The sequence below is a fragment of the Sphingopyxis sp. UBA6723 genome, assembly GCF_002454115.1.
Classification (GTDB): Bacteria; Pseudomonadota; Alphaproteobacteria; order Sphingomonadales; family Sphingomonadaceae; genus Sphingopyxis.
Genome location: NZ_DKIH01000007.1, coordinates 79,714 through 130,327, shown reverse-complemented (window position 1 = coordinate 130,327; position 50,614 = coordinate 79,714). Strand labels below are relative to the sequence as shown.

General features: G+C 64.4%; 36 protein-coding genes and 1 pseudogene. 21 read left to right on the top strand and 16 right to left on the bottom strand.

Annotated elements, in window-relative coordinates; genetic code table 11:
• From B4F07_RS05915 to B4F07_RS05895, 5 genes and pseudogenes are all read left to right on the top strand, one after another.
• Positions 1-405, top strand: a pseudogene (locus tag B4F07_RS05915) (P-type conjugative transfer protein TrbL); the annotation flags it as partial.
• A 4-nt stretch (positions 406-409) separates the two neighbouring features.
• Entirely contained in the window at positions 410-1,093 is a 684-nt protein-coding gene (trbF, locus tag B4F07_RS05910) for a conjugal transfer protein TrbF (protein ID WP_037556047.1), read from the top strand.
• Positions 1,090-1,926, top strand: coding sequence for a P-type conjugative transfer protein TrbG (gene trbG / locus B4F07_RS05905; RefSeq protein WP_293704620.1), 837 nt, complete (start codon positions 1,090-1,092; stop codon positions 1,924-1,926). Before trbF ends, trbG begins: the two co-directional genes overlap by 4 nt.
• Complete coding sequence (locus B4F07_RS05900) at positions 1,923-3,146, top strand: TrbI/VirB10 family protein (RefSeq protein WP_257546465.1); 1,224 nt, start codon at positions 1,923-1,925, stop codon at positions 3,144-3,146. Before trbG ends, B4F07_RS05900 begins: the two co-directional genes overlap by 4 nt.
• Positions 3,143-3,358, top strand: coding sequence for a DUF2274 domain-containing protein (locus tag B4F07_RS05895; RefSeq protein ID WP_167922266.1), 216 nt, complete (start codon positions 3,143-3,145; stop codon positions 3,356-3,358). The genes B4F07_RS05900 and B4F07_RS05895 overlap by 4 nt, the downstream gene beginning before the upstream one ends.
• 76 nt (positions 3,359-3,434) lie before the next feature.
• Here the strand turns inward: B4F07_RS05895 and B4F07_RS05890 are convergent, their stop codons facing one another.
• The 6 genes from B4F07_RS05890 to B4F07_RS05865 all read right to left on the bottom strand — a co-directional run bounded on the left by B4F07_RS05890 (position 3,435) and on the right by B4F07_RS05865 (position 8,683).
• The gene (locus B4F07_RS05890; RefSeq protein WP_245198719.1) at positions 3,435-4,646 is read right to left on the bottom strand and encodes a helix-turn-helix domain-containing protein; all 1,212 of its coding nucleotides are present in this window, start codon (positions 4,644-4,646) and stop codon (positions 3,435-3,437) included.
• Positions 4,647-4,723: 77 nt separating this feature from the next.
• Entirely contained in the window at positions 4,724-5,431 is a 708-nt protein-coding gene (locus B4F07_RS05885; RefSeq protein ID WP_293704618.1) for a hypothetical protein, read from the bottom strand.
• A 279-nt stretch (positions 5,432-5,710) separates the two neighbouring features.
• Positions 5,711-6,979 (bottom strand): site-specific integrase, encoded by a 1,269-nt coding sequence (locus B4F07_RS05880; protein WP_257551548.1) that lies wholly within the window; start codon positions 6,977-6,979, stop codon positions 5,711-5,713.
• 64 nt (positions 6,980-7,043) lie between these two features.
• Complete coding sequence (locus tag B4F07_RS05875; RefSeq protein ID WP_293704617.1) at positions 7,044-7,226, bottom strand: hypothetical protein; 183 nt, start codon at positions 7,224-7,226, stop codon at positions 7,044-7,046.
• Positions 7,227-7,258: 32 nt separating this feature from the next.
• Positions 7,259-7,783: a group I truncated hemoglobin gene (locus tag B4F07_RS05870; RefSeq protein ID WP_293697561.1), complete on the bottom strand. Its 525-nt coding sequence runs from the start codon at positions 7,781-7,783 to the stop codon at positions 7,259-7,261.
• A 12-nt stretch (positions 7,784-7,795) separates the two neighbouring features.
• Positions 7,796-8,683, bottom strand: coding sequence for a DUF3034 family protein (locus tag B4F07_RS05865; protein ID WP_293697563.1), 888 nt, complete (start codon positions 8,681-8,683; stop codon positions 7,796-7,798).
• Positions 8,684-8,775: 92 nt separating this feature from the next.
• On the opposite strand from B4F07_RS05865, the gene B4F07_RS05860 reads away from it, so the two are divergent.
• Positions 8,776-9,393, top strand: a complete 618-nt coding sequence (locus tag B4F07_RS05860; RefSeq protein WP_293704615.1) for a methylamine utilization protein — start codon at positions 8,776-8,778, stop codon at positions 9,391-9,393.
• Positions 9,390-11,705: a putative bifunctional diguanylate cyclase/phosphodiesterase gene (locus B4F07_RS05855; protein WP_293704613.1), complete on the top strand. Its 2,316-nt coding sequence runs from the start codon at positions 9,390-9,392 to the stop codon at positions 11,703-11,705. The genes B4F07_RS05860 and B4F07_RS05855 overlap by 4 nt, the downstream gene beginning before the upstream one ends.
• Here the strand turns inward: B4F07_RS05855 and B4F07_RS05850 are convergent.
• Both B4F07_RS05850 and purD read right to left on the bottom strand, forming a co-directional pair.
• Positions 11,702-12,352 carry a hypothetical protein gene (locus B4F07_RS05850; RefSeq protein WP_293697571.1) on the bottom strand — a complete coding sequence of 217 codons (651 nt, stop codon included), beginning with the start codon at positions 12,350-12,352 and terminating at the stop codon, positions 11,702-11,704. The two genes, B4F07_RS05855 and B4F07_RS05850, sit on opposite strands and share 4 nt — an antisense overlap.
• An 82-nt stretch (positions 12,353-12,434) precedes the next feature.
• A complete protein-coding gene (gene purD / locus B4F07_RS05845; RefSeq protein ID WP_293704611.1) occupies positions 12,435-13,712 on the bottom strand; it encodes a phosphoribosylamine--glycine ligase in 1,278 nt (425 codons plus the stop codon).
• On the opposite strand from purD, the gene xseA reads away from it, so the two are divergent.
• The 5 genes from xseA (at position 13,711) to B4F07_RS05820 (ending at position 21,756) form a co-directional block, all read left to right on the top strand.
• Positions 13,711-15,126: an exodeoxyribonuclease VII large subunit gene (gene xseA, locus B4F07_RS05840; RefSeq protein ID WP_293704610.1), complete on the top strand. Its 1,416-nt coding sequence runs from the start codon at positions 13,711-13,713 to the stop codon at positions 15,124-15,126. The two genes, purD and xseA, sit on opposite strands and share 2 nt — an antisense overlap.
• Before the next feature lie 75 nt (positions 15,127-15,201).
• A complete protein-coding gene (locus tag B4F07_RS05835) occupies positions 15,202-15,414 on the top strand; it encodes a DUF2093 domain-containing protein (protein ID WP_293701000.1) in 213 nt (70 codons plus the stop codon).
• Positions 15,411-16,352 carry a M23 family metallopeptidase gene (locus tag B4F07_RS05830; protein WP_293700999.1) on the top strand — a complete coding sequence of 314 codons (942 nt, stop codon included), beginning with the start codon at positions 15,411-15,413 and terminating at the stop codon, positions 16,350-16,352. The genes B4F07_RS05835 and B4F07_RS05830 overlap by 4 nt, the downstream gene beginning before the upstream one ends.
• 266 nt (positions 16,353-16,618) lie before the next feature.
• Positions 16,619-19,702, top strand: a complete 3,084-nt coding sequence (locus tag B4F07_RS05825) for a TonB-dependent receptor domain-containing protein (protein WP_293704608.1) — start codon at positions 16,619-16,621, stop codon at positions 19,700-19,702.
• A 68-nt stretch (positions 19,703-19,770) separates the two neighbouring features.
• Entirely contained in the window at positions 19,771-21,756 is a 1,986-nt protein-coding gene (locus B4F07_RS05820) for a tetratricopeptide repeat-containing sulfotransferase family protein (protein ID WP_293704607.1), read from the top strand.
• Here B4F07_RS05820 and B4F07_RS05815 read toward each other — a convergent pair.
• Entirely contained in the window at positions 21,753-22,469 is a 717-nt protein-coding gene (locus tag B4F07_RS05815) for a 2OG-Fe(II) oxygenase family protein (RefSeq protein WP_293704605.1), read from the bottom strand. The genes B4F07_RS05820 and B4F07_RS05815 overlap by 4 nt on opposite strands.
• Before the next feature lie 78 nt (positions 22,470-22,547).
• Between B4F07_RS05815 and B4F07_RS05810 the strand changes: the two genes are divergently transcribed.
• From B4F07_RS05810 to B4F07_RS05795, 4 genes are read left to right on the top strand one after another with little or no spacing between them, the layout of a single operon-like run.
• Entirely contained in the window at positions 22,548-22,847 is a 300-nt protein-coding gene (locus B4F07_RS05810; RefSeq protein WP_293704604.1) for a hypothetical protein, read from the top strand.
• 4 nt (positions 22,848-22,851) lie between these two features.
• Positions 22,852-23,805 (top strand): aspartyl/asparaginyl beta-hydroxylase domain-containing protein, encoded by a 954-nt coding sequence (locus B4F07_RS05805; protein WP_293700992.1) that lies wholly within the window; start codon positions 22,852-22,854, stop codon positions 23,803-23,805.
• A 5-nt stretch (positions 23,806-23,810) separates the two neighbouring features.
• The gene (locus B4F07_RS05800) at positions 23,811-24,434 is read left to right on the top strand and encodes a sulfotransferase family 2 domain-containing protein (RefSeq protein ID WP_293704602.1); all 624 of its coding nucleotides are present in this window, start codon (positions 23,811-23,813) and stop codon (positions 24,432-24,434) included.
• Complete coding sequence (locus B4F07_RS05795; protein ID WP_293704601.1) at positions 24,424-25,062, top strand: aspartyl/asparaginyl beta-hydroxylase domain-containing protein; 639 nt, start codon at positions 24,424-24,426, stop codon at positions 25,060-25,062. The genes B4F07_RS05800 and B4F07_RS05795 overlap by 11 nt, the downstream gene beginning before the upstream one ends.
• Positions 25,063-25,096: 34 nt before the next feature.
• Here the strand turns inward: B4F07_RS05795 and clpB are convergent, their stop codons facing one another.
• Entirely contained in the window at positions 25,097-27,676 is a 2,580-nt protein-coding gene (gene clpB / locus B4F07_RS05790; protein ID WP_293704599.1) for an ATP-dependent chaperone ClpB, read from the bottom strand.
• Positions 27,677-27,838: 162 nt separating this feature from the next.
• Positions 27,839-29,413: a leucyl aminopeptidase gene (locus tag B4F07_RS05785; protein WP_293698097.1), complete on the bottom strand. Its 1,575-nt coding sequence runs from the start codon at positions 29,411-29,413 to the stop codon at positions 27,839-27,841.
• A 144-nt stretch (positions 29,414-29,557) separates the two neighbouring features.
• Between B4F07_RS05785 and B4F07_RS05780 the strand changes: the two genes are divergently transcribed.
• The 4 genes from B4F07_RS05780 to B4F07_RS05765 all read left to right on the top strand — a co-directional run bounded on the left by B4F07_RS05780 (position 29,558) and on the right by B4F07_RS05765 (position 36,393).
• Complete coding sequence (locus B4F07_RS05780; RefSeq protein WP_293698095.1) at positions 29,558-31,714, top strand: acylase; 2,157 nt, start codon at positions 29,558-29,560, stop codon at positions 31,712-31,714.
• A 101-nt stretch (positions 31,715-31,815) separates the two neighbouring features.
• Positions 31,816-34,701, top strand: a complete 2,886-nt coding sequence (locus B4F07_RS05775; protein ID WP_293698092.1) for a M16 family metallopeptidase — start codon at positions 31,816-31,818, stop codon at positions 34,699-34,701.
• A 26-nt stretch (positions 34,702-34,727) separates the two neighbouring features.
• Positions 34,728-35,027, top strand: coding sequence for a hypothetical protein (locus tag B4F07_RS05770; RefSeq protein WP_088443263.1), 300 nt, complete (start codon positions 34,728-34,730; stop codon positions 35,025-35,027).
• Positions 35,028-35,148: 121 nt separating this feature from the next.
• Positions 35,149-36,393, top strand: coding sequence for a multidrug effflux MFS transporter (locus B4F07_RS05765; RefSeq protein WP_293698085.1), 1,245 nt, complete (start codon positions 35,149-35,151; stop codon positions 36,391-36,393).
• A 64-nt stretch (positions 36,394-36,457) separates the two neighbouring features.
• Here B4F07_RS05765 and B4F07_RS05760 read toward each other — a convergent pair whose 3' ends face one another.
• The 5 genes from B4F07_RS05760 to B4F07_RS05740 all read right to left on the bottom strand — a co-directional run bounded on the left by B4F07_RS05760 (position 36,458) and on the right by B4F07_RS05740 (position 47,278).
• Entirely contained in the window at positions 36,458-38,017 is a 1,560-nt protein-coding gene (locus tag B4F07_RS05760) for an amino acid permease (RefSeq protein ID WP_293698082.1), read from the bottom strand.
• A 102-nt stretch (positions 38,018-38,119) separates the two neighbouring features.
• Positions 38,120-40,267, bottom strand: a complete 2,148-nt coding sequence (gene pbpC / locus B4F07_RS05755; protein ID WP_293698079.1) for a penicillin-binding protein 1C — start codon at positions 40,265-40,267, stop codon at positions 38,120-38,122.
• 229 nt (positions 40,268-40,496) lie between these two features.
• A complete protein-coding gene (locus B4F07_RS05750; RefSeq protein ID WP_414711680.1) occupies positions 40,497-46,334 on the bottom strand; it encodes an alpha-2-macroglobulin family protein in 5,838 nt (1,945 codons plus the stop codon).
• Between the two features lie 225 nt (positions 46,335-46,559).
• Positions 46,560-46,937, bottom strand: a complete 378-nt coding sequence (locus B4F07_RS05745; protein WP_293698075.1) for a histidine triad nucleotide-binding protein — start codon at positions 46,935-46,937, stop codon at positions 46,560-46,562.
• A gap of 8 nt (positions 46,938-46,945) precedes the next feature.
• Positions 46,946-47,278 carry a phosphoribosyl-ATP diphosphatase gene (locus B4F07_RS05740; protein WP_293698073.1) on the bottom strand — a complete coding sequence of 111 codons (333 nt, stop codon included), beginning with the start codon at positions 47,276-47,278 and terminating at the stop codon, positions 46,946-46,948.
• 173 nt (positions 47,279-47,451) lie between these two features.
• Here B4F07_RS05740 and B4F07_RS05735 point away from each other — a divergent pair, with 173 nt between their 5' ends.
• A complete protein-coding gene (locus B4F07_RS05735) occupies positions 47,452-50,532 on the top strand; it encodes a TonB-dependent receptor plug domain-containing protein (protein WP_293698070.1) in 3,081 nt (1,026 codons plus the stop codon).
• Positions 50,533-50,614 lie beyond the last annotated feature (82 nt).

Below are 50,614 nucleotides of genomic sequence, written 5' to 3'. Positions count from 1 at the left end.
GCGGCCGGCGCGGCGAGCAGCGCCGTCGGTCGCACCGCGCTCGGAGCCTCGCGCGCGTCCGGCAGCGCTTCGGCATCCTATGCCCGGGGTGCGGCCGGGAAGAGCGGGATGCGGGCGTTCGGTGCGGGGCTCGCCAATGTGGCGCGTGACACGGCGCGCGGCGCGGGTTCGCCGCTCCGCGCCGCGGCTGACCGCCTGCGTCAAAGCTATGCCGCGGGGCAGGCGGGCAAGTCCGCGGCCGGCGCTGCCACCGCCAGCGACGGCGCGGCGTCGCCCCCGACCTGGGCGGCCGCCATGAAGCGACGGCAGGCCGTCACCTCGGGCGCCACCATCGCCTCGCAGACCCTCAAGGCCGGCGACAGCCATGGCGCCGGCTCCGCTCCCGACATCAGCCAGAAGGATTGAACCCATGTTTCGACGCCCGTCCCAACATTATGGCAAGTCCCCGGTCCCGGTTACGCCCTACCAGCGCGCGGCGCAGGTCTGGGACGACCGCATCGGCTCGGCCCGCACCCAGGCGAAAAGCTGGCGTCTCGCCTTCTTCGGCTGCCTTGCGCTTTCGGGCGGACTCGCCTCGGCGCTCGTCTGGCAGTCGCTCCGCGGCACGATCACCCCCTGGGTCGTCGAGGTCGACAAGCTCGGCGAGGCCAGGTCGGTGGCGCCGGCCGATGCCGACTTTTCGCCGACCGACCCGCAAATCGCGTTCCACCTTGCGCGCTTCATCGAGCATGTCCGCTCGATCCCGGCCGATCCGGTGGTGCTCCGCAAGGACTGGCTCAGCGCCTATGACTTCACCACGCCCAAGGGCGCGCAGGCGCTGAGCGATCACGCCCGCGCGAATGATCCCTTTGCCGAAGTCGGCAAGATGCAGGTCGCCGTCGACGTGTCGAGTGTGATCCGCGCATCGCGCGACAGCTTCCGCATCGCCTGGACCGAGCGCCGCTATCAGGATGGCAGCCTGGTCGAGACGTCGCGCTGGTCGGCGATCCTGACCACGTCGATCCAGCCGCCCCGCACCCCCGACGCCCTGCGCCGGAACCCGCTCGGCGTTTTTGTCACCGCTATTTCTTGGTCGAAGGAGCTCAGCCAATGATCCGCCTTACCCTTCTTCTCGGCGCCGCCGCGCTCGCGCTGCCGGCGCAGTCGGCACCCGCCGATCCGCGCACCCAGGTCGGCCGCGCAAACGACGCGGCGCGCGTCCAGCCCGAGCGCGCGACCTTCCTCAACGCCATCCAGAAATATGCCTGGGCCGATGGCGCGCTGTTCCAGGTCTACACCGCCCCCGGACAGGTCACCGACATCGCATTGCAGGAAGGCGAGGAGCTTGTCGGTCCGGGGCCTGTCGCGGCCGGCGACACCGTGCGCTGGGTCATCGGCGATACGGTGAGCGGGACGGGCGCGTCGCGGCGCGTCCATATTTTGGTGAAGCCCACGCGCCCCGACATCATGACGAATCTGGTCATCAACACCAGCCGTCGGACCTATCACATCGAGCTGCGCGCGACCCCCGCCACCTATATGGCGGCGGTCTCCTGGTCCTATCCGCAGGACGAGCTGATCGCGCTTCGCGCCGCCGAGAGTGAACAGGCGCGGCTCGCTCCGGTTGCAGGCGGGATCGATTTCGCGGCGTTGAGCTTTGCCTATCGCATCTCCGGCGCGAAGGTCCCCTGGCGGCCGGTGCGCGTTTTCGACGATGGGCGCCAGCTCTTCGTCGAGTTCGGCGCTGCGATCGCAACCGCAGACATGCCCCCGCTGTTCGCGATCGGCGAGAAGGGCGCGGCGGAGCTGCTCAACTACCGGGTCGACGGCCGTTACATGATCGTCGACAGCCTTTTCGATCGCGCCGAACTCCGGCTGGGGAGCGGGCGCGGCGCCAAGGCCGTGCGGATCGAACGCGAAACGCCGCGCCCGCGAGGCCGGTCGTGACGGCGCCCGAACAGCCGGGCACAGAAGCTGTGCCCGCCGAGGCCGAGGTTGCGCCGATCGCCCCTGCGAGCCCCGATGCGTTCCGCTTGGCGGGTGAGACGCCGCGGGTCATGCGTCTGTCGCGGAAAACGCTGGCGGTTATCGGCGGGGCCGGCGGCATCGCGATCGCGGCATCGCTCATGTGGGCGCTGCGCACCCCGGCCCCGGCCGAGCGGCAGGAACTCTATGAAGCGAGCAACAATGCGAGGCCCGATGCGGTCACCGGAGCGCCCGCCGATTATGGCGCCGTGCCGAAGCTCGGTCCGCCGCTCCCCGGCGACCTCGGCCGGCCGATCGTTGCGGCGCAGGGCAGCGGCGAAGCCATCCCCGTCCCGCCGATCGGCGCGGAAGGGGGCAATCCTCCCGATCCGCGCGTGGCGGCCGCCGAACAGGCGCGGCAGCGGGCACTGCAGGAGCGCGAGAGCGCCCAGACGAGCCGGCTCTTTCTGGGGGGCGGAACCGCAAGTTCCGCAGCAACAGATATTGTGCCCGCCGAGGCGGCCGCACCCGAACAGGCGGCGGAGCCTCGCACGGCCAATGAGGGGCGGCGTCAGTTTCTGGCGTCGGGTTCGAAAAGGCCCCTCGAAAGTGGCGAGCGCCTGATCGCCCCGAGTTCCGCGCTGGTCGTCCAGGCCGGGACTGTCATTCCGGCAGCGCTCATCACGGGCATACGCTCGGACCTGCCGGGCCAGATCAGCGCGCAGGTGACGCAGAACATCTATGACAGTCCGACCGGGCGTATCCTGCTCATCCCGCAAGGGTCGCGGTTGATCGGCGAATATGACAGCGAGATCGCGGCGGGACAGAGCCGGGTGCTCCTCGCATGGGATCGCCTCATCTTGCCCGGCGGACGATCGATCCGCCTCGAACGGCAGCCCGGCGCCGACGCCGCAGGCATGTCGGGGCTGGAGGATCGGGTGAACAATCATTGGGGCCGGATGGTTCGCGCCGCGCTCGTCTCGACCCTGCTCGGGGTCGGGAGCGAGCTCAGCGTCGGCGGCGACGACGAACTCGCCCGGGCGCTCCGCTACGGGATGCAGGACAGCACGAGCCAGGCCGGGCGCCGCATCGTCGAGCGCGAACTGGCGGTGCGTCCGACGCTCACCATCCGACCGGGTTTCGCGCTCCGTGTGATCGTCACCCGCGACCTCATTCTCGAGCCGCAGGCGGATTGGCGATGAGTCGGCTGCGACTTGGGCCGATCGTTGAGGAGAAGCCGGTCAAGGCTACTGTTGAACTCACGGGCAAGCTTGCGCGCGATCTCGCCGACTATGCTGCGGCACATGCGAAGGAAAATGGCCTATCGGAGCCGTTGTCGATCGAACGGCTCATACCGCCGATGCTGGAACGGTTCGTCGCGACCGATCGCGGTTTTGCGAGGGCGCGGCATTAGGCGGCTGAAAGTCTCTTGTAAGCTGGGCCCTTATCGCCGTGGGAGATATTCTCGCGCTATCTTGAGCCTCTCAACGTCAGCGGTGATGGCGGTCCGGAAATGCGATGACTTGACCTTCACCTCGCAGGGAAGCGTCACGATCGGACGATGCGAGCTTCAGCGTAACAACCTCAGCCGCATCGCGATCGAACCATCCTGGCGACAGGCCGCAAAGCAGTTCGACATCGGTCGCCGAGATTGTGAACTCGGTCGCCAGCAGGTCAGCCTTGCTGCGAACGCCGTTGTCGACGATCAGGTTGAGGCTGTCACGCAGCGCTCGTGGTTGCTGGACTGGCCAGTGCTGGTCGAGCGGTTCGCCTTTTGACCAGCCTTTTGCCGAGTAAAGTTTGTAAAGCTGCCGCGACAAGTCCTCGGGAATGATGTCGAGATCCGAAAGGCGCTTGATCTGCGCCTTGATCGATACCCGCCACCTTTCCTTGAGGCTGGCCAACACAGCAAGCGAGCAGCGCCGGACCTCATGGGGATAGCTTGTCGAAGGCATGAGAAAGGCGCTGCCGAGCCGAAAGGCCTGCCGCTCGATTACGCGGAGATTAGCCTCGAACTCCTCTTCTGGCACCGCTCTATGGAGGATGGCGTGCGCTAGCTCGTGAGCTGCGTCCATCTGCCTGCGAGGGAAGGACATCTTGTCGGTCGCAAGAAGTACATGCGGCCGGCCGTCGATAGGGGACCAACTGCAAAGACCATCAAGCTTGGTCGTATTCATCGGTATCGTCGCAACGACGATGCCGATGCGCTCCATCAAAGTGACCATGTCGCCGCTCGGTCCTTCGCCGAGGTTCCAGTGCTTGCGAAGGTCGAGGGCGATCTGTTCGATGTCAGCATCGCGAAGCTGGGTATAGTCGGCACCCGCCAATACGTCGGGAATGTCGACTTCCGGCAGGTCGACATAATGGCTGATGATAAAGCTGGCCTCGTGCAGCCACTGCATCTGGGCCTTCTGATACGCGAGGTCGCGTACAAGGGTGCTCGACAGCGAACGCAAGAAGGTCGGTCGGTCGCTCTCATACGTTTCGCGCAGGAAATATTCCGGACGGACCTGCATCTCGCCGGCGAGCTGAAGAAGCGCGGCCGGGTCTGGGGTCTGGTCTGAATCCTCATCTTCCCATCGCGACACGGTGCTGGCGCTCGAATTGAGGCGCCGCGCCAACGCAGCGCGAGACGGGATACGCCGCGCATGACGAATCTCGGTCAGCCGTGCCGGGATGAACCCTGGAGTACCAATTCTCATGGCCGGAGTCCTTGCGGCTTCGCACCCTTTGAGGGGTGCGAAGCGGAGAAAAATCAGCGTTTGTCGGTGCGACCGACTTATTCGTTCGAGCCGTCCTCGGCGTCGCTATCCGGACGATTCTCCGGAGGCAAGAACAGCTTGCGAGTCTTGCGGAGTTTGACCTCGGCACCGCGATCGTCGGAACCATCGGGGCCATCCGGAGCATCGCTGTCTTCGCCGTAGCCGCGCAAGAAGTCTTCGAGCGACTCGTAAAAGATGAAGTCCTTGTAGTCGGCGCCGATGACGCCGACCGCTATTTCCTCAATCATGCCGGCTTTGTTGCGGTCGCGAGCGGTGAGAAAGAGAACGAAGATATCATTCGCGCGCAAGCTCTTCGGATCGTCGAACATGCTCGGCTGAAGATGCCAGTTCAACGTGACGCCGGCGGCACGCGACATGTTCTTCGCGGGCATCTTGCGCCGTTCGGGCATCGCCGCAAAACCGAGGATGACCCCGACCTTCGGACCCTGAAAGCGGGCGAAGGGCTGATATACGCGCAAATCGGTGCCGGGCATGATGCCATCTTCGACGAGGTGGCCGCCATGAAGCTGGACGACCTCTTCATAGCCCTGCTCCTGCAGGCGGAAGCGGATCTGACCTTCGACCTCGCGGCTGCGCTTGGCGTTCAGCGGGATGTTCGTCTTCACGACATCGTGCGCTTTGAACGCCTCAGCGCGGTGACGGTCTTCGAGGTCGATCCACAGTTCCTTCGGAACGGTGTCGAGAATGGTGCGGCGAATATCCATGGAGCAGTGTCCCCGTTTAGCAACAAGGGATTTCTGTCACGAATCTGTGCGTATTGCAAGATGCTTTTGTAAATATCGTGCGCCTACCCGCATCTGACAGCGAAACGGAGCGCAATGGGGCGCAATTCGTGATCCGCTCATCCTCATGTCTGCCCAAAAGGAAACTGTCTGGAACTGCTAGAGGCGATCGTTTTCTGCATGACGCGGACGTATGACCACCAGACCGTTTTCCTCCGGTTGCCGGCTGTAACGCCGGGCGAGCGCGCGACGCCGCCCTGATCAGGCGGCGAATTTCATCTGCGCCGCCTTCCGCACGCCAGTCTCGAGATGTTTCGCGATCTCGTCCGAGGTCCGGCTTACCGCCAGCTTCACGGCTTCGTCGATATGTACATAGTCCTGCGTCACGCTTTGCGACGCGTGGCCGAGCATCGCGCGGATCGTGAGCTCGGAGAAGCCGAGTTCGCCAGCCATGCTCCCGAAGGTGTGGCGCAGCGTATGCGGCGTTACACCCTTGATGCCGGCCGAGCGGCATAGCCGGGCGAGGCAGTCGCTGACGGCGGTAAAAGGGCCTTCGCCATTCGACGCGGGAAAGACGTAGGGGCAGCCGGCAATTTCGGTTTGAGCGACGACGATCTTGATCGCCTCGGGGCCGATCGCCCGATATTGCGCGTCGCTCTTCGTGTCGGGGAACGCGACGTAACCGCCCATGGGGTTGACCCACTGCCGCTGCAGCGCCTGCGCCTCTTCGCGCCGATAGCCGGTCAGAAGGAGCGTCCTCACGATAGCGAGCGCAACGGGGTTCTCGGAACCCAGTTCGGCCCGGCCGATTGCGCGCCCAAGCAGCTCGATCTCGGCGATGCTGAGACGCCGGGTCTTTTTCTTTGTCGCGAGCTTCTTCGCGCCCTTCGTGGGATGTTCCGCAATCAGTCCCTTATGCTTTGCATGGCCGAGAATGGCCTGAAGGGTGCCGAGGCTCCTCCCGGCAACGCCGGCGCCGCCGGTCGGGCGGCCGCCGCGCCCGCCCGAAGGAGGCTTTCGTGTCTGACCGGTGGCGATGTCATTCTGCATGGCCTCGACGTCGGCGATCGTCAGCTTTCGCACGAGGCGTTTGCCCATCAGCGGGATGATGTGCGTCCGGATGCGGCTCTCGTCCATGTTGAGCGAGGTGTTCTTGATCGGGCGGTTCTTCCGTCCAAGAATGCGGCCGGCCCGCGCTTCGACGAGATACCATTCGCACATCTCGGCGACATTAAGATCTTTCCGGACCCGGCGTGACTCCTCTGCGGGATCTTCGCCAGAGGCGACCTTGCCCAACTGAATCTTCGCCAGCTCGCGGGCTTGTTCAACCGTCATGACGCCGAAGCGCCCGATCTTCACTCGCCGAACCCGGCCTTCCTCATTCATATACTGGATGACGAAGGTTTTCGTCCCGGTTGCGCCGACACGGACACCGAAACCCTTGATCTCGGTATCCCAAAGAAATGCCTGGCCTGTCGCTGGTGCAGCCAGCGCATCGACCGTCCGCTTATTGAGCTTTGCAAGCGCCACAAGTTCCTCCATCATATTACGCGAGGGTGGCAGATTCGAAAAGTAATAAGGACGTAATAGAAATTCACCGCTTCGCAGGGTAGGTCGAGGATAGAATATCGCAGGTTGAAGTCAACAAAAGCTTGCTTTTTAGTGCCTTGGCGTAGAAAAAGAAGTTCTGGCGTAGTTGTCGTAATTTCTTGCCAAGGTTGGGGTCGAGGGTTCGAATCCCTTCGCCCGCTCCAGATTTGCCAAAAAATCTCATCATGTTCGGCTCCGTCGGGGAGCCGATTGCGCAGCTTAACGTGTGACGACGTCGCGCGACATCGGCGCCAGCTTGGCAAGAAAGCGGTTCTGCGCGGCGAAGGCGACGTTTTCCTCGCGCATCGCGGTTTGCAGATTTTCGACCAGCGCGTTCATGTCGCGCATCCGCACGCCCATGTCCTTGTGCGAGGTGGCCATGTCGCGGCCGCTGTAGTCGCAGCCCGCGTTCAATATGTAGCAGAATTGCTCGAACAGCGTGCGTTTCAGCCGCACCATGTCGTGCGCCTTGAAAATCTCGGCAATGCGCGGGTCGGCTTCGGACAGTTCGACGGTGCGGTTCGCGATGCGTCGGATGCCTTCCTGACCGCCGAAAGCGGTTGCCATCGCGCCGCCTGAAAAGGGCGCGGCGCCGGCGTTGGCGTTGCTCTGGACATAGGGATCGACGGGCATTTCGCCGGTCACCGGGTCGCGCACTTTTTCTTCGACCCCGAACTCCTTGTCCCAATCGGTGGGCGGTTCGGCGGCGGGTTGCATCAGCAGGGCGGCGGCGAGCAGGAACATGGTGCGGATTCCCTAAAAGGCGATCTGGGCGGACAGGAAACCGCCGCGCTGGTTGTCGAAGGTGGCGATCGACCCGAGATCGACATAGGCGGCGGTGACGGTCAGATTGCGGGTCAGCGCATAGGCGGCGAACAGGTCCCACCAGTCATCCTCGCGCGCGATCGCCAGATTGTCGGGCTTCGTGCGATATTCGGCGCCGATCACCGCGCGGCGCGACAGTTGATAGGCGACTGATCCTTCGAACTGGAGCTTGTGATTGTCGTCGCCCGCGGCGCCGAAACCAAGCAGCCCGGCCTGATTTGCCTTGGTCAGTCGCGCCGTCGCATTGACCAGCACGCTGTGGCTGAGCAACAGCTTGGTCGCGCTCAGCGTGACGTCGGTGCCACTGCCATGCGCGGCGCCGACCGCGCGTGCGACGGGGGCGTCGCGATTGCGCTTATGCTCGACGCCCAGGCTGATCTGCGGGAGCAGCGGCTCGCCGTACACGACGTCGCCCGCAAGGCGGAGTTTGGCAGCGAAAATATCCTGGTTCAACGTGTAACCGCGGCCGAGCCCGAGCGCGGTGCCGACGTCGCGGGTGTCGAAATTCTGCCGCGCATAGCTGAGCTCGATGCGGTTCGCGATGCCGACGGCAAAGCCATGGCTCTGCCAACCATAATCGGGCAGTTCGATCAGCGTGACATGCCCTGACAGGCCGATACCGCGGTCGGTTTCGCGCCCGGCGATCGTCGACCAGGTGGCAAGGCCGCCGCCGCTGGTTCCCTCGATGGTGGCGACGCCATTGGTGAGCAGCAGTTTGCCGCCGTCGACGAGCGACATGTCTTGCGCCGCGGCGGGAGCCGAGACACCAAAAAGCGCAAGCGAAAGCGGTGCCAGCGAGCGAAAGAGCGATTGGTCCATAGGAACGCAATCGCATCAGAGGGCAAAAATTTCGTTAACTATGATTCTGATAATTTGAGAGAATGTTAAGCTCTGCCGCCTAACCGGGCGGCGTGAAGGGACCACTTCTCCTATCGATGGCGTTTGCGCTGAGCGTGCCGCTGGCCGCGGCATGGGCGGCTGCGCCTGCTGTTGTGCAAGTGCAGGTGGTTGACGAGCGCGGCCTGCCGGTGCGCGATGCGGTGGTCGAACTGACCCCCAATGGCGGCTGGCGCGGCGGCGCGATCCGCTTTGCGTGGAAGCCGGCGATGGCGCAAAAAAGCGTTGCTTTTGTTCCCGGGACGCTGATCGTGGCGCGCGGCAGCAGTGTCGCCTTTCCCAATCTCGATAATGTGCGCCACAGCGTTTACAGTTTCTCGAAAGCGGCGCGGTTCGAAATCGACCTCTACGGCCGCGACCAGACACGCTCGCAGGCGTTTCCGATTGCCGGCACCGTCGCGCTTGGCTGCAACATCCACGATCAGATGCGCGGCTATATTCGCGTCGTTGAGACGCCCTTCGCGGCCAAGACCGACCAGAATGGCATCGTTCGCCTGTCTGGCATGGCGGCGGGCGGGTACCAACTGACCGTCTGGCATGCCCGGGCGCGCACCCCGGGGGGCGAGCTGAAACGCGCGCTCGCGGTCGGCGCTGGACCCACCAGTCAGAAAATCGCCCTGAAGCTGCGATGATCAAGCTCTCCGCCATTCCCCAGCGTTTGCGCTTTCGCTCGCTCAAGATGCGCATCGCGGTGGCCTATGCGGCGCTGTCGACCGTTATCCTTGCCGCCATCCTGCTGCTGGCCGGCGATGGCATTGCGCGTTTTGGCGAAGACAGCGCATCACGCGACCTCGCTGCCAATGCGCGTGTTTTCGACGAAATCATCGACCTACGCGCCCAGCAGATGCGCGGCTCGGCCGACGTGTTGTCGCGCGACTTCGGTTTCCGCGAAGCCGTTGCCACAGGTGATCAGGCGACGATCGAAAGCGCGCTCGTCAGCCTGCGCGAACGCTCACGCAGCGACGCCGCGTTCGTCGTCGGGCTCGACGGAACGATGACTGGATCGGCGACCGCGGCGTTGCCCACCGCTGACGATCTTTGGGACGCGCTCGACGGCGGGCAGGACCATGGCATCATCCGGATCGGCGACAAACTCGCGCTTGCCGCGGCGTCGCCGATCGAGGTGCCCGACACGATTGGCTGGCTCGTGCTGGCGCAGCCGCTCGACTCCGCCGAAATGCGCGGCCTCGCCAAACTCGCCGCGGTCGATATCGACGCGCGGGTCCTTCCGGCGTCGCAGCTGACCGCCGCGCTTGCCGCAGCGCCATCGGGGCAGGTCGTCGAAAGCGGCGATCGCGACCGCATGCTCCACCATGTCAGCGCGCTGCCCAGCCTCCAGGCGGGCATCCGGCCGCGGCTGGTGCTAGACCACTCGCTGAGCAAAGCACTCGGCCAGTATTCAGGGCTGCAATGGCTCCTCGTCGCGCTCGCCGCAGCGGGGCTCTCCCTCGTCATCGTGCTCAGCTGGCGGATCGCGCGCACGATCACCCGCCCGCTGAGCGCACTCGACGAAGCAACGCGGCGGCTGGGCGAAGGCAAGGATGCCGCGGTTATCGTGACCTCGGACGACGAAATTGGCCGCTTGGGGGCCAGCTTTAATACGATGGTCGCCGCGATTGCGGAGCGCGAGCGTCAGATCACCCACGTCGCGCTGCACGACGGGCTGACCAACCTGCCCAATCGCAAATTGTTCGTTGAACAGCTTGACCAGGCGCTCGCCCGCCGCCGCGATGCGGCGCGGCTGATGGTTGTCTATGTTGACCTTGATGATTTCAAGGTCGTCAACGACACCCTCGGTCATCCGGCGGGCGACGCGTTGCTGCGCAATGTTGCCAAACATCTGCAGGCCGAACTTGGCGATGCAATCGTCGCGCGGCTTGGCGGCGACGAGTTTGCAATCCTGCTCAGCGACCTGCCCGCGACCGAAAATCTCGCCGCGCTGGCCGACAAATTGCAAAGCTGTTTTGATCGCCAGATCCTGATCGATGGCCAACACGCCGATGCGTCGGCGAGCATGGGCATCGCGGTCGCGCCCGATGACGGGATCGACGGCATCACCCTGATGAAGAATGCCGATCTTGCACTCTATCGCGCCAAGCGCGACGGGAAGGCGACCTATCATTTCTTTGAACAGTCGCTCGACGAACAGGCCCGGCACCGGCGGCAGATGGAGCTCGACCTGCGACTTGCGATCCGCGACGGCGGGTTCGAACTTTATTATCAGCCGCTCTACAGCATGCACGAGGAACGGCTGATGGCGTTCGAGGCGCTCATTCGCTGGCCGCATAGCGACAAGGGGATGATCAGCCCCGTCGAATTCATCCCGCTCGCCGAAGAAACCGGACTGATCATCCCGATCGGCGAATGGGTGATCCGCGAGGCGTGCCGTCAGGCGGCGACCTGGCCCGGCGACCTGTCGGTTGCGGTTAATATCTCGCCCAAGCAGTTTCTGACCCCCGGCCTTGCCAACATCGTCCTGTCGGCGCTCGCGACGTCGGGGTTACCCGCGAACCGGCTTGAGCTCGAAATCACCGAAAGCATCTTCATCGCCAATGTCGAAAAGACGCTGGAAACACTCCACAGTCTGCGCGCGCTAGGCGTCCGCATCGCGCTCGACGATTTCGGGACCGGCTATTCGTCGCTCAGCTATCTGCGCTCATTCCCGTTCGACAAGCTCAAGATCGATCAGAGCTTTGTGCGCGATCTGACGCTGGGCGGCAACGCCAATGCCGTGATCCGCGCGATCACCACGCTCGCCGATGCGCTCGGCATGGAAACGCTGGCGGAGGGCGTCGAGGACGAGGCGCAGGCGGCGATCCTGCGGCAGGAAGGCTGCCACCAGATTCAAGGCTATTTGCTGAGCCAGCCGATCGACGTGGCCGCCGTCCACCGGTTTATTGCCTTGATGGTAGCTGAATCCGATCCCGAACGCCTGAGCGCCTAGAGCGCGCCGCCGAGCGCGCCATATTTCGCTTCGAAACCCGCCTTGTCACCGCGCGCCAGAAAGCCCGCTTGATCGACGATGTTGTCGCGCGTTATGCGGCCCTGAAAGGCGCCGAGTTGTGGGTCGATGGCGGCGACGTCCGCGTCGGTCCAATCAGCGATCTGCTGGAAGCTGGTGACACCCAGGCCGTTCAGCAGCCCGACCATCTTTGGCCCGACACCTTTCAGCAGTTGCAAATTGTCCGCCGCGCCGATGGGGCGCGCAGGTGCTGTGACGGACTCGGGTTCGGGTGCAGGTTCGGGCGCTGCCGTCGGCGCGACGGGTTCGATGACCACGGGTTCGATCGGCGCCGGAGCGATTGGGTCAGCGGCTGGCGCAGGTTGCGGAGCGGGCGCGGGTGGTGCGGGTGCAGTAACCGGGGCGGCGGGCACCGGCGCCGGTGCCGGTTCGATCGGCTTGAACCGCGCGGGTTCGGCGGCGATGATCTGTGGTTTCACCGGTTCGAGCGGCTTGGCGGGCTTCGTGGGTTCCGCGGCAGGTGGCGCGATGTCGTCAGCCTTGCCGCGTCCGAACAGCCACCACAGCAACACGACCGTGACGACCAGGCCGACGACCGCGATGATCCAATTTTCCTGAAGCCAAAGCATGATCTTCTCCGCTGATGATTTCGGTCAGCCTATGCGGCGGGGTTCGCGGCGTCCAGCCTTCGCCGGGATGACAGGCAAGCGATTAGCCCGCTTCGCGCGTGACTTCGCGCCAGCCAATATCGCGGCGGCAGAATCCGGTGGCGAAATCGAGCTTGTCGACCGCGGCATAGGCGCGCGCCTGCGCCTCGGTCACGGTGCGACCGGTGGCTGTAACATTGAGCACGCGGCCGCCCGCAGCGACGATTGTGTCGCCGTCGCGCGCTGTTCCGGCGTGAAAAACACGTACCCCGCCGCTTTCCGCATCGGCGATGCCATGAATCGCGCCGCCTTTTTCGGGGGTGGCGGGATAACCGTTCGCCGCCATGACGACGGTGAGCGCATAGTCGCTGGCAAAGGAAGGCGGCGTGGCGGTCGCCAGCGCGCCGGTTGCGGCAGCGTGGAGCAGGGCGGCAAGGTCGCCTGTGTAGCGCATCATCAGCACTTGGCATTCGGGATCGCCGAAGCGCGCATTATATTCGATCAGCTTCGGCCCCGTATCGGTGAGCATCAGTCCGGCAAACAACACCCCGACATAGGGTGTGCCTTCGGCAGCGAGCGCGGCGACCGTTGGTCGGATGATGCGGTCCATCACCTGCGCTTCAAGGTCGGGGGTGAGGATCGGCGCGGGGCTGTAGGCGCCCATGCCGCCGGTGTTGGGTCCAACATCGCCATCGCCGACGCGCTTGTGGTCCTGCGCGCTGCCGAACGCGACCACGTCGGTGCCGTCGGACAGCGCGAAGAAGCTCGCTTCCTCCCCGGTCATAAATTCTTCGATGACCACTTCGGCGCCTGCGCTGCCGAAGGCGCCGTCGAACATGTCGGCAATCGCGGCTTCGGCGGCGTCGCGGGTTTCTGCGATGACAACGCCTTTGCCTGCGGCGAGACCATCGGCCTTGATAACGACGGGAACAGTGAAGCCGTCGAGCGCGGCAAGCGCCGCGGCGGCGCTGGCGCAGCGGACATAGGCGGCGGTCGGGATATTGGCCCGTTGGCACAAATCCTTGGTGAAACCCTTTGATCCTTCGAGCTGGGCCGCGGCGGCGCCTGGGCCGAAGACCGCGATGCCCAATGCGCGCAGCCGATCGGCGAGCCCCGCGACGAGCGGCGCTTCGGGGCCGACGACAACAAAATCGATTCCATGCGCGGTGCAGGCGGCGATCAGGCCATCAAAATCGTCGGCGGCAATCGCCAGGCATTCGGCAAACGCCTCGATCCCGGGATTGCCAGGCGCGGCATAGAGCTTGCGGCAAGACGGCGATTGCGCCAACTGCCAGCTCAGCGCATGTTCGCGGCCCCCCGAGCCGACCAGCAGGATATTCATGGCAGTCCCTTTTCCCGATCCGGCGTCCGAAACCGACCCCGCGGCGCGGCTGTTAGCCGAGGCGGCGCCCGGCGACAATGTCCCGCCGCTATCGGTCAGCCAATTGTCGGCGGCGATCAAGCGGACGGTCGAGGACGGCTTTGCCCGCGTTCGCGTCCGCGGCGAATTGTCAGGAGCGAAGCGCGCCGCGTCGGGGCATTTCTATGCGGCGCTGAAGGACGATAATGCGCTGATCGACATGGTCATGTGGAAGGGGCAGGCGGCGCGGCTGGCGTTCCGGCCCGAGGACGGGATCGAGGTGATCGCGACCGGCAAGCTCACCACCTATCCAGGGCGCTCCAAATATCAGCTCGTCGTCGACACGCTCGAGGTCGCGGGCGAGGGCGCGCTGATGCTCCTGTTCGAAAAGCTCAAGGCACGGCTGGGCGCCGAGGGGCTGTTCGATGCGGCGCGCAAACAGGATATTCCGCGGCTGCCGCGCGTCATCGGGGTGGTCACCTCGCCGACCGGGGCGGTGATCCGCGACATCTTGCATCGGCTGGCGGACCGGTTTCCGATGCATGTCATCGTCTGGCCGGTGCTGGTGCAGGGCGACGGCGCTGCGGCGCAGGTCGCGGCTGCCATTCGCGGCTTCGACGCGCTGACGCCAAGCAGCCCGGTCCCGCGGCCGGACTTGGTCATCGTCGCGCGTGGCGGCGGGTCGATCGAGGATCTGTGGGCGTTCAACGAAGAGGTGGTGGTGCGCGCGCTCGCCGACTGCCGGATCCCGACGATCAGCGCCGTCGGCCACGAAACCGACACGACGCTGGCCGACTATGCCGCCGACCGCCGTGCGCCGACCCCGACCGCGGCGGCCGAAATGGCGGTGCCGGTGCGCGCCGAGTTGCAGGAATTGCTGGCGACGTGGAATGGCCGGATGATCGGCGCCGCGAACCGGCAGCAGGGGCTATGGAGCGAACGGCTCACCGCATTGGCGCGTCATCTGCCGCGGCGCGAGGCGCTCTATGCGCCGCAGCGTCAGCGGCTCGACGACAGCGGCGACCGGCTCGATCGGAGTCAACGCCAGCGGCTGGCAGTGATCACCGAGCGGCTGGCAACGCGCGGCGCTTCGCTGCGTCCGGCGTTGCTCGCGCGGCGCTGGGACCGCGATCGCGCGCAGCTCGAAGGGCTGGGGCGGCTGCTCGACAGCCTCGATCCGCGCGCCTTGCTGTCGCGCGGTTATGCGATGGTGCGCGATGCGGGTGGGGCGATCGTCACCACCGCCGCCAAGGCGCGCGCGGCCAGCGAGCTGCGGCTGCAATTTGCCGATGGCGAGGTTGCGGTGCAGCCCGTCGGGGACGGCGCATCGCCGTCACGGCCAGCCCGAAAGCCCTCGCAGGAACCAGCCAAAAGAGGGCAGGGCGAGCTGTTCTGACGCGCCGGGGGTGGTCCCGCCGCCCCCCGCTGCTATAGTAGCGGCAGCCACACACCCTCATATGGACCCAGAATCATGTTAATCGCCAGCCGCAACCGCCTTGCCCGACTGCACTATGGACCGAATGGCTTTCGCGTCCTGGAACCGGGCGACCATGTGCTGTGCGCAGTAACGGGCGCGCCGATCGGGCTTGATGAACTGCGCTATTGGTCGGTGGCGCGGCAGCAGCCCTATGCCACCGCCGCCATTTCGGTGCAGGCCGAACTGGACGCCCCGCGCAGGGCATGACTCTGGTGGGGTATTTGCCGCGCTCGATTGCCGCGTTGCCGCTGCTGCTGTTTGCCGCTGGCTGTGTGCCGCCCGATGCCGTGCGCGACGTCGCGGCCGCGCCGCCCGCCGCCAAGGCGTCGCCAAGGCCGGTATCTTCGACGGTGCCGCCTCCCGCCGCGATACTGGAACCCTTCGTCTTTCGCGGTTCACGTCGAAGCGCCGAGCAGGGCGGGGTGCTGCTGGGAGTGGCACCCAGCCATACCCGCGCGCTGACCCTCGACGGCCAGCCGGTGCCGGTCGCCGCCGACGGCAGTTTCCTGATCGCGTTCGACCGCGATGCGGGACCGCGCGCGCGCCTTGTCGCAACGGTTCGTGACGGGCGGCAGGTCGTCGAAGAGATTATGGTGACGCCCGGGACGTGGCGCATCGAACAGGTCAACGCGCCGTATCGCGGCAGCGCGGCAAGCGATGCCGATTTCGCCCGCCGCCGCCCCGCCGAACTGGCGCAGATTGCAAGCGCGCGCACCTTGCAGGTCCAGTCCGATGGCTGGAAACAGCGCTTTCGCTGGCCGGTTACCGGGCGTCTATCGGGCTTTTTCGGGTCGCAGCGCGTCTATCAGGGAAAACCCGGCGCCTATCACAGCGGCACCGACATCGCGGCGCCCGCGGGAACGCCGTTTGTCGCCCCCGCGGACGGCGTGGTGGTACTCGCTGCGACCACCCCTTTCACATTGGAAGGCCGCCTGTTGATCGTTGATCATGGCATGGGGCTGAGCAGCGCCTTCCTCCATTGCCAGCGGCTCGACGTAAAGGTCGGCGATGCTGTTGTGCAGGGACAGGCGCTGGGAACGGTCGGGCGAACCGGTCGGGCGACGGGGCCACACCTGCACTGGGGCCTGAAGTGGCGCGATGCCCGCCTCGATCCCAGTAAAATTGCGGGGCCCATCGGCGGATAGAAAAGACAAAATTCAACGCGAGCTGGTTTCCAGCGAAACAATATGTCGCTGATCTTGCGCTTCGACATATTGTAGGTCGCCAAATGTCACGGCTGTTGCAAATACGTCACAATGCGTTTCGAAACGGCGGATAAGGTGGGAAATTTCCTTTACTCGACAAGAGGGAAGGATCATTCCGCACGCTATCGGGGTGTTTGTGCGTCGGCGGAATGCCGCCGCATCAGGGGCTCGGGTAGTTCAATCCACCAGTAGCAAGGGACTGCACTGTGAAGAAAACCCAATTTTCCAAGCTGAAGCTAGGCGCTGCGCCGCTCGTACTGAGCGTCGCCCTGGCTTCGGCTCCTGCCCATGCGCAGGATGCCGGCGCCAGTGATGGCGGTGAAGCCACGATCATCGTGACCGGTTCGCGTATCGCGCGTCCGAACCTCGATTCGAACAGCCCGGTGGCCGTGGTCAGCGGCGATGCGACGGTCGAAAACGCCGACGTCACGCTCGACACCTTCCTCAACACGCTGCCGCAGGTCAATCCGGCTGGCACGACAACGTCGAACAACCCCGGCAACGGCGGTCAGTCGAACATCAACCTCCGCGGTCTCGGCTCGAACCGCAACCTCGTCCTGATCAACGGCCGCCGCCCGATGGTGTCGGCTTCTGACCAGACGGTCGATTTGAACACCATTCCGCAGGGCTTGATCGAGCGTATCGAAATCGTGACCGGCGGCGCTGGCGCGGCTTATGGTGCGGACGCGGTCGCGGGCGTGGTCAACCTGATCCTCAAGGACGATTTCGAAGGTATCGACCTGCGGGCGAGCTATTCGAACTCGATTCCCGAAACCGATGCCCGTGAATATCAGATCAGCGGCATCATCGGCGGCAATTTTGCCGATGGTCGCGGTAACATCGCGCTTTCGGCTGAGTATTCCAAGCGTCAAGGGTTGATCAAGGCGCAGCGCGACTTCGCATCGCAGGCGACCTCGACCACCGGCTCGTTCCCGACCGGTACTTACGTCAACAGCGCGACCAACCCGATCAGCCAGGCGGCAGTGAATACCCTGTTCGCCAGCTATGGCGTCGCTGCGGGCCAGATCCCCAGCACCGGGCAGCTCGGTTTCAACTCGGACGGTTCGCTGTTCGGTCGTGGCAGCTTTAACAGCCCGGTCGATGTCGCGAACTTCCGCTACGATCTCGATTCGCCGGCGAATCCGAACCTCAACTTCTTCCCGGACTTCTACAGCTACAACTTCGACATCGTGAACATTCTCGTCCTGCCGCTGGAACGCAAATCGGCGTTCGTGACGGCGAATTACGAGATTAATCCGGCGTTCGACGTGTTCGTCCAGGGCGGCTACACCAACTATAACTCTGCAACGGCATTGGCCCCGACTCCGGTCAGCACGGGCATTGTGGGCGTCGGCAGCAATGCCTCGGTCCTCAATGCACGCTCGCCGCTGGTCAACCTGCTTCAGGATAGCGGAGCAGGTGCGGGCGTTACGGCTGGTCGTATCACTGGGTTCGTCGTTCCTGTCACCAACCCGTTCGTTTCGGCTGATTTGCGTTCGCTGCTGAACACTCGTACCGGCAATGATCCCAACCTTGCGGGTTCGGGCGCGGATGAAGGCATCCGCATCGGTTACCGTTTCCTCGGCACCGGCCTGCGCGAACAGCAGCTTGAAAACGAAGTCCTGCAAGGCCTGGTCGGTCTGCGCGGCGAGTTCGCTCCCGGCTGGCGCTACGAAGCTTATTACAGCTGGGGCGAAACCACGATCGACCAGCGTGCGACGGGCAACGTCAATGTCCAGCGCGTTCAGGAACTGCTCGAAGCGCCCGACGGCGGTGTCAGCCTGTGCGACGGCGGCTTTAATCCCTTCGGCATCCAGCCCTTCTCGCAAGACTGCGTTGACTATGTTGACGAAGTTGGCGTGACCAAGACGGTCTTCACGCAGAAGGTCGCCCAGGCCTATGTTTCGGGTGAATTGGCTGATTTGCCGGGTGGTCCGCTTGGCGTCGTGTTCGGTGTCGAGCAGCGCAAATTCCGCTACGAATTCGACCCGGGTTCGCTGTTCGGTCCGATCGCCGGTTTCAATACCAGCACCCCCGATCTTGGCACCAACAAGTTCCTCGACTTCTTCGGTGAACTTCGTGCGCCGATCATGGACACGCTGGAATTGTCGCTGACCGCGCGCCATTCGAAGAGTGACTTCAACGATATCGCCAATGGTATCGATGGTGCGCCGTCGAAGGACTGGAGCTATGGCGGTACGATCACGTGGAGCCCGATTGACGAAGTTCGTCTGCGCGCCAGCTATCAGCGCTCGGTTCGTGCACCGAACTTCAACGAATTGTTCTCGGGTGGCGGCAGCTTCCCGCAGATCTTCGATCCGTGCTCGATCAACAGCAACTTCCGCCAGAGCGGTGGTACGGCTGCTGCGGATCTTTGCCGCAACACCCCGCTGGGTGGTGGCGTAAGTGATGGCAACATCAACACCTTCGTTCCCTCGCCGGGCGCGCAGGCATTCATCACCACGACCGGCAACGCCAATCTGAAGCCAGAAAAATCGGACGCCTTCACCGTTGGTGCGGTGTTCCAGGCCGCTGGTTTCACGGGGTCGATCGATTATTACAATATCAAGATCAAGGACACGATCCTCAATCCCGACGTCAACGAAATCATCGCGTCCTGCTATGGCTACAACGACGTCAATCCCAACCTGGATCCGACCAATCCCTTCTGTCAGGGTATCGGTCGTTCGGGTGATGCGATGACCGGCATCTATCTGCCGGCTTCGCTGGGCGGCGACGCCAATGGGTACTTCCAGTTCGTCAATGCCGGTTCGGTGAAGACGTCGGGTGTCGATGTTCAGCTTGGCTATCGTCTGCCGACGCCGTTCATTAACGAAGACAGCGGGCTGAATTTCAACCTGCTGGTCAACTATCTGATCGACTTCAAGAACGTTGGCCTTGGCGGCGTGAAGACCGATTATGCGGGTACGGCATCCTACTTCGGTGCCGGTCTCGGGACCAGCTTCCCGCGCTGGAAGGCGACGCTCAACACCAAGCTCAACATCACGCGTGAGCTGAGCTTCGACACCCGCGTCCGCTTCATCGACTCGATGGAAAACCGTGCGGCACGTCAGTATGTCGGTGAAGAGTTCACCGGCCCGGGCAGCACCTTCTATTTCGACTTCGCGATGCAGGCTGAAGTCGATGCGATGACCTTCCGCATCGGTCTGAACAACGCGTTCGACCGCAAGCCGGAAACCTACTCGCCGAACGTGCAGTCGGGCACCGACCCGTCGCTGTACGACGTGATCGGACGCCGTGCTTATGTGTCGGCACGTCTGAAGTTCTAAGCTTCGGCACTGGACTTAAAGAGAGGGCGGGACTGGTGTCCCGCCCTCTTTTTTTATAGACGGAATCCATGACCCTAACTGATCGAGTGCGCGCCGCTTACGCCGCATATGCAAAAGGCGATTTTGCGACGGCCCAGATGCAAGGTGAAGCGGCGTTGCGCGCCCAGCCTGCGAACGCGTCCGTCCTGCAACTCCTTGGCGTGCTATCCTGCCAGACAGGTAATCTGCGTGTCGGTGTCGATTTCCTGCGCCGCGCCATCGCCAATGGCGGCGATACGAGTGACAATCGGATCAACCTTGCGCGCGCGCTGCTCGATCTGGGCGACATGGACGATGCGGCACGTGTCTGCGCCGAAGGGGAGCTGACCCAATCGACCGAGCTTCAGGCGATGCAGGCACAAATCCTCAAAGCACAGGGCCGCACGACCGAAGCGAGCTGGACCTATGAAAGGCTCGTGTCCGAAAATCCCGACGATTTCATCGCCTGGAACAATCTTGGTAACGCGCGGCACGAATCGGGGGATCTGGAAGGCGCATTGCAGGCGTTTGATCGGGCGCGTCAGATCGATCCGAAATCGTCGCTGGTGCATACCAATATGGGGCGCGTCATGGTGTCGAAAGATCGCTATGAGGAGGCCTGCCTCCTTTTTGAAAAGGCGGTGCTGTTGTCGCCAAAGGATCCTGCGTTGCTGCTGGAACTTGGCCGCACGCTGACCAGCATCAACCATATCGAAGGCGGCCTTCGCGCGCTTGGCGAAGCTGCGCGGCTGGATCCTTCCGACCCAAAAATTTTTCTGGCGATAGCCGTGGCATTCATGGATCTGGAAAACAACGCGCAGGCCGAAAAGGCATTGCGCTTTGCCATAAAGGCCGATCCGCGCTTCATTCCCGGCTATCTCAACCTTGGCATATTGCTCGAAAAAGCCAACCGTACCGACGAACTCCGCGCCCTGATCCAGGCTGCCGAGGCCGCGGGCCTGGCGGGCGATGAAATCGACTATCTTCGCGCGCTCTTGCTTAGCCGCGACGGCGACCGCGCCGCGGCGCTCGACCTTGTGCGTGACGTTCATTCGCCGGCGATCAATCCATCGATCAAGGCGCAGTTTGCGGGGCAACTGGCCGACCGTCTTGGACTGACCGACGACGCGATCCGCTTTTACGAGGATATGAATGCGGCGCAGGCGCAAAGCCCGATGGGCGTCGGCGTTGATCGCAGCGCCTATCAACGGGCGATTGCGACGCTGGATGGGCAGACGACGGCAGCATGGTTTGCCGATTGGCAGGCGCCGCCCCTTGCCACCGACCGACCTGCCCCGGCTTTTCTTGTCGGATTTCCGCGTTCGGGCACGACGCTGCTCGACACGATCCTGATGGGGCATAGCAATACCCATGTGCTCGAAGAACTGCCGATCATCGAAAATCTCGCCAAATCACTTGGCGAGTTGGATATGATCCGAACTCTTGATGGTGCGGCGGTTGCGAATCTGCGCCAGCAGTATTTTGCCGAACTCGACAAAAGATCGCCGCCGCCGCCGGGCGCTCTGGTTATCGACAAAAACCCGTTGTCGATGATCCGTATGCCGCTGGTCCATCGCCTTTTTCCCGACGCAAAGATCATTCTTGCGATGCGGCATCCCTGCGACGTCGTTCTCAGTTGTTACATCCAGAACTTCAAACCGACCGAGGCGATGGCCAGCTTCCTCGATCTGGCCAACGCCAGCCGCACCTACGACCGTATCTTCGCCTATTGGGAAAATTGCCGAACAATCTTTCCGCTCGACGTCCACATGCTGCGTTATGAAGCCATGGTTTCCGACGTTGCGGCGGCGACCAAGCCGCTGATCGACTTTCTTGGCCTGCAATGGCAGGATTCGCTGCTCGACCACCAAAAGACGGCGGTTGAGCGAGGTTTCATCCGGACCCCAAGCTATGCGCAGGTCATGGAGCCGATTTACGCCTCGGCTAGCGGTCGGTGGAAACGGTATGCGGCGCAAATGCGCGAGGTGCTGCCCATACTCGAACCTTGGGTAAAACGTTATGGCTACACCCTCTAATCGGCGGCGCGCAACCATCCGGTGACCGACAACCGCGGTTCGGCCGCGAAGGGAGTAACATAGCTGACGCTATGTAGTTGTGGTACGCGAAACAGGCGCAAAGCGCCTATTTGCGGCGCAAATGCCTCTTCTATATTGCCGTCGGCGCCGTGGAACATCAGCAATCCGCCCCACTCTGGCCGCCACGCCGGAGTCAGCGAAAACACATAGGCGGCCCGCCGGTTCTTGCCGGCGACCGCATCGTCGTGACGGGTCAGAAAATGGCCGTGATCATATCGTGTGGCTTGCCCGTCCGCGAAGGCGATATCGTCGATCTGCATCATCTTGCCTAACGCTTCACGGATCGGCGCCGCCGACAAAAACGCGACGAAGCGGGACAACGGGTCATCGCCGCGCTCGGCGGCGGCATCGGGCACGCGGATTGCTTCGTAGCGATATTGAAACCCGGTTCGCCCCGCTGCAACAACGCGGCGCTCCAGTTCGCCTCGTTGCTCGTCGCTAAGCTCGTCAAAGCCCGCACGCGACAGTTCATAAACCTTGTTGCCGGCATTCAGGACCAGATGCCAGTCGGTTCGCGCGCGCAGATGGGCCGCGAGCGCCGCCGCCTGACCGGGCGCCAGAAGGTCGGCCACCTCGACCCGGCCACGAGCCGCAAACGCTGCTGCCAGCCGGTCCCAATCCAGATTGTCCGCGAGGTGGTAGTCGGCGTCCATGGACGGCAAGATATCCTCTACGATTTTACCGGGCCGCGGTCCAAATTGACACTGGCAGGGCCGAGGGAATATGCAAGTTTGGCAAAAATTCAATGCCGCGGAGGTTTCATCATGCGCCAAAGTTCATCGCTCGCCTTGCTGGCTTCGGCCGCGCTGCTGATGGGGGCGCCAGCGGGGGCCTATATGTCGGAGCCTTCCAGCGACGCGACCGATGCCAAGGAACGGCTGGTCTGCAAGCGAGCGAAGCGGACGGGAACGCGTTTCGAGTCGAAGATTTGCAAGACTGCGGCAGCGTGGAAGGCCTTGACGGAACAGCATGAGCGTGATGCAGCGGAAATGATCAACCGACCAGTCATCAGTATCGAAAAAGGCAACTGACGCGATGAAATTGGGGACGCCGCTGGTTAAGCTCCCGCGGCAATATTGTCCGCAGACGCTGGCGGCGGAGGTCGCCGCGTTGCCGCTCGCTGCGTGGCTGCCGCATCCAGGCAAGTTGCCCGGCAACAGCGCTGTCCCCCTGATCACCCCCGCCGGCGAAGTATCTGACGGGTTCAGCGGTCCAATGGCACCGACCGACGCGCTGCGCCAATGCCCCTATATCATGGAAATCCTTGCCGACCTGGGTGCAGTTTGGGGACGCAGCCGGTTGATGGGTCTCGCGCCGGGCGCGGTCGTTCCCGAGCATGTCGATGTCGGCTATTACTGGCGCACACACATCCGCATTCATATCCCGATCGTCACCAATCCGAAGGTCGCTTTCAGTTGCGACGCAGAAACGGTGTATATGGCCCCGGGCGAATGCTGGCTGTTCGACAGCTTTTGTATCCACAATGTACGCAACGATGGCGACGCCAAGCGGGTGCACTTGGTGCTCGACACGGTCGGCGGCGAAAAATTGTGGGCGATGATCGCCGATGCGAAGCGTTTCGGCCGCGATGGCCAACCCGCCCAGACCGTTGCGCCAGGGTCCGTCGGCGAGCGACCGTTGGCCTATGAACAGGTCAATCTGCCGACGATTATGTCGGTATGGGAAATTCGCTGCCATATCGATTATCTGTTGCAGCAATGCGCCGCGACACCGGCGCGCGATGCGATCGCCGCGCGGCTGGAGCAATTCGCAAACGCGTGGGGCGCGCTTTGGGCTCAATATGGCACTGATGTCGCAGGGCTGACCGCCTACCGTCATCTGATTGAACAGGTCCAGCGTGATTTGCAGCGGCTGGAGGCGCAACGCCTGCTGTTGGAAGGTAATGACGTGCCTCTGGACCGGGCGCTCGCCGAGCTGATTTTCATGGTCGCCGCGCCCGGCAGTTCGCCCGCCCGCGCGACGACCTGACGTCGATGATCGTTTCGCATCAGCACCGTTTCATTTTTGTCGCGATCCCGAAGACCGGGACGCATTCGGTTCGCCAAGGCTTGCGCGATCATCTGGGCGAGCGGGACATGGAGCAGGCGCGGCTGTTCGTTGAAAAGCAATTTCCGATCCCCGAAATCGCGCGGATGGGTCACGGACATATCAGTTTTGCCGAAATTCGACCGTTTCTGGGCGAAGAGACTTTCAATGATTATTTCAAATTCGCCTTCGTCCGTAATCCATTTGACCGTTTCGTCTCCTACTGCGCTTTCGCAACGAGCCGCGAAGGCAGTTTTGCGCGCGACCCAAAACGGGTCATGCGCCATTTTCTGTTTACGGCGCCCCCGCTTCAGCACGTCATTTTTCGGCCGCAGCACCTTTTTCTGACAGATATGGACGGGCGTCTGCTCGCCGACCGGTTGGGTAAGGTCGAGACGATGCAGGCAGACTATGACGGAATATGTGCGCAAATCGGCATCGCAACGTCGCCGCTCGATCACGCCAATCGGTCGCGTCGCGGTGATTATCGGGACTATTACGATCAGGAACTGATCGACGGCGTCGCCAAAATCTATGCCCGCGATCTCGAACTATTCGGCTATGATTACTGACCTAATTCGTCGAGGCAGAACCATGTATCCCAATCCCCGCAAAACAACGAGCATCCGGCGGCTGGGTGTGGTCGATATCGCGGCTTTGAAGGCGGCGGTATCAGCCATTCCGGAAAGTTTGTGGCAGGCTGAAAACGCCGATAAGCCCAACCGCTTCGAAGCGCTGGACGCGACAGCGCATATCGTTTTCCGTTTTGTCGCCAACATGCGCGATTGGCGGAGTGGCTATGCCCGTCCGTTGTGGGACGAATGGCAGTCGTTGCTTGCGCCAGTGCTGGCCGCAGCGACCGCGGACTATGGCTATACGAACGGCGTATTTCCTCGCGTCATGCTGGCGCGAATGCCCGCAGGCGGGGTGATCCAACCACATCGCGATGCCAATCCCGCCGCCAAATGGCCCCACAAGATTCACGTGCCAATCCAGACAAACGATCAGGTCGTGTTTCACATCGACGGCCAAAGCTATCATCTGCCTGAGGGTGAGGCGGCCGAGGTCAATAATATGGGGGTCCATGCCGTGGAAAATCGCGGTAGTACCCCGCGCATCCATCTGATCTTCGAATATTACGACGCTGATCAGCCGGAGCCGGAATGGCTTGCGGCGCTGGCAGCGCAGCAGCTTGTTTGAGCTGTAAGGGCGGCGCCACGGCCGCCCTTTAAAATCAAGCAGCGGCGAGCTTCAGCGCGCCATCGCCTTCGTCGACCCGGATCGTCGATCCGTCCTTCACTTCGCCTTTCAGGATCAGATCGGCAAGCGGATCCTGCAGATATTTCTGCACCGCGCGCTTCAACGGGCGCGCGCCATAGACGGGATCATAACCGACGCGGCCAAGCCACGCGCGTGCGGCATCGGTCAGGTCCAGCGTGACCTTGCGGTCGGTGAGCAATTTCTGAACCCGCGCGACCTGAATATCGACGATGCCGCCCATATGCTGCTGCGCGAGGCGGTTGAAGAGCACGATTTCGTCCAGCCGGTTGAGGAATTCGGGCCGGAAATGCGCGCGCACGACTTCCATCACCGCGGGTTCGGCCTGTTCGACCGGCGCGTCGTCGGGCAGCGCGGCGATCGCCTGACTACCGAGGTTCGAGGTCAGGATGATCAAAGTGTTGGTGAAGTCGACCGTGCGCCCCTGCCCATCGGTCAGCCGCCCGTCGTCGAGCACTTGGAGCAGCAGGTTGAAGACGTCGGGATGTGCCTTTTCGACCTCGTCGAACAACACGACCTGATAGGGGCGACGGCGCACCGCTTCGGTGAGCGTGCCGCCCTCTTCATAACCGACATAGCCCGGGGGCGCGCCGACGAGCCGGGCGACGCTATGCTTTTCCATGAATTCGGACATGTCGATGCGGACCATCGCATTGTCGTCGTCGAACAGGAAACGCGCGAGCGCCTTGGTCAACTCGGTCTTGCCGACCCCGGTGGGGCCGAGAAAGAGGAAGCTGCCGAGCGGGCGGTTGGGGTCTTGCAGCCCGGCGCGCGAGCGGCGCACCGCGGTTGCGACGGCATGGACGGCATGATCCTGTCCGATCACCTGCTTGGCGATGGTGTTTTCCATCGCGAGCAGTTTTTCGCGTTCGCCTGCGAGCATTCGGTCGACGGGGATGCCGGTCCATTTGCTGACCACCGCGGCGATGTCGTCGGCGGTGACTTCCTCGCGCAGCATGGCGTTGCTTGAAACGGCTTGCGCCTCTTCGAGCTGCTTTTCGAGCGCGGGGATTGTGCCATAGCTGAGCTCGCCCGCTTTCGCGAGGTCGCCGGCGCGCTGCGCTTGTTCGAGCGCGGAGCGCGCGGCGTCGAGCTCTTCTTTGATCTTCGCCTCGGCGTGGATCTTTTCCTTTTCGGCCTGCCACTTTTGCGTCAGTTCGGCCGACTGCTGTTCGAGGTTTGCGAGCTCGGCGCGGAGAGCGGCGAGCCGGTCCTTCGAGGCCTCGTCGCTCTCCTTCGAGAGTGCTGCTTCCTCGATCTTCATCTGGATGATCCGGCGGTCGAGCGTCTCGATCTCTTCAGGCTTCGATTCGACCTCCATGCGGATACGGCTCGCCGCCTCGTCCATCAGATCGATCGCCTTGTCGGGCAGGAAACGGTCCGAGATGTAGCGGTTCGACAAGGTCGCCGCGGCGACAATTGCGCCGTCGGTGATGCGGACGCCGTGGTGGAGCTCATATTTTTCCTTGAGCCCGCGCAGGATCGAGATCGAATCCTCTACGGTCGGCTCGCCGACGAACACCGGCTGGAAGCGCCGCTGGAGCGCGGGGTCTTTTTCGACATGTTTGCGATATTCGTCGAGAGTCGTCGCGCCGATGCAATGGAGCTCGCCGCGCGCGAGCGCGGGCTTGAGCAGATTCGACGCATCCATCGCGCCCTCGCCCTTGCCCGCGCCGACCAGCGTGTGCATCTCGTCGATGAACAGGATGATCTCGCCCTCGGCGGCCTTCACATCGTCAAGCACGCCCTTCAGCCGCTCCTCGAACTCGCCGCGATATTTGGCCCCGGCGATCAGCGACCCCATATCGAGCGACAGCAGGCGGCGGTCTTTCAGGCTGTCGGGGACGTCGCCATTGACGATGCGCAGCGCCAACCCTTCGGCGATCGCGGTCTTGCCGACGCCGGGTTCGCCGATCAGCACCGGGTTGTTCTTGGTCCGGCGCGCGAGGATCTGGATGGTGCGGCGGATTTCTTCGTCGCGACCGATCACCGGGTCGAGCTTGCCCTCGCGCGCGACTTCGGTGAGGTCGCGGGCGAATTTCTTGAGTGCTTCGTAACGGTCTTCGGAGGTTGCGGTATCGGCGGCGCGGCCGCCGCGCAGGTCGTTGATCGCGGCATTGAGTGCGTCGGCCTTGAGTCCCGCGTCGGCAAACGCCTTGCCGACGGGGGTCGCGGACGACAGCACCATCGCCAGTAACAGCCGCTCGACGGTGACATAGCCGTCGCCCGCCTTGGTCGCGACCTGTTCGGCTTGGTCGAGCAGGCGCACCGCGTCATTATCGAGGCCCGGGGTTTGCTGCGCGCCCGAACCCGACACCGCGGGAACCTTTACCAGCAGGTCGTCGATGCCCGCGACGGCGCGCGCGGCATCGCCGCCGCTCTTGGCGATCAGCCCCGCGGCCATGCCTTCGCTGTCTTCGAGCAATGCCTTGGCGATATGCTCGGGCGAAATCCGCTGATGGTTCATGCGGATGGCGATCGTCTGCGCGGCTTGCAGGAAGCCCTTGGCGCGGTCGGTAAATTTTTCGAGGTTCATGGGAAATAAGCCCCTTTCTTGTCTCGCAAGATAGTGTTGCTATTTGGCAACACAAGGGGTTGTTACCAGAACCCGTTCGCATCGAGCGACATCGAGATGCTCATCGGCCGTGTACGACTTCGCGGTCTCGACGTCGCTCGACACGAACGGGATTGGAGATCGCTATTCCCCGCTGCGCGCCAGTTGATCGAGCAAACGCACGCCAAAGCCCGTCATCCCCTTCGGGACCAGCGACGAAGCCTTGTCGGCCTGGTTCACCCCGGCGATGTCCAGGTGCGCCCAGGGGGTCGTTTCATCGACGAAATAGCCGATGACATGCGCTCCGATGCTGGCGCCCGGGCCCTGGCTGGGCGCGATGTTGCGGATATCGGCGATGTCCGACTTGATCTTTTCGGCGTAATTTTTGTGGAGCGGCATCCGCCATAATTCCTCGCCGCTGACCTTGCCGGCGGCGAGCAGGTTGGCGGCCAGCGTCTCGTCGCGCGCGAACAGTCCGGCATATTGATCGTCGAGCGCGCCGACGATCGACCCGGTCAGCGTCGCGATATTGACGATCGCGCGCGGCTTGTACGCCTGCGCGACATATTCATTGGCGTCGGCGAGGACGAGGCGGCCTTCGGCGTCGCTGTTGAGCATTTCGATCGTCTTGCCCGACATCGTGCGGGTGATATCGCCGGGGCGCTGGGCATTGCCGTCGGGCATATTCTCGGCGAGCGCCGCGACCCCGACGACGTGCGCTGAGGCGCGCGATTTGGCGAGCGAGAGGACGGCGCCCATGACCGACGCGGCGCCCGACATGTCGCCTTTCATGTCCCACATGCCCGCGCCGGGTTTCAGCGAAATGCCGCCCGAATCGAAGGTGATGCCCTTGCCGACAAAGGCCATCGGCGCCGCGGCGGCGTTCGCGCCGCGATAGCGCACCAGCATCAGCCGCGATCCGCGCGGGCTGCCCTGACCGACCCCGACGAGCGTGCCCATCCCGAGCTTGCGCATCGCGGCTTCGTCGAGCACTTCGATGCTGACCCCGGCGGTGCCCGAAAAGGCCTCGCGCACCCGCGCGACGAAGCTTTCGGGATAGATGACGTTCGCGGGTTCGTTGGCGAGATCGCGCGACAGCCGGACACCGTCGACAAGCGGTTTCCAGCGCCCGTTGAACATCGCTTCGGCGGCCGCCGGGTTGGCGCCGACAACGGTAACGGCGCCAGTCGGCGGTGCCTTTTTGTCGGCAGTCTTGTACCGGTCGAAGCGATACTGGCCGAGCGCGAAGCCATAAGCGACGTCGGCGGCCGACGCATCGCCGAACGCCCCGGCGATCGTCACCGGCTGCGCTTCGCTTTTCAGCTCCTGCGCCGCTTTGCCGCCCGCTTCGGCGAGGGCGAGTGAGGTCGGGGTGCCGCCGGTACCGACGAGCAGGATGCGCGAATACATCCCGATCCCGCGCAGCGACAGCGTCGATTCGGGTTTGCCCTCGAATGTCGCCGCCGCGACCGCGGCGGTGATCGCCTGACGTTCCGCAGCACTGAGCGCGATGCCATCAAGCGGCGGCAGCGTCGTGTCGCTCATCATGATGACAAGCGCGCCGCCCGCCGGGGCGCTGGCGGCGAAGCCGATCGCGCGTTCGGCGCTGTTGGTGGCGGTCGCCGGAACGACGCCCGATCCCGTCACCATCTGGGCAAAGGCGGGCGGAACGACCGCGAACGACAGGCACGCGGCAAGAAGCAGGCTTTTGTGATTCATGGAAATTCCCCGTTTGAAGTTATGGCACCCTGCATAGCCAAGTGGCGTCCGATCGCAAATTCGGCTCGACGAACGACAGTCGCTTGCCATCGGACGACATGACGGCCAGACAGGCGCGGATCGGGCGCATGAAGAGGACCAGAGATGCTGCGACGGATTTTGCTGGGGTTTCTGCTGTTGCTCGTCGTCACCGCCGCCTCGTTGGCGCTGTGGGAGCCACTGACCGCCGAAGCGCCTGCCGCACCGACGTTCAAGCCGCAGGATGTCCGCATCGCGCGCGACAAGTTCGGGGTGCCGCATATCTTTGGCAAAACCGACGCAGACGTCGCCTATGGCGTCGCCTACGCGCACGCCGAGGATGATTTTGCGACTTTGCAGGAAGTACTGGCGATGACGCGCGGGCGCGCCGGAGCGATGTTGGGGCAGGATGGCGCCAAGGTCGATTATGCTGCGGCGTTGCTCGATGTGCGCGCAACTACGGCGCGCGACTGGCCGCGGCTGCCCAAGGATGTGCAGGCGCTGTTCACGGCTTATGCTGCGGGACTCAACCATTATGCCGACAAGCATCCCGGCGAAGTGCGTCTGTCGGGACTGTTCCCGGTGACCGGCGAGGATGTCGTTGCGGGCTTCGTGCTGCGCTCGCCGTTTTTCTTCGGGCTCGATTCGGTGCTGGGGTCGCTGGTCGAAGGCAAGCCGCTGAACCGCGAGGGCGGTCCGGCGCTGGACGCAACGGGCAAGATCGTCCCGCGCGCGGACACGCCGGTGGGCAGCGACCCGGCTTCGAACGGATCGAACGCGATGGCGGTGGCGCCTGCGCGTTCCACCGACGGCGCGACCCGGCTGGTTTCGAACTCGCACCAGCCGTGGACCGGCGGCGTCGCCTGGTACGAACTGGTGGTCCATAGCGAGGAAGGCTGGGATTTCGCGGGCGCGAATTTCCCCGGCTCCCCCTATCCCTTCCTCGGCCACAACAAATATCTGGGCTGGACCAACACGGTCAATCGCCCTGACCTGATCGATGTGTACAAGCTGGTGCTGAATGAGAACGGCGATCAATATCGCTACGACGGCGCGTGGCGACCACTTGAAGAAAAGCGCGTCTGGCTCAAAGTGAAATTCGGCCCGTTCGCATTGCCGGTCCCGCGCACCATCTATCGCTCGGTCCATGGTCCGGTGGTCAAGAATGCGAAGGGTGCCTTTGCCATCCGCTATGCCGGGATCGACCAGTCGGCGATGGTCACCCAATATTACCGGCTGAACAAGGCAAAGGATTTTGCCGAATGGCGCGCTGCGATGGCGGGGCAGGGCGTGCCCGCGACCAATTTCATCTACGCGGATGTCAAGGGCAATATCGCCCTGTTCTATAACGCGATGTTCCCCGACCGGCCCGATGGGTTCAACTGGCGCGGGGTGTTGCCGGGCGATACATCGGCGGCGCTCTGGACGCAGACGCTGCCGTTCGACCGTGCCCCGGCGCTGGTCAATCCGCGCTCGGGCTATGTGATGAACGCCAACAACACGCCGTGGGTCGCGGCGGGGCCGGGTGACGAACTCGACGCCGCGGCTTTCTCGCCGCTGCTCGGTGTCGAGGATGACATGACCAACCGCGCGACACGGCTGATCGAGCTGTTCGAAGCATCGGGCCAGATCGACGAGGCGCGGTTGAAGGCGATCAAATATGATACCGCTTATGCCAAGACGGGTTATGCCAAGGCGTGGATGGATCGCTTGCTGGCGCTGAACGTCAAGGACGATCCGGCGCTGGTCGATGCGCAGAACCTGCTCCGCCGCTGGGACTGGAACCTCGACGGCACGGGGAAAGGCGATGCGCTGGCGCTCATGGTGCTGCGCCCCGCGAACGGCAGTCATTATCAGCGCCGCGCCGGTCCCGATCCGCGCACCGTGCTGGCCGAAACAGTGACGCATTTGCAGACGCATTTTGGCGGGCTCGATCCCAAACTCGGGACCGTGCTGCGGCTGCGTCACGGCGAAGGCGCGTCGCGGATCGACCTGCCGCTCGATGGTGGCAACGATACGGTGCGCGCCTCGACCTTGTGGGACGCCGAACCCGATGGGCGGTTGAAGGTGCGCCACGGCGACAGCTTCATCATGTTCATGACGTGGGACAAGCAGGGCCGGGTGCGATCGGAATCGATCCAGCCCTTCGGATCGGCGACGACGCGGCCGGAAAGCCCGCACTATAACGATCAGGCGCCGCTGTTCGTGCGCCACCAGCTGAAACCGGTGTTGTTCGATCCCGCGGCGCTGAAAGCCAGCGGGGCGCGCTTCTATCGGCCTTGAAAGCGGCGAAAGCCTGTCCTAGACCGTTGATACAGTGCCGTCCGGCACCCGGTCGCAAGCAGGCCGTCTCGCGTCTGCCGCAATTATCCTAGAGGATGCCCATGCCCCGTTTCCATCGTTTCGCCCTCGCCCTAGCGGTGACCACGTCGCTTGTTGCTGCAGGTCCCGCGCTCGCCAAGGCCAAAGCCGCCGATCCGGCCCCGATCGCCGATTTGGTCAAAGCGGTCGACATTCCTTACGAGGCTTTCACACTCGACAATGGCCTGCGCGTGATCGTCCACGAAGACCGCAAGGCGCCCGTCGTCGCGGTGTCGGTGTGGTACCGCGTCGGGTCGAAGCATGAGCCCAAGGGCAAGACCGGCTTTGCGCATCTGTTCGAGCATCTGATGTTCAACGGCTCGGAAAACGCCCCCGGCGATTTCTTCGAGCCGCTGCAACAGGTCGGCGCGACCGACAGCAACGGCACGACCAACGTCGACCGCACCAACTATTTCGAAACCGTCCCGACCGGCGCGCTCGACCGTGCGCTCTTCCTCGAAAGCGACCGCATGGGGCATCTGCTTGGCGCGGTGACGCAGGAAAAGCTCGATAACCAGCGCGGCGTCGTCCAGAATGAGAAGCGCCAGGGCGACAACAACCCCTATGGCCTGCTGCGTTACGAGATTTTCGAGAATCTGTTTCCGAAGGGTCATCCCTATCACCACAGCACCATCGGTTCGATGGCCGACCTCAATTCGGCGAGCCTCGACGATGTGAAGAAATGGTTCACCGACAATTACGGCCCGAACAATGCGGTGCTCGTGCTGGCGGGCGACGTCGATGTCGCGACCGCCAAGGCCAAGGTGCAAAATTGGTTCGGGGACATTCCGCGCGGACCTGAAATCACCGCACCTCAAACCAGCGTGCCAACCTTGCCCGCGCCGCTCGCGAAAGAGGTCAAGGACCTGATCCCGACCCCGCGCATCTATCGCATGTGGGCGATCCCCGGGCTTAACGATGCCGAAGCCGTGCCGCTGCAAATGGCAACTGCCGTACTCGGCGGCCTGTCGTCGTCGCGGCTCGACAATGCGATGGTCCGCACCGACCCGGTCGCGGTGAGCGTCGCCGCTTTTGCCCAGTCTTTTGAAGATGCCGGCATCCTGATCGTCCAGGCCGATGTGAAGCCGGGAACCGATGTTGCGGCGGTCGGCAAGAAGCTCGACGACGAAATCGCGAAATTCCTTGCAACTGGCCCGACGACTGACGAGCTGCAACGCGCCGCGGCAAGCTATCTCGGTGGCACCATCGCGGGGCTCGAATCGGTCGGCGGTTTTGGCGGCAAGGCGGTAACGCTGGCCGAGGGGGCGCTCTATTCGAACGATCCGGCCTATTATAAGGTCGAACTCGACCGGATGGCGAAATCCACGCCCGAACAAGTCGCCGCCGTAGCGCGCAAATGGATGTCGCGCCCAGCCTTTTCGCTCACCTACACCCCCGGCGAGCGCACCGAAGGCGGCGAGAACCGCGGCGGCGCCGTGACGGCGGGCAAGGTGACCGAGGCGGTTGCCCCCGACCGTTACTGGAACCCGGCACTCGGCGACATCGGTCCTGACACCGGCATCGGCGCGGCGGCATCGATCGCCGACCGCTCGCAATTGCCTGCGGTTGCCGACCTGACCGCGCTCGACTTCCCGGCGATCGAGCGCACCAAGCTCAAAAATGGCGTCGAGGTTGTCTTCGCGCGCCGCACGACGGTGCCGACGGTCAATGTCGCGGTCAGCTTTGACGCGGGCTACGCCGCCGATCCGCACAGCGCGCTTGGCACCCAGTCGCTGATGCTCAGCCTGATGGATGAGGGCACCACCAACCTCAACTCGATCGCCTTTGCCGAGGCAAAGGAACGGCTTGGCGCGCAGATCGATGCGACCGCCAATGCCGACGAAACGGTGTTCAGCCTGTTTGCCTTGAAGCCCAATCTGGGCGCTTCGCTATCGCTGCTCGCCGACTATATCCGCAACCCGGCGTTCGATGCCAAGGAACTGGAGCGGGTTCGGGCGCAGCAGCTCAACCGGCTCAAGGCCGAACTCAACAATCCCAACGCGATCGCAGCCCGCCTGATGGCGCCGATGCTCTATGGCGCCGATCATCCCTATGGCATTCCGCCGTCGGGGCTGGGCGATGCCAAGGCGGTCGAAACAGCGACGCGTGACCAGTTGGCAGCATTCCATAGCGCGTGGATCCGCCCCGACAATGCGCGGATCTTTGTCGTCGGCGACACGACGCTGGCCGAGGTGAAGAAGCAGCTCGATTCGACGCTGGGGGCTTGGAAGGCGCCGAAAACCGCCAAGCCGGTCAAGAATTTCGATATCGCCATTCCGGCGCCGCAGCCGCGGATTGTGCTGTTCGACCGCCCCAAATCGCCCCAATCGGTGATCGTCGCGGGCAAAGTACTCGACGCCAAGGGCGGCGACGAACTGGAGGTGCTGCGCTCAGCCAACGACATTTTTGGAGGCAATTTCCTGTCGCGCTTCAACACCAATTTACGCGAAACCAAAGGCTGGTCCTATGGCGTGCGCAGCCGGATTTCGGGTGAGACCGACCGGCTGAGCTGGGTGGCGGTGGCGCCGGTGCAGGCCGACCGTACCGGCGATTCGATCAAGGAGTTGCAGAAAGACCTCAAAAGCTTCCTCGCCGACAAGGGTGTAACCAAGGAAGAGCTGGAGCGCACCATCAACGGCAGCGTCCGCGAATTGCCCGGCAGCTTTGAAACGTCGGCCGATGTGCTGGCCGGACTGCGGCAGATCGTCAAATTCGGCCGCCCGGACAATTATTACGAAACGCTGCCCGCCACCTATGAAGCAATGACGACGGCCGAAATCGACGCTGCGGCGCGCAAGGCGCTCAGCACCGACGATCTGGTCTATGTGGTTGTCGGCGATGCGGCGGTGGTCAAACCACAGCTTGACGGATTGGGTTTGCCGGTGGAAACAGCGACACCGATTAACTAACATTGATATCAGTAAGGAGAGCTTCGATGTCTGTAGATGGCAGCTATGATTGCGTTACCAAATCGCCGATGGGCGATCAGAAGTCGGTGTTCACGGTCAAGAGCGATGGTGACAGCTTCACCGGTTCGAACGCCGGCGCAATGGGTGCGCTCGACGTCCAGAACGGCAAGGTCGATGGCAACAAGCTGACCTGGACCATGGACATGAAGGTACCGATGCCGATGACGCTCGAATGCGAAGCGACGATCGACGGCGACGCGCTGACCGGTACGATCAAGGCTGGTGCGTTCGGATCGATGGCGATGACCGGCACCCGCCAGGGCTAAGCGGCTCGACCGACATGCATTGAGGGCCGTTCCGCGAGGAGCGGCCCTTTTGCGTTGCATAGCAATGCTCGTTGCCTTGGGGGGTGGTCAAAGCACCGGCTTGGGACCATAGGCTGCTGCGATGCACAACCCGGCCCCACCCCCCAAGCGAACCCTGCCGGGCGAACGCGAAATGGTGGTCATGATGGCGATGGTGATGGCGCTCAACGCGCTCGCCATCGACGCGATGTTGCCCGCGCTGCCGGCGATCGGCAAAGGGCTCGGCGTCCTTGTCGCCAACGACCGGCAATATGTCATTTCGCTCTATCTGCTTGGGATCGGCTTCGGCTCGCTGATCTATGGCCCGCTCGCGGACCGCTTCGGGCGCAAGGGCGTGCTCGTCCCAGCGCTGTTCGCCTATGTCGCGTTTTCGATCGGATGCGGGCTGGCGACGAGCTTTCCGATGCTACTCGCGCTGCGCTTTGGCCATGGGTTGGTTAGCGCGGCGCTGGGCGTAATTGTCGTCGCGGTGATCCGCGACCTGTTCGCGGGCGATGCGATGGCGAAGCGGCTGTCGCTGATTTTCCTCGTCTTCATGATCGTGCCGATCATCGCGCCCACGATCGGTGCCGGGGTCGCGGCCCTGGCGGGTTGGCGCGCGATCTTCATCGTCCTCGCGGTCATGGGCCTCGTCATGATCGCTTGGCTCCGCCGCTTGCCCGAAACGCTCGAGCCCGCTGACGTCCGCCCGCTCGACTGGCGGACGATGGTCAGCGGCTGGGCCACCGTGACACGGCATCGCCGCGCCGCGGGTTATATGATCGCATCGGGCATGATGCAGGGCGCGCTCTATGGCTATCTCAACAGCAGCGAACAGATCATCGACGAGGTGTTCAACGCGCAGAGTTGGTTTCCGCTGATCTTTGCTTGCGTCGCGGTGGGCATTGCGATCGCCAATTTCTCGAACGCTGCGATCGTCGAGCGGTTTGGCGCGCGGCGAGTGTCCCAGACTGCGGTGTTCGCCTTCATGGCCAGCTCAATCGCGCAGATTATCGCGGCGCTGAGCGGCGCCGAGACGCTGTGGATGTTCACCGCCCTGATGATGGTCAATGTCGGGCTGATCGGTTTTATCGGCAGCAATTTCGGTTCGATCGCGATGGAAGATTTCGGCCACATGGCCGGGGTCGCTTCTTCGTATCAGAGCTTTGCCAAGACCCTGCTGGCGGCGGTGGTCGGTGCGCTGATCGGGCAGCAATATGACGGCACGACCCTGCCGCTCGCTTACGCCTTTTTGATCAGCGCGGTCGTCGGGCTGGTGCTTGTATTCTGGGCCGAGCGCGGCATGCTGTTCACGCGGCCGGGAACGGCGCCCAAAACGCCGTTCTGACAAACGAAAGGGCCGCCCCGGTCATGCCGGGGCGGCCCGTTTCATTGGCGCCGACGCCTGACGATCAGTTGATCGGCGCGTGCGGCTCCAGATCGTCCTCATGCACTTCGACAATGCCGCGACCGAGGTGGCTGCGGCTGCGGCTATAGAGGAAATAGAAAACGAGGCCGACGGCGCCCCATACCGGAAGCACGATCATCGCTTCGAACGGCAGGTTGAGGAACAGGAAGATTGTTCCTGCAATCGTGAGCGGCCCGATCAGCCACAAAGCAGGGGTTTTGAATGCGCGCGGTGTATCGGGCGCAGTCTTGCGCAGGATCATCACCGCAACGGCGACCATCATGAACGCATAAAGCGTCCCGGCATTGGCGATGTCGGCGAGCTTGCCGACCGGCAGGAAAGCGGCCGCAAAGGCGACGGCGACGCCGGTGATCGCGGTGATCACATGCGGGGTTTTCCACTTCGGATGTACCTTGCTCCAGGATTCTGGGAGCAGGCCATCGCGGCTCATCACGAACGCGACGCGGGTCTGACCGAACAGCAGGATCAGGATGACCGAAGGCAGCGCGACGAAGGCGGCGATGCCGAGCATGTTGCCGACCCCCGACCAGCCAATCTGGCGCAGCACATGGGCGAGCGCTTCGTTCGAGCAGACCAGCGGCAGTTCGTTCGCGGCATAGGTCGCGCACTGGCGCGCCAGCTCTTCCGACCCGGCGGGGAAGGGGATGCCGTTCGGCCCCATAATCGGCTGACCGCCGACGGTGCCGACGGCACCGGCCGCGACGAGGATGTAGAAAACGGTGCAGAACAGCAGCGAACCGATCAGGCCGATCGGGACGTTACGCTGCGGGTTCTTGGTTTCTTCGGCGGCGGTTGAAACGGCGTCGAAACCGACATAGGCGAAGAAGATCGTCGCTGCAGCGCCGACCGCACCGATACCTGAGCCAAAGCCGCCGAAAATCCCGGCGGGCAGGAACGGATTGAACTGTTCGGTCGAAAACTGGTCACTTGGCAGGGTCAACGCGATAAACGCAGTGAGAGCGGAGACCTTGATCGCGACCAGCACAGCGTTGACGCGCGCGCTTTCGGTGGTGCCGATCATCAACAGCCAAGTCATGAGCAACGCAATGGCAACGGCCGGTAGGTTGATGAATCCGCCTTCGACTCCGCCCAGCGCGAGCGGCGCACCGGACAGGAACGCCGGGAACTGGAAGCCGAAAAACTCCATCAGCAATCCGTTGAGATAACCCGACCAGCCGACCGACACGGCGGACGCCGCCACCGCATATTCAAGGACGAGCGCCCAGCCGACAGTCCAGGCTAGAATTTCGCCCATCGTCGCATATGTGTAGGTATAAGCAGAGCCGGCGACGGGGATCATTGCGGCAATTTCGGCGTAACAGAGTGCCGCGACGATGCAGATCAAGCCAGCGATGGCAAAGGCCAGCATCAGGCCCGGCCCGGCCTTTTGCGCGCCGGCGGCGGTCAGCACAAAAATGCCGGTTCCGATGACGCAGCCGATCCCGAACAGTGTGAGCTGAAAAGCGCCCAAGGTTCGGTGCAACGATTTCTTTTGGGCTGTCGCTAAAATGGCATCTAACGGTTTTACCCGGTCAAGTAGCATAAATTGTCCCCTTGTGGCGGCTGGTTGCCGTCCGTCTCCAAGCTGCGCAGACTAGCCGCTCCGTGCGGCAGCGCAACTTAATTTCCCGACCGGGGCCACGGCTTACCGCACCGTAAAGCGGACCCGATCGATCATGCGCCCGCCGGGATCGACCAGCGCGAGCATATGGCTGCCCGGGCGCGGCAGGATCTGCTGGCCGGCATCGGCGTCGCCCAATGGTTTTTTGTCGAGGATCAGGCGGTATCCGGCGACCGATCCGCTGACCGTCACCGCGAGCCGCTGGCGGTCGATCGGGATGTCGGGGTCGAGCGCATAGACGCTGCCGCTGACCGGGCTGGTGATGCGGGGGCGGCGTGCGGCTTGCGGCGCGGCGGCCATTTCGGTTTGCGCGGTGCCGCGGAGGAAGTATTCGCGGCGTGGCGGTTCGCGGGTGCCGGGGAGCGCGATCTGGCGCGCTTCGATGCCCGCCGGCATCGCCGGGGGCTTGCCGGGGCTGCCGGCGTGGAGCGCGAGCATCACGTCGCGCCAGACGGGCGCGGCGCCCGAGGTGCCCGAGACGGCGCGCATCGAATCGCCCTCCAGATTGCCGACCCACACCGCCACGGTGAAGCGGTCGGACCAGCCGATGCACCAATTGTCGCGCATGCCTTTCGAGGTGCCGGTCTTGGCGGCGGCCCAGAAGGGGAGGCGGAGCGCGCTGTCGGCGCCGAAGGCGTCGGTGCGAGCGGCGGCGTCGGCGAGGATGTCGCCGACGATGAAGGCGGCGGCGGGGTTGACGATCTGGCGCGGTGGAAGCTGGCGAAGGTGCTGCGCAGCGTCGAAACTGACCGGTGACCACTTTCCGGAATTTGCAAATGTTCTGAAGGCGTTGGCTTGTTCGACGAGCGAAACTTCGGCCGAGCCAAGCGCCAGACTGAACCCGTAATATTCGCCGTCCTCGACGAGGCCGTGGTAGCCGAGCGCCCAGAGGCGGTCGCGGAATTGCTGGACGTCGTCGATGACGAGGGCGCGGACGGCAGGGACGTTGAGCGAAGAGGCGAGTGCGTGGCGGACACTGACCGGGCCTTTGAAGCTGCGGTCGTAGTTTTTGGGCACGTAGAGCCCTGAGGCGGTGTCGAGCTGGACCGGGCTATCGTCGAGGATCGACGCGGCGGTGAGCCAGCCATGTTCAATGACCTGCGCATAGAGGTGCGGTTTGAGCGTTGAGCCGGCCTGCCGCCGGGCATTGGCACCATCGACCGACGCGGCGGTCGATTTGAGGCCGACGCCGCCGACATAGGCGAGGACTTCGCCGGTCGCATTGTCGAGCACGACGACCGCGCCGTCGCGAACGCGGTCGGAGCCGAGCCCGGCGAGCTGGCGGCGGAGCGCGACGATCGCCGCGGTCTGGATGCGGCGGTCGATGGTGGTGGTGACGCGCTTGCCGGGCTGGTCGAGCAGGCGGACGGCGAGATGCGGGGCGAGCGCAGGGTCGAGCTGTGCGGCGCGGTCGCCTGAAACGAGCGTCGCGGCCGCGGCGCGGATCGCGGTGCAGTCGCGGGTTTGGGCGACGCGGCAGGCGCGGCGGCCGAGCGCCTCGGCGCCCGCGGTGGGATTGGGGAGCAGGCCGGCGAACAAGGCGGCGTCGGTGCGGGTCAAGTCGGTGGGGCGCTTGCCGAACAGCGCGCGCGACCCGGCGCCGATGCCCTGCGCTTCGCCGCGCAAGGGCAAGAGGTTGAAATAGGCCTCCAGCATTTCGGCATGCGACCATTGCGCGGCGAGTGCTTGTGCGGCGCGCATCTGGCGGAGCTTGGTGCGCCAGTCGCGCTGGCCGGGTTGGGCGAGGCTCGGGTCGAGGAAGGCAGCGAGCTGCATGGGAAGGGTCGAGGCGCCGCGCGAGCGGTCGGCGGTGCCACCGACCTTGAGCCGCGCGCGGACGGCACTGGCGACTGCGAGCCAGTCGACGCCGCCGTGCGACCAGAAACGCTGGTCTTCGCTTCGCACCACCGCATCGCGGACCGCGGGGCTGATGTCCTTCAGCGGCACCCACGCGAGGCGGCGGCGTTCGAAATTGACGCGTTCGCTGTCGAGCAACTGGCCGTCGCGGTCGTAGAGCCAGGCTTCGCTGGGCTGCCAGTCGGCGCGGACGGCGGCGTAGGTGGGCATGGGGGGCGGACGGGTGAGGAGATGCGCGGCGGTGGTGAGGATGAGCAGGGCGAGGGCGAGCCAGGCGACGGCGTGGGGCCAGCGGCGTTTGCGGGGTAAATTCATTGTCTAAATTAGCGCGTGCTCCCGCGAAGGCGGGAGCCCATCTCCTGCCGGTGCGAGTTTGAACCGATCGGTGATGGGCCCCAGCCTTCGCAGGGGCACAGGGACTGGGATAAGGTGCCAACCTTACCCGTTCGCATCGAGCGAAGTCGAGATGCCCATCGGTCATGCATGCCTTCGGGGTGTCTCGACTTCGCTCGACACGAACGGTGACAGGGAGGGTGCGTGATCGTCACTCTCCCACGCTCGCCACCGTCAGCGTGCCGTTCGGCCACTGGCCGCGGATCGCGGGCGAATACATCGCCTCGACCCGCGTCGGGGGGAGCGAGAAGCGGCCCGAGCCGTTCAAACGCACGACATATTCGACCGCGTGGGTGCCCGCGGGCATCCAGCCGAAATAGCCGCGCCAGCTGTCGCGGCCGCGCTCGACATAGCTCGGCTGTGCGCCCGATCCGCTCGCCTGATCGGCAAGCATTTCGGACTGGCCGCCGAGGTTGCCGACGATCGTCGCGCCGGGGGCTACGGGATCGTTGATCACGACCCAGGTCCGGCCCGCGGCCGCGACGACCTCGATCCGGATCTTGATCACGTCGCCGCGGGTCAGGCGATCCTTGTTCGCCGCCTTGACGATGCTGACCGAGCGTTTGATCCGGTACCCCGCGTTGAGCGGTTCCTTGAGCGGCACCGCGGCCTTGACGCTGACCGTCGCCCATGGCGCGCCGGTGCCGTCATGCTTCAGGCTCATCGTTGCCGCGTTCAGCGCGACGCGGAGTGGCGAGACGGGCTCGGCAGGCAGCGGCCAGCTTTGCGAGGCGCTGGCGCCCGCGAGGCTGATGTTGGTGACCCCGGTGATCGCGCTCGCCGGATAGAGTTCGGCGAAGCGGCGGACGGTGACCGCGCCCCACGCATTGGCGGGGGTGGTGTCCCAATGGCCCTTGCGCTGGCGCTGGGCGACGCCGACCATCAGCTTGCCCGCGTCATCCTCCCAGCCCTTGCGGCCGAGTGTGGCTTCGAGCGCCTTGATCGCCATTTCGTCGCCGCTGGTCATCATCCACCACGGTGCCTTGGCATCGTCGACGAGATCGAGACGTGTGCCTTCATAGACGAGGCGCTTGCGCAGCTCGGCTTCGGCGGCGGTGCGCAGCGCGGGCGCGCCGCGGACCCCCGGCGTGCGTTCGATTGCCACCAGCCAGTCGGCGAGCGTGCCGGTCGCCATATCGATCGGGGCGACATCGTTCGCGGCGACCAGCTGCGCACTCGACGCATTGTTGCGCGCGAGCGCCGCGAGCGCCGCGATGCGAACCGGGCGGATGTCATAGGGGCCGTACCACTTGCGGGTCAGCCGTCCCTCGACCACCGCCTGCAACGCCTTGATCATCCGCGCCTTGGGCGCTTCGGGGATCGCAAAGCCGTTCGCGGCGGTGATGCTGAGCACATAGGCGGTCAGCTCGATCGAGCCTTCCATCCGCTCGTTCGGCCAGTAGCGGAGCAGGCCGTCGCTATCGAGATAGGTCGGGAGCGCCCCGGCGAGTGCCTGCCAGCGCCCGAGATCGCCGAGTGCGATGGCGCGCGACGTTTCCTGTTCAAAGCAGGTGTAGGGATAGGCGCTCATATAATCGCGCACCCCGGCGAGCGGCGGCGCGAGCGTTCCTGCCAGCGCGACGTCGACATAACCGCCGGGCAGCGCGCCCGCGGGGATGCCGATCGGCAGGGTGGTGCCGGGGCCGACGCGGAACAGGCTGGCCGCCCAGGTTTCGACCGGCACCGCGGGTTCGACCTGCTGCGCAAAGACCAGCCGGTCGCGCTGCTTGCCGCCCTTGGCCACCGCCTCGACCGTCCATTCGATCGAACCGGTCTGTTCGGGCGCAGTCATCGACCAGCTGATCGGCACCGCGCCGCCCGCCGGAATGGTGACGGTCAGCGGCGGCGCGGTCGCGACGGCGGGCGACAAGGTCGGGGTCGCGGTGACCTCCATCGGCTGATCGGTGCCGTTACGCAGCGTGAAGCGTGCGTCATAGGTGTCGCCAGTGCGCACCAGTTCGGGCATCCCGGCAAAGATGCCGAGATCCTGCACGGTGCGGACGCTGGTTTCGCCGGTGCCGAAAAATTGCGATCCGTCGGTCGCGATAGCGACGAGCTGGAAGCCCGAAAGATTGTCCGACAGCGGCACGTCGATCGTGGCGCGGCCCTTGGCATCGAGCGGGACATTGCCCTTCCACAGCAGGACCGGGCGGAAATCCTCACGCGTCAGCCCCGACAGGTCGCCGCCGCCGCCACCGCCGGGTTCGAGCGCCTTGCGGCCATAGTGACGCTTGCCGACGACCTGCATCTGCGCGGTCGAGGTGAGGACGTCGAGGGTGCGCTCGCCCATCATCGCGTCGATCAATTCCCAGCTTTCATTGGGGGCGAGCTGAAGCAAGGCTTCGTCGACCGCAGCAAAGGCGACGTCGGCGTTTTTGGGCGCCTTACCGCCCGGGGTCTTGACCTCAATGCTGACCTTCGCGGTTTCGCGGACTGCATATTTCGCCTTGTCGGCCTTGACCTTGACGCCGAGTTGGTGGCCTTCCCAGCCAACCTTGATCCGCGCGATGCCCATGCGGTAGGCGGGCTTGGCGAGGTCGACCAGCGCCGTCGGCGGGGCGCCTTCGCTATTTTCGATCTTGAAACCGACCGCGCGCTTCATCTTGCGGAACCAGCTTTCATCTCCGGTCACGCGGCCGCGTACCGCCATCACCGAGACATAGACGTCGGGGGCATAGGTCGCGGGCAGCTTGACCTTGACGACGGGGTTGGTGCCTTTCAGCGGCACGACAAAGCTGGACAGCACGCCTTCGCGTTCGACGGTGACGAGCGCGGTCGCTTCGCGGAACGGCATGCGGACCTGGAAGCTGGCGGTGTCGCCCGCGGCGTAGCGCGGCTTTTCGGCGATGACGTCCATGCGGTCGCCATTGTCGCCGCCGAACCACCATTCATTGTCGCCCGCGAGCCAGACCGAGCGGATGGCGCGTGCTTCGTTGCCGTCGGCGTCGAGCGTTGTTGCCACTACGGTGACTTCGCCCGACACGCCCGGCGCCATCGCGCAGCTGGCGCGGCCGAGCTTGTCGGTCGTTGCGGTGCAGCTGGCGGTCAGCTTCGTCGTCCGCATCTGGTTGTCATAGGCGTAGAAGCCGCCGATCAGGCGGCGCCGCGCGGTGATGATCTCGCGGTTGTAGAGCGCGACCGCGACACGCTGGCCTGCAATTGGCTTGCCGTCGAGGTCGAGCGCGATGAAATTGAGCTTGAGGTCGTTGTCGCGCATCAGCCAGCCGTCGGTCTTGAGCCCGAGGCGAACGGCGGAGGGATAGAGGGTGATGCGGCGGCTGGTGGTCAAGGTTTCGCCATTGGCGTCCTCATAATCCATTTCGGCGGCCATCACCGTCGGTTCGGTGATCGGCTGATCGACCGCGACGCTGGTCGTGGCAGCGCCATTGGCGTCGAGCCTGAGCGGCACCGAGCGCGCGAGCGGCAGGTCGGCGGCGGGTTCGTCGCCGCTGTCGTCGAGCTGGATCACGCCTTCCTTGACCGGCTGGCCGTCGAAATCCCAGTCCTTGTAATCCTGCGGCGGCGACCAGCTGGAGCGGAAGTTGGTGCGCAGTTCGACCGGGATATTGGGCGCGGGGCCGCCCGAGAGATAGCCGACGAACAGCGACAGCGGCACCGCAGTCGGGCGCACCGGCGAGGTTTTCGGTCCGGTGACGGTCGCCTTCATCGTCGGCAGGCGATATTCGTCGACCTTGACCGACTGGCCCGACCAGATCGTCTTGTCCTCGCCATCCTTGTCCTTGGTGACGAACACCAGTTCATAATCGCCCATTGGCGCCGAGGCCGGGACGTTCCACACGCTGTCGCCGCTGCCAGCGGTGCTCACCGCGAACGGCATTTCGAATTCGGTGTCCGAGCCGCGGTGGACGAGGCGCAGTTTCCCCGCGAGCGGCTGCGGCGTCATGAAGCCGGTACCGACGGGGCGGCGCAGGATATGCTTCATATGGACGGTCTCGCCCGCTTTCACGAGCGAACGATCGAAGACGGTGTGGAGAATATCCTCGCGCTCCGACCAGCCATAGGGGAGGTCGAAGTCATAGGGGCGGATGCCGCGACCCCAGTCGGTGAGGGTGAAGCTGAAATCATCGCCCGCGCGCGCCGAGACCATCAGCGCATGGCCCTCGCTCTTGGTCGGATCGGGGGTTTCTTCGCAGCTCGAATAGGTCTCAGGCTGGGGCAGCCCGCCCGCAAAGGCGAGGCGTCCCGCCTTGTCGGCGGTGCCGCGCGCGAGCAGGCGGCCGGTGCAGCTGTCCGAGACGCGGATGTCGGCGCCCGCGACGGGGAGGCCGGTGTCGAGCGCGGTGACCCAGGCGAGCGAGCCTTCGCGACCCCATTTGAAATGCACCGCCATGTTGGTGACGAGCGCGGCGGTCGCGACATAGCGCGTGGCCTTGCGCCCGAGCAGCGCCGCGCCGAGTTCGGGGCTGGCGATTTCGACGACGTGGAAACCCTTTTCGGTGAGCGGGATGCCGACGACCTCGAACGCCTTGCCGCCGCCGGGCGGGGTCAGTTGCAGGTTGCGGCGCTCGCCGCCCGCGGGGGCATCGGCGAACACCGATTTGGTGCCGGTGTAATTGACCCGGATATCCTTGCCGGTGCGGTCCTTTTCCTCGCGATAGTCGGTGTCGTCGGCGTCATCGACGCGCTTCAGCCAGCGCGCGATTGCCGCATCGTCATCGCCGACTTTCAGCGCGGTGGCGGGCATTTTGAGGTTCGATTGGACCATCGTCCCTTCGACGCCGCGCACGGTGACGGGCAGGACGCCGCCCTCGCTGGCTTCGAGGATGCCGAATTCGGCGGCGAATTTGACCAAAGGCGGGGCGCGGTCGATGTGGAATTTCAGCGGGAAATTCGACTGGTTCTGCAGCTTGCGGCCGCTCTGGTCGGTGACATCGGCGGGCAGGATCAGCGTCGCGTCGACATTCTGCGGCAGCGGGCCGGCGAAGCGGACGCTGGTCAGATACGCATCATTTTTGTCGTCGTCATCGACCTTGGGGGTCAGGCGCTTGCCGTCGGCGGTGGTCAGCGTCGCGGCGAGCGCGGTGTCGCGGGCGACGGGCGAAGCGAAGCTGAGCGTCACATCCTTGACCGGGTTGCAGCCCGCCTGCGGATTGACGCGGCTGCAAGACATTTTGGCGGTGAAGGCGGGGCGGACGTCGAAATCGAAGCGCTGGTCGCGTGCCGCAGTGCGGCCGGGGACGCCGGCTTGCGAAATGCGCGCGTCCCAGACCACCGCCATCTCGCGCCCCGGGGGCAGCGGGCGGCGGCATTTGACCGGGACAACGCGGTCGAGCGCCGCCTCGCGGTCGGCGCCCGCGGCGGGCAGGCGCAGCGGCAGTCCGGCGTCATAGGTGAACGACTGGCGCGACCAGTTGGCGTCGCCGAGCCCGGTCAGGATTTCGGTCGCGGTGGTGCGCGGCAGGACGTCGAGCGGAATCTTCTCGCCGATGCCGTCGACCGCGCAATAGCCATAGCGCCCGACCGAGGCACGGTCGGCGGCGACATTGGTGGCGACGAGGAAGATCTGCTCCTCCTCGATCCCGTCATAGATGCCGCCCGCGAGGATCGCGCGCGCCGAGGGGCCGCCGGTGTCGAGCGCGAAGCGTTCGTTGCCGGCGACGGTGATGCCGCGCGCGGTCTTCAGCCCATTGCGGAGCTCGACGTGGCAGCGCAGCCCGCCGGGGAGCGGCTTGTCGAATTCGAGCACCCAGGTGCGGGTGTCGACCCAGCGACCGGTGGCGGGCAATTTGCAGTCGTTGGTCGCGGGCGCGGCGGCGCGGGGGTCGCCGAGCGGGACCATGTCTTCCGAAAAGCGCAGGGTGAAGCGGGTGATCGTGCCGTCGCCGGTCCCCGAACTGCCCGGAGTAGCGAGGGTGACCTGCGGCACGGTGTCGGCGGTCGCGGTGGCGGCCATTGCGAGCGAAAGCGGGAGGATCAGCGCCAGTTTTGCCTTGCCGGCAAGGCGTTCTGCCAGCGCGTGCCAACCCATTTTCATCCCGCCGTCTCCCCGCATAAACCCGCGCCGCTATCCTGCTGGAAACAGGGGCTGCTGTCCACCCGTCGCCGCGTACCGGGAACGCTTAGCCGCGGTTCGGGAAATGGCTGTGACGACGGTCATAGACAAACCTGATCGTCGCCCCCGCGAAGGCGGGGGCCGTAGTCGGCTTTGCGCTACGCCTCCAGCGACCCCCGCCTTCGCGGGGGCGACGGACGTCTATATGGCGAGCATCGGGCCGAGCTTTTGCCCGGCGAAGATATGGACGTGGAGGTGCGGGACTTCCTGATGGCTGTCGAGCCCGGTGTTGGCGAGCAGGCGGTAGCCGGGGGCGACGAGCCCCGCGTCGCGCGCGACCTGACCGACGGCGCGGACGAAGCCGGCGATTTCGGCGTCGCTGGCGCGCGCCGAGAAATCGTCCCAGCTGACATAGGCCCCCTTGGGGATCACGAGGATGTGGAGCGGCGCCTGCGGGTTGATGTCGTGGAAGGCGAGCGCGAATTCGTCGTCATACACGGTCTTCGACGGCAGTTCGCCGCGCAGGATGCGCGCGAAGATATTATTGTCGTCATAGGGCTGGGTGGCGTCGATCGGCATGGTGGCTCCTAGGGCTGGCGGCTGGCTTTTTCGGTGTGGCCCGAGGTGCCGTGGCGGCGGCCGAGTTCGGCGGCGATGGCGTCCCAGGCGATGCCGCGTTCGGCGAGCAGGATCGAGAGATGGAAGACAAGGTCGCTCGCTTCGCCGATCAGCGCGGGGTCATCCTCGCTGACCGCGGCGATCACTGCCTCGACGGCTTCCTCGCCCAGTTTCTGCGCGATCTTGCCGCGGCCCTTGGCGGCGAGGCTGGCGACGTAGGAGGCTTCGGCCTCGCCCGCGGCGAGCCGGTCGTGGATGACGGCCTCGAGCCGCCCCAGCGCTTCACCCATTGCCTTGCTCATCCGCGCGCTCCCTTTGCGAGCGTGACTAGCGGCGCCGGCGCGCGGCGACAAGCTGTGGCGCGAAGGACGCACGATCCGAATTTTATCCGCCGGTAACCATATCGAAACGCGGTTTGCCGTATCTTTTCCGCGCCGGGGGGCAGGTTCAACGCTAGTAGTTCGGAAAAAATATCATGAAATCAGGCACCCGCCCCCAGGTGTTTCTGGCCGCAACGGCCTCGGTGATCGCGTTGATCGCGACTCCGACCGCCGCACAGACCGGCGACGACGACATCGTCATCACCGGATCGCGGATCGCCAAGAGCGAATTTACCAGCGCCGACCCGATCCAGATCATCGACCCCGACAACGCGAAACTGCAGGGGCAGGTCCAGCTGGCCGACATATTGCAATCGACCCCCGCGGCGCAGGGATCGATCCAGATTACCTCGGCAATTTCCAATCGTTTTGTCGCCAATGGCGGCAATGATGTGCAGAGCGTGTCGCTGCGCGGGCTGGGCGCCGAGCGGACGCTGGTGCTGATCAACGGGCGGCGCGCCGGGCCGGCGGGGATCCGCGGGTCGGTCGCGCCCTTCGACCTCAACGTCCTGCCGCTGTCGGTGGTTCGCCAGGTCGAGGTGCTGAAGACCGGTGCCTCGTCGATCTATGGGTCGGATGCGGTCGCGGGGGTGGTCAATATATTGACCCGCAACGACCTTAACGGCTTCGAAGGCGGCGGCTTTTCGTCGATCACCGAGCATGGCGGCGGCGAAAGCTACGGCGTCGATGCGAGCTTCGGCAAGACATTCGACCGCGGGCATTTTTTCGCAACCGTCGACTATTTCCGCCAGCAGAACCTGACCCGCCGCGACCGCGGTTTCCTGTTCTGCTCCGAAGAATATCTGAGGCGCGAGGCCGATGGCAGCCGCGCCGACATCGTCGATTTTCGTACCGGGCGGCCGGCGTGCAGCAGTACCGTGGGCAATGCGATTGTGTTCGGCGATTTTTCGGGGGTCGATCCGGACGGTTTTCCGACCTTTGGCCCCGGGCTGATCGCGCCGAACGGGCAGGCGGTCTTTGCCGGACAATATGGCGCCGAATTTGCGGGGGTCGGCATCCCGATCGACGCCTATAATCCGATCGGGGTGTTCGGCCCCGCTGATTTCTTCGGGGTCAATTTTGACGGCCCATCGGCTGGTGCGCTCAACCAGTTCGAGCCGGTCGAGCAGGATTCGGACGTGTTTTCGGGGGTAAGCCGGATCAGCGCCTTTGCCGACGCGGCCTATGACGTGACCGATGGCATCACGCTGTACGGTGAAGCGCTTTTCAACAACCGCAAGTCGCGCAACAATGGCTTTCAGGTGCTGACGCTGGAGCAGTTTACCGGCGCGTCGATGCTGCCCTTTTTCCTCTGCAATCCGGCGGCGAACAATTGCGACCCGTTCGACATGGGCGATCCGCTCAACGGCGAATTCGGCGGCAACCTCATCCTGCGCCCGCGGGTGCTGGTGAAATCGGAGAGCCGCGCTGACGTCGATTATTACCGCGGGGTGCTGGGGCTGCGCGGCACATTCGGCGGCGGGTGGAAATGGGATATTCACGGCCAGCACAGCCGGTCGGATGCCAGCTATACGCAAGACGTGATCTATCAGGATGCACTCGCGTCGCAGACGTTGCGCACCCGCTCGTGCGTTGGCACCACGACCGCGATCCGCGGCGCGGAGTGCATCGACATCGACTTCACCGACCCGCGCGTACTGCGCGGCGATTTTACACCCGCGGAGCGCGCCTTTCTGACGGGGCGCGAAACCGGGCGCACCTTGTTCAAGCAAAGCTCGGCCGAGGCGCTGTTGACGGGCAAATTGTTCACCCTGCCCGCCGGACCCGTCGGCGCGGCGTTCGGGGCGAATATCCGCCGCGACGAGATCAACGACACGCCGGGCGAAGCGACGCGGGCGGGCAATGTCGCCAATTTCACCACCTCAGGGATCACCGCCGGACGCACCGTGTCGAAGGAATTGTTCGGCGAAGTCGAAGTGCCGCTGCTCGCCGATGTGCCGCTGATCGAGCGGCTGACCTTGTCGGGCGCGGCGCGCTACACCCATGTCGATGCGACGCGCCGCGACGGGGTGCAGGACAGCTTCAGCGACGCAACGTGGAAGGTCGGCGCCGACTGGGCGGTGACCGACTGGCTGCGCTTTCGCGGCACCTGGGGCACCTCATTCCGCGCCCCGGCGCTGTTCGAGCTGTTCCTCGAGAATCAGACGGGTTTCCTGGAGCAACAGGCGATCGACCCGTGCATCCAGACCGCAGCGCGGCTCGCAGCGGGGGCAATCAGCCAGCGCGTGGCCGACAATTGCGCCGCCGATGGCATCGGCCCGAATTTCACGGGCGGGATCGGCCCCGCGACGATCGTCTCGGGTGGCGGCATTGGCCAGCTCAAGCCCGAAACCTCGACCGCCAAAACCGTGTCGGTGATCCTGACCCCCGACCTGTCGGGGGTATTGTGGGGCGGGCTCAAGACTAGCCTGGCGGTCGATTATTTCGACATCAAGGTGAAGGACGAGATTACCTTGCTCGGCGCCGGAAACATTTTGAACGGCTGTTATGATTCGGACGCCTTCCCCGACGAGCCGCTGTGCGCGTTGTTTACCCGCGCGGCGACCGGTCCCGACACCCAGAGCGTCGCGGGGGTCACCGACCGCTATGTCAATATCAGCCGCCAGCGCAATCGCGGCGTCGACCTGTCGCTGGCCGTCGATCAGGATCTCGGCAAGCTGGGCACGCTGGCGTTTCGGGCGCAGATGACCTGGCAGATCGAGGACAAGGTCGCGCTTTTCCCCGGCACCACGGTCAACGACAATGGCAAGATCGGCAATCCGAAATGGGTCGGCGATTTCAATCTGGGCTGGATGAAGGGTGGCTGGACCTTGTTCTACGGGCTCGATGTGACGGGCGCCGCGTCGAACGAAGCGGATCTGCTGCGCGCGCAGGGCGGCGATCCGTGCCGTACCTCCAGCTTTCGCCCCGGCGGGCGCTTCTGCCCCGATGTCAGCGTCCCCGCGACCTTCTATCACTCGCTGTCGCTGAGCCGCGATGTGGCCGAGCGGTTCCGGATTACGCTGGGGGTCGCGAACCTGTTTGATACGCCGCCGCCGCGGATGTCGACGGTGGTGACGGCGACGCCGCCGGTGATCGGGCAAGCGCCCGCGTTCGGGACGCAATATGACTATCTGGGGCGGCGGGTGTTTTTGAGCGTGCGGGGGAAGATGTAGGGGGTTGGGATGTCGGTCTTCGGGTGGGAAGTGGACGTTGTCTGATCCTCCCCGGAACGGGGAGGTGGCAGCCCGCAGGGCT

Excerpts from the sequence above, each read along its gene's own strand:
- trbF (WP_037556047.1), top strand. The coding sequence starts at position 410 with ATGTTTCGACGCCCGTCCCAACATTATGGCAAGTCCCCGGTCCCGGTT.
- trbG (WP_293704620.1), top strand. The coding sequence starts at position 1,090 with ATGATCCGCCTTACCCTTCTTCTCGGCGCCGCCGCGCTCGCGCTGCCG.
- B4F07_RS05895 (WP_167922266.1), top strand. The coding sequence starts at position 3,143 with ATGAGTCGGCTGCGACTTGGGCCGATCGTTGAGGAGAAGCCGGTCAAG.
- B4F07_RS05890 (WP_245198719.1), bottom strand. The coding sequence starts at position 4,646 with ATGAGAATTGGTACTCCAGGGTTCATCCCGGCACGGCTGACCGAGATT.
- B4F07_RS05885 (WP_293704618.1), bottom strand. The coding sequence starts at position 5,431 with ATGGATATTCGCCGCACCATTCTCGACACCGTTCCGAAGGAACTGTGG.
- B4F07_RS05875 (WP_293704617.1), bottom strand. The coding sequence starts at position 7,226 with ATGATGAGATTTTTTGGCAAATCTGGAGCGGGCGAAGGGATTCGAACC.
- B4F07_RS05870 (WP_293697561.1), bottom strand. The coding sequence starts at position 7,783 with ATGTTCCTGCTCGCCGCCGCCCTGCTGATGCAACCCGCCGCCGAACCG.
- B4F07_RS05865 (WP_293697563.1), bottom strand. The coding sequence starts at position 8,683 with ATGGACCAATCGCTCTTTCGCTCGCTGGCACCGCTTTCGCTTGCGCTT.
- B4F07_RS05855 (WP_293704613.1), top strand. The coding sequence starts at position 9,390 with ATGATCAAGCTCTCCGCCATTCCCCAGCGTTTGCGCTTTCGCTCGCTC.
- B4F07_RS05850 (WP_293697571.1), bottom strand. The coding sequence starts at position 12,352 with ATGCTTTGGCTTCAGGAAAATTGGATCATCGCGGTCGTCGGCCTGGTC.
- xseA (WP_293704610.1), top strand. The coding sequence starts at position 13,711 with ATGGCAGTCCCTTTTCCCGATCCGGCGTCCGAAACCGACCCCGCGGCG.
- purD (WP_293704611.1), bottom strand. The coding sequence starts at position 13,712 with ATGAATATCCTGCTGGTCGGCTCGGGGGGCCGCGAACATGCGCTGAGC.
- B4F07_RS05835 (WP_293701000.1), top strand. The coding sequence starts at position 15,202 with ATGTTAATCGCCAGCCGCAACCGCCTTGCCCGACTGCACTATGGACCG.
- B4F07_RS05830 (WP_293700999.1), top strand. The coding sequence starts at position 15,411 with ATGACTCTGGTGGGGTATTTGCCGCGCTCGATTGCCGCGTTGCCGCTG.
- B4F07_RS05820 (WP_293704607.1), top strand. The coding sequence starts at position 19,771 with ATGACCCTAACTGATCGAGTGCGCGCCGCTTACGCCGCATATGCAAAA.
- B4F07_RS05815 (WP_293704605.1), bottom strand. The coding sequence starts at position 22,469 with ATGGACGCCGACTACCACCTCGCGGACAATCTGGATTGGGACCGGCTG.
- B4F07_RS05805 (WP_293700992.1), top strand. The coding sequence starts at position 22,852 with ATGAAATTGGGGACGCCGCTGGTTAAGCTCCCGCGGCAATATTGTCCG.
- B4F07_RS05800 (WP_293704602.1), top strand. The coding sequence starts at position 23,811 with ATGATCGTTTCGCATCAGCACCGTTTCATTTTTGTCGCGATCCCGAAG.
- B4F07_RS05795 (WP_293704601.1), top strand. The coding sequence starts at position 24,424 with ATGATTACTGACCTAATTCGTCGAGGCAGAACCATGTATCCCAATCCC.
- clpB (WP_293704599.1), bottom strand. The coding sequence starts at position 27,676 with ATGAACCTCGAAAAATTTACCGACCGCGCCAAGGGCTTCCTGCAAGCC.
- B4F07_RS05785 (WP_293698097.1), bottom strand. The coding sequence starts at position 29,413 with ATGAATCACAAAAGCCTGCTTCTTGCCGCGTGCCTGTCGTTCGCGGTC.
- B4F07_RS05780 (WP_293698095.1), top strand. The coding sequence starts at position 29,558 with ATGCTGCGACGGATTTTGCTGGGGTTTCTGCTGTTGCTCGTCGTCACC.
- B4F07_RS05775 (WP_293698092.1), top strand. The coding sequence starts at position 31,816 with ATGCCCCGTTTCCATCGTTTCGCCCTCGCCCTAGCGGTGACCACGTCG.
- B4F07_RS05770 (WP_088443263.1), top strand. The coding sequence starts at position 34,728 with ATGTCTGTAGATGGCAGCTATGATTGCGTTACCAAATCGCCGATGGGC.
- B4F07_RS05765 (WP_293698085.1), top strand. The coding sequence starts at position 35,149 with ATGCACAACCCGGCCCCACCCCCCAAGCGAACCCTGCCGGGCGAACGC.
- B4F07_RS05760 (WP_293698082.1), bottom strand. The coding sequence starts at position 38,017 with ATGCTACTTGACCGGGTAAAACCGTTAGATGCCATTTTAGCGACAGCC.
- pbpC (WP_293698079.1), bottom strand. The coding sequence starts at position 40,267 with ATGAATTTACCCCGCAAACGCCGCTGGCCCCACGCCGTCGCCTGGCTC.
- B4F07_RS05750 (WP_414711680.1), bottom strand. The coding sequence starts at position 46,334 with ATGGGTTGGCACGCGCTGGCAGAACGCCTTGCCGGCAAGGCAAAACTG.
- B4F07_RS05745 (WP_293698075.1), bottom strand. The coding sequence starts at position 46,937 with ATGCCGATCGACGCCACCCAGCCCTATGACGACAATAATATCTTCGCG.
- B4F07_RS05740 (WP_293698073.1), bottom strand. The coding sequence starts at position 47,278 with ATGAGCAAGGCAATGGGTGAAGCGCTGGGGCGGCTCGAGGCCGTCATC.
- B4F07_RS05735 (WP_293698070.1), top strand. The coding sequence starts at position 47,452 with ATGAAATCAGGCACCCGCCCCCAGGTGTTTCTGGCCGCAACGGCCTCG.